The organism is Erwinia oleae (assembly GCF_000770305.1).
Lineage (GTDB): Bacteria > Pseudomonadota > Gammaproteobacteria > Enterobacterales > Enterobacteriaceae > Erwinia > Erwinia oleae.
This window is the reverse complement of record NZ_JNVB01000030.1, coordinates 1-47,054: the sequence shown is the minus strand read 5'-3', so window position 1 is coordinate 47,054 and position 47,054 is coordinate 1. Positions and strand designations below refer to the sequence as shown.

The window sequence follows — 47,054 nt, the reverse complement described above, 5'->3', positions numbered from 1 at the left end:
CGATAATGCGGTTGCAGAAAGCTTTTTCCAGTTGCTGAAGCGTGAACGGATAAAGAAAAAGATCTATGGAACGCGGGAAGAAGCCCGCAGCGATATTTTTGATTACATCGAAATGTTTTATAACAGTAAGCGTCGGCATGGTTCGAGTGATCAGATGCCACCGACGGAATATGAAAATCAATATTATCGACGGCTCAGAAGTGTCTAGATTATCCGTGGCGATTCAGGTTGTACCATTAGTGCCAATGTAATTCTGGCATCCTTGATTAGTTTTTCTGGCTCACTTTTCCTTTCTACGGAAAATGTTGCGCCATCCCACATTTTGTTGATAAAAGGTAGTTCGTTCAGCGTGTAACCGTTAAAGATGGTACCAGCCTCATCAGACATAATACCAATAGACCGCCAGCTTCCGCAGAGATACTCTTTCAAAGCCGCAGGAGTGGCATCGTTGAATATCTGTTTGTACCTGATTGGAGCTTCAGGGGATGTCGACAACAGAGCTTTTAGTCGTTCATTCGTTATAGAATGATCCTTGTTAAGACGAATGTCTGATTTTATTTTTGACATCAAAGCTTTCTTTTCAGTATTAAAAGCTATTTTCTCATTCTGCCAGTTGGTAAGTTCATGGTTGTATGTTTCAAACAACCCTTCTTCCAATCGATATAATGGTTTCATGAGCAGCTTATCAACCGTGCTTTTTCGTTCGCCTGATTCTGCAAGCGTCATTAAAAAGAGTGATGCTGGACTGCGCAAGTTATTAAGTCGGCATACATCAATACTATTTTGACTGGCAAGTGAAATAGTTCCCAACACTGATGCAGCAATCAATGAAAGTGGTGCCTGCGTATGTTGTTCAACTTCATGAATCGCGTTTCTAATGATCGCTGGAAATACATGCACAGGAAAAGGGCGCATACAAAGCATAATTACCTCTTGTTAGGTTTAACTCTTGAGGGGTCCAATGTTTAGGCTACTCTGCTATTAATAGCGAAAATAGCAATTTAAAAATGGCTGAAAAAATTTAAACGCGTTTTTATCTCCTAAATCAACCTTAAATTTCATGAGGTAAATCTATATACAAGGTTGTAAATGGTGAAATTTAATCTTGTGATTAATTTAACTTTCTATAAGAAGAAAATTCTTTAGCTACAACTATTCCGTTGTAAAAGCCATTCGTCTATTTCAGATTCTAACCAGCCCACGGATTGCTTTCCGAGCTTCCTCTTTTTTGGAAAGGTTGGGTCGTAGCGTTGTGATTTGGGATTTAACCAGTCATAGATGGTAGCTCGTGCTAAACCCGTTTTATGGATAACAGCAGGTAAGCGGAGTATCCTGACTGCGGGGAGATTAGTCATGCCTGTTTGCCTCTCATTGGTTCAGTTTGGTTGCTGAAAGATTAAGGCCAATCTGATGTGCGAAAAATGCAGCTAGCAAAAAAAAGTTTTTTACGTGCTGTTGTGGTTTGATTTAAAAGGGGAATTTATGTTGTTGAATGATTTTCATGAGAAGGTTTTGTATAAACGTGAAACGCTTTTGAAGGAAATGATTGCTACTGAATGGGGAACTCATGCCCATGAAATGAATGAAAATCATACAGAGTTAAAGTCAAAAATTGAACGTATGAAGATGGCGTTTGCTGATCCTGAGAAGAAAGGTAGTGAAGTATTATCTTATAATGAACCACCAAAAGGGCAGTCAAGATATCATGAGGTAGATGGTATACTTACAAGGAAAAAAGAATACATCGATATATACGATCCTATTAAAGAATGCTGGAGGGATTTCAGAGATAACTTTTCTATCAAAATACTTATCATGTTCGTTCTGAAACAATTGAAGATATATTCATTGAGCATTTTATTTACGCTTGTATGTCATTTGAATTCGGTTTGTCTGTTATTCGTGAAGATGAACAAGTAGCCCTTGATGCTTTTATGCACGCTTCTGAGTATTTTGACAAGTGTTTTGGAATGCTTTGGTTTAAATCAGACCTTGAAGAAAAAAATAAATTATCAAAATTAAGGGGCGATGCAGGAAAGAAAGGTGGCACTGTAAAATCGGAGGTTTACAGGGTCATTCATAATGAATTAATTAGGTTAATCTACGCTAAGGCTCCCGCAAATGGATGGAAGAATAAGATCTCCGCTGTAAACGGTGTCATTGATTCTTTGTGGGAGTTTGTTGAAGCGAAAAAAATTGATAGTTCTCATGTGAAAGACAAAGAAGCATTACATGACAGAGTTTATCTGCAGTGGTCAAAAAATGTTGAGGATGTAAAGAATGCATTCAACACTAAAATAACGAAATCTCGGAAATGAAAGCCTACGTTAAAATGCCTATCAAGCACTTACCATTGAAGTGTAAACGCCCATAGAGGGCGTTTAGCTCACCCTACAAGCCTTATTCCGTTAACTCCATCGCCACTTTTATAACCGCGTTCCGCAGTCATGACGAAATCAGCCCACCACTGCATCATTGGGCGTCTCTGCTCAAGGTAATCGCTACGGTTGTAAGCACGACGCACCTCATTTTTGTCCACATGAGCAAGTGCTGCTTCAATCACATCTGGTGGAAAGCCTTCCTCATTTAGGGCGGTACTGGCGATAGATCGCAGGCCATGCGAAACCAGCACTCCGCCAAAACCGGCGCGCTTGAGTGATGCATTAACCGTTTGACTATTCATTGGTTGCTTTGGCTTGATGCGGCTAGGAAAGATAAACTCCCTGTTGCCACTTAACTGCTTCATCATTTCCAGAACAGCGATGGCTTCATCTGACAATGGCACAGTATGGTCACGGTTCATCTTCATGCGTGATGCAGGGATCTTCCATTCTCGTGCTTCCATGTCTATTTCTTCCCAACGGGCTTCAGCTGCTTCGGCTGGGCGGGTGATGGTAAGAAGCTGCCACATAAATAGGCATCGTGTTGAAAGACTAATGCTGGCCGTTCGCATCGTCTGCATTAACTGAGGCAACTGATCGGGACGAATGCTGGGCATGTTTTTCTTCTGCGGCTTCTCGAATGCCTTGCCAATATTGACACTAGGAACCGCATCAATCAGCCCCGTATTTTGGGCATAGATCATAACCTCATTTATGCGCTGGCACAGGCGACGAACGGTCTCCAGCGCTCCTCTGGCCTGAACCGGTTGCACGGCCTGAACTAAAGTATGAGCTTTAATATCTGTAACGCTGATGTCACCAATTGCAGGAAAGACATCTCTTTCCAAAGATCGCCAAATGTCCTCTGCATAGTCCTCGGTCACACTGGCTTTCTTCACATTCCACCAACGTTCAGCCACGAGTTGGAAAGTATTAGTTTTGGCTTCAAGCGAACTGCGCAGTTGTTCTTGCTGATGTTCCTGGGGATCGATTTGTTTCGCCAGGAGTGAGCGAGACTCTGCCCGATAGCTTCGAGCATCGGCAAGCGTAACTGACGGGTAGGAGCCAATGCTCTTTTTCGCTCTCTTCTTGGTGACAGGGCGAATGTAGCGAAATTGCCAGATTTTACTCCCGCTGGATTTGATCAATAGCTCAAGGCCATCACCATCATAGAGGACATAGTCCGCTTCCTTGGATTTGGCAGATTCGATTTCCTTAACGGAGAGAGGTTTGGTTTGTCTTGCCATTGCCGGGTTTCCATAGTTTTAGGCACCTCAAAAACAATAAAGCTTTATGAGGTGCCTAACAAGGTGCCTAAAAGGTTGGGATTTAATTAGTTTAGTTCGGACTTCGCGGGACAAATCGCAGGCACAAAAAAGCCCGCAGGGCTTTCGCCATGCGGGCTCTTAGGACTTCTGCGGATGGCACTGGAACCATCTTTGAAGAATTTTGGTGGAGCTGGCGGGAGTTGAACCCGCGTCCAGAATTACTACACCGTCGGCACTACATGCTTAGTCCAGTCTTTACATTCGCCTGTTAGCTGCGAACGGACACGCTACTAACAAACTAGCCTGATTGGATTTAACGCTTCAACCCCAGGCAAGGCATCCACGCGATCTCTTTTAGGTTTGACCTCTCTTGATCCCCGTCCTAAGAGCGGAGGCTAGGGAGAGAGGGCTCTGAGCAGGTTATTAAGCTGCTAGGGCGTAGTTTTCGTCGTTTGCGACTATTTTTTTGCGGCTTTTAACGAGGCCAACCGCCCCTCGGCATGCTCCTTGGGCTTCGCAAATCCTGTCGAATCCAGAATCAGCCCCAAGTACTGTCGAGCAGTATAACAGAAAAACCTGCTATAGCGCCAGATACTTAACGATTTGCGTGCTTCATGATGCGCGCTTTATCGAGTTTCCATTCACGGTCTTTGATGTCATCGCGCTTATCGTGCTCTTTCTTACCTTTTGCTACGCCGATTTTAAGTTTGGCCCAGGCGTTTTTCCAGTACATCGAGAGCGCAACGATAGTATAACCATCACGATTTGCTCTGCCGTAGAGCGTATCAAGCTCGCGTTGCTTAAGTAAAAGCTTGCGGCTTCGTGTTGGATCGCAAACAACGTGCGATGAGGCTACGCTGAGCGCCTGAAAAGTCGAGCCGAAAAGAAAGGCTTCGCCATCACGCAGCAGAATGTAGCTGTCGCTGATATTTGCCTTGCCGGCACGGAGAGCCTTAACTTCCCATCCCTGTAGCGAAAGACCCGCTTCGAACTCTTCTTCAATAAAGTATTCGTGGCGAGCCCGCTTATTCATGGCAATGGTAGCAGAGCCGGGTTTGTGTTTTTTCTTTGTCATAGTGCTACTTAGTTTACATGAAGCAAGGATTAATGGCATCCCCTGTCACATCGAAGCGGGGGAGACGAACTATTCTAGCAGAAGCCAGGCGGCTGAGAATTTTTGTTTGCCCGCCAGCGATGGTATGATTTACAGGTTGAAAATTAACAGGAAACGCTATGTCCCAAATCAGTCGTTCTGCGCTGGTGCCCTACAGTGCAGAGAAAATGTTCCGGTTGGTCAACAATGTTGATGCCTATCCGGAATTTCTTCCAGGGTGCACTGGTAGTCGAATTATTGATTCCAGCGAGCAGCAGATGACTGCATCGGTTGACGTTTCCAAAGCGGGGATAAGTAAGACCTTTGTAACCCGTAACACACTAACGGAAAATCAACGTATTAACATGCAACTGGTTGATGGCCCGTTCCGCAAGCTTTCCGGCGGCTGGCAGTTCACACCGCTCAGTGAGGATGCCTGCAAGGTCGAGCTGAATCTTGATTTTGAATTCTCAAATATGCTGGTTGAGCTGGCTTTTGGTCGCATCTTTAAAGAGCTGGCAGGCAGTATGGTTCAGGCCTTTACGCGTCGGGCGAAAGAGGTTTACGGTGCCTGATATAGCGGTAGAAGTCGTCTATGCGCTGCCTGATAAGCAGTACCTTTATACGGTGAACGTAGAAGAGGGGAGTACCGTCGAGCAGGCGATCAAAGCCTCAGGTATTCTTGAAATACGTGGCGATATCGATCTGACTCAGAACAAGGTCGGTATTTTCAGTCGTCCGGTCAAACTACCGGATGAGGTTAAAGCCGGAGACCGCATTGAAATCTATCGCCCGCTGTTAGCCGATCCGAAAGAATTACGTCGTCAACGTGCAGAGCGCGCCGCTAAAAAATAGCGCTTAAGTTGTGCACTTTCCCCGGCAGGACGCCGGGGTATATGTCGACCATCAGGCTTCCTGCCTCAATGCTTCCTGTTACTTCCTTTTGTCTGTCAGCGCAGGTTTATTATCGATATGGGTCAGAACGCCATTGCCATCAAAGGTTAATGTCAACGTTTGCTGCGTGACAGGCTCATGGCCGGGTTCCTGACGGAATACGTAATACCAGACGTTGCTGCCAAACGGATCGCGCATCATCGGCGTGCCAAGCGTGTAGGCAACCTGTTGCTGGGTCATGCCTGTGTGAATTTTTGAAACATCGGTAGCAACGAGGTAGTTGCCCTGATTAATATCCGGACGATAAACCACGCGCCCGAGGGTGGAACATCCAGCGGTTGCCATCATCAGAACAACCACTGCCGCAGCAGTCAGCGTTTTACAGCGCATAAGTCTCTTTATTCCTTTTCGGGCCAACACCTTCGGCATCTGGCTGTTTTATTTGCCGGTTAAACCTGAGCTTAATTGTCTGACGCAGGGAAGAGTCATTTTCCCTGTGAGGCAATCTTCAGGTTCAGCGTGGCTGTAACAATAGCGCCAGATGCCCTGAGCATCAATCATCTGCTTCTGGTTATTACGCCCGTTACGGCGCCAGGAAGGTGATGATAATAAACCTTTTCGCAGTTTGAAACCTCTACGAACCACGGTTATGACCACGACTGCCTCAAAAAGTGCGGCGATCAGGCCGCCAGAAGATCTTTTGCGTTCGCCAGCGTATTGCGCGTCACTTCACTACCGCCCAGCAGACGGGCCAGTTCCTGTAAGCGAGCGCGCTTGTCGAGCGGCTGCATATGCGTTTCAGTCATTGCGCCATCGGTTTCTTTGCTGACATAGAAATGATGGTTACCGCAGCCCGCGACCTGCGGAAGATGGGTTACGCACATAACCTGCGTCGATTCACCCAACTGACGCAGCATTTTGCCCACCACTGCCGCTGTCGGCCCGCTGATGCCCACATCGACCTCATCGAAAATCAGCGCTGGCGTATCCATTTTACGTGCAGTAATGACCTGAATGGCCAACGCAATACGCGACAGTTCGCCGCCGGAAGCCACTTTAGAGAGCGGCTGCAAAGACTGACCGGGGTTGGTGCTGACGCGGAAATCAATGCGGTCTGCGCCTTCGGCAGTGAGATGATCGGCATTGAACTGCACCTCGATACTCAGCTTGCCATGTGGCATAGAGAGCGTATGCATGCTTTCAGTGATCAGCTCGCTCAGCTCCTGAGCAAAATGAGCGCGTCGCTGGTGAAGCTGTTCCGCACAGGTCATCGCCAGACGATGGTGCGTGGCCACGGCCTGCGCCAGTTCGTCCTGATCGCTCTCCTGTTTGTCCAACTGCGACTGCTCTTCCAGCAGCTGCTGATGAAAAACGGGGAGATCTTCCGGTGAAATATGATGCTTACGCGCCAGCGCAATCTGTCGGGAAAGGCGCTGTTCGAGGTCATGCAGACGGTTAGGATCGAGTTCCAGCTTTTCACAATAGTGGCGCAACTCATCGCTGGCCTCGCTGAGTTGGATCGCGGCTTCATCGAGAAGCATACTGACGCCATTGAGTCGGTCATCCATCGTCAGCAGCTCATTAATCAGTTGCTGCGCCGAATAGAGTTGATTTTGCAGCGTGGCCTCTTCGCCGTCTGCCAGCAGCATTAATGCCCGCTGGCTTGTCGAAAGAAGCTGCCCGCTGTTCGCCAGCCGTTTGTACTCTTCATCAATGTTTTCATATTCGCCTGCAACAGGCGCAAACTCATTCAGCTCTTTTAGCTGGTATTGCAGCAGTTCGCGGCGCGCCTCACGCTCCTGTGACTGCTGCTGATGTTTAGCCAGCGAGCGGCAACTTTGGTTCCACTGGCGGTAGCTGTTCGCCATTTGCTGCATCAGCGCGTTTTCACCCGCATAGGCGTCCAGCAGGGTTTTCTGATGTTCAGGCTTCAGCAACAGTTGATGAGCATGCTGACCATGAATTTGAATCAATAACTGACCTAAATCACGTAGTTGAGAAAGGGGAACGGCAGTGCCGTTGATAAAGCCACGTGAGCGACCGTCGCTGCTGATAACGCGGCGCAGCAGGCACTCATGCCCTTCATCAAGCTGATTCTCCGTCAGCCAGGCAAGGGCTGAAGGCGTATCTTTCAGTGAGAAACGGGCGCAGATATCAGCACGCGTCGCGCCCTGGCGCACCATATCTGCTTCGGCACGGCCGCCCAGGCACAGGCTCAGCGCATCAATAGCAATAGATTTACCCGCACCGGTTTCGCCGGTTATAGCGGTCATGCCACGTTGAAAATCGATTTCCAGTTCACGAACAATCGCAAAATTACTGATGGTCAGTTGTGCCAGCATAGTTATCATTCCTGTATGAAAACACAGATATGGTTTTTCATACAGTATATACTGGTTTTATAACCAGTAAAGAGGCATGATGCATTTTAGAACAATTTTTTTGACCAGCCGAGCTTGGAGCTTAGCGTATTGAAGTAATTGTAATTTTGTGGATGGATCAGGTTCAGATGATCCTCGTTCCGACGGATTAACACATCTTCGCCCTCCTGGATGGGCAGGGCAATCTGGCTGTCGCAGCTTACTTCAAGGTCGCTGCGCATGTTGGAAAAGCGCAGGCGAATGGTGCTGCTGCTGTTAATAACCAGCGGTCTGGCAGAAAGCGTATGCGGGAACATCGGCACAATAGCGATGGCGTCGAGAGACGGCGTCAGGATCGGGCCGCCAGCAGAGAGCGAATAAGCGGTTGAACCCGTGGGCGTCGAGATGATTAACCCGTCGGAGCGCTGTGAAAAAGCAAAGGTTTCATCAATATACACTTCGAATTCGATCATGTGCGCCACCTTCCCCGGATGCAGCACCACTTCATTAATGGCGGTGCCGATGCGCGGTTCGCAGCCCTGACGACATACCTGCGCCTCCAACAGAAAGCGGCTCTCGGTAATATATTTTCCCTCCAGCACGTCGTCCAGCTGCTGCTGAGCGTTGTCCGGGTCCAGATCGGTCAGGAATCCGAGGTTGCCGCGGTTGATGCCAATAACCTTAATATCGTAGCGAGCCAGTCCCCGCGCCGCGCCCAGCATGTTGCCATCGCCGCCCACCACCACGGCAAGATCGGCCCGTTTGCCAATTTCAGCGAGCGTACCCGTCGCCACACCGTCCAGCTTCAGCTCATGGGCAATTTGTTGCTCGATAATGACGTCATAGCCTTTTGCCGTCAGCCAGCGACAAAGCGTTTCGTGCGTGGTCAGCGCGGTTGGGTGGCGCGGGTGGCCTACAATTCCAATGCAGTTAAAGTGCTTGTTCATGTTGCTGACGTTCCTCATGAGGCCTGCTCCTTCAGACAATGTGACGGGTTCCCTTGAAACCGTTATTCTGATCCCCATAATAAGCGAACCAGCGAGACGAATGTGCATAAACGCGGAGAAATTCATGAGTAGTAAAGAACAGAACACACCAAACGAGCAAGTCTCAGATGATATCGGGATGGAGCAGGCACACACTCAGGACGCAGAGACGGCAGCAGGCGTGGATCCGCGTGATGAACGCATTGCCGAACTGGAGGCGCAGTTGACCGAATCACAGGGCGGCGTTCGCGAAGCCCAGCTGCGTGCGCAGGCGGAAATCGAAAATATTCGCCGTCGTGCGGAACAGGATGTTGAAAAGGCGCACAAGTTTGCGCTGGAAAAATTTGCTAATGAGCTGCTGCCCGTTATCGACAGTCTTGAGCGCGCGCTGGAGATGACCGATAAAGACAATCCGGAACTGACGGCAATGGTTGAAGGTATCGACCTGACGCTGAAGTCTCTGTTGGGCGCGGTGCGCAAGTTTGGCGTGGAAGTGGTGGGTGACGTGAATGTCCCGTTCAACCCTGAGATCCATCAGGCTATGTCGATGATGGAGTCCGAAGACGTTGCGCCAAACCATGTAATGATGGTGATGCAGCGTGGCTATACGCTGAACGGGCGTCTGCTTCGTCCGGCGATGGTCGCGGTGGCCAAAGCAAAATCCTGACTGGAAAAAAGCACCGTCACCGGTGCTTTTTTTGCTTACTCAGGGAGCCGCGGCGTCCAGTCGATGGGCTTTTTGCCGTGCTCTTCCAGCCACGCATTCGCCTTGACGAAATGCCCGCAGCCAAAAAAGCCGCGGTGTGCTGAAAGCGGTGACGGATGCGGCGCCTGAAGTACGTGATGACGTTGCCTGTCAATGATACTGCCCTTTTTCTGCGCGTGTGAACCCCACAGCAAAAAGACGACGCCTTCCCGATGTTCATTAATTAATGCGATGACCCGGTCGGTAAATGCTTCCCAGCCTAAGCGCGCGTGAGAATGCGCCTGACCCGCCTCCACCGTCAGTACAGTATTGAGCAGCAATACGCCCTGACGCGCCCAGCTTTCCAGATAACCGTGATTTGGCCGGACGAAACCGGGGATCTCTGCTTCCAGCTCTTTATACATATTCATTAACGAGGGCGGTATAGCAACGCCGGGACGTACGGAAAAAGAGAGGCCATGTGCCTGATTGGGGCCGTGATAAGGATCCTGCCCGAGGATCACAACGTTAACATCGCTGAGTTCGGTAAAGCGAAAAGCGTTAAACACATCCTTCTGCGGTGGATAAACCACTTTGCCTGCCGCGCGCTCGTTAGCGACGACAGTCAGGGTTTCGGTGAAATAAGGTTTATTTTTTTCCTCTGCCAGCACGTCGTGCCAGGTCAGCGCATTGGCCATTTTTGCCTCCTTTAAGTATTGGGAGTAGCTTAACGTGCACGGCAATAAAGGCAAAATTAAAAATTATTTGAATATTTACAAAAAAATATGAAAAAAAGAGTGGGTTAAATTTGATGTAAATCATAAAGTTGAGCGCAATGGCCGTTTTGGTCAGCGGCATTTTTTGATGTGAATCAAGGTGCGCAGGGGCGTGGGCTGATATACAACACACATTGCGGAAAAAAATTACCCGTTAACCCGTGCTGATATGCTCAGCCTGCACTGCCTGGGAGGCAATTTATGATTACCGGAATTCAGATCACTAAAGCAAGCAACAACGCGCTGTTAAATTCATTCTGGCTGCTGGACGACGAAAAAAACGAAGCGCGTTGCGTTTGCGCCAAAGCAGAGTATAGCGAAGATCAGATTGTTGCCGTCACCGATCTGGGCGACATCGAATACCGCGAAGTGCCGCTGGAGGTTAAACCTGAGGTGCGCGTTGAGGGCGGTCAACATCTCAACGTAAACGTGTTGCGTCGTGAAACGCTGGAAGATGCGGTTAAAAACCCTGAAAAATATCCGCAGCTCACCATTCGCGTTTCAGGTTATGCCGTACGTTTCAACTCGCTGACGCCTGAGCAACAGCGCGACGTAATTGCACGCACCTTCACTGAAAGCCTGTAAGCGTCACTTTAAGGCGATTGCACCGCTTTCTGCATTGAAAACCGCATTTGTTTGCGTCACTGCCATAAAAAAACCGCTCAAATCGAGCGGTTTTTTATTGCGGCGCATATTTATTCATCGCCGTCGGTTTTCAGCGCCGCGCTGGGTTTACGGCGTTTGCCGATATTTTTCGTATCGCGATGGCGTTGTTTAACGCGTGGCCTGGTTGCTTCGCTCTCTTTTTTCTCTTTACGCTTCGCCAGCACTTTTTTGGACGGCTTACCGTTCAGCTTTTCATTAGGCGGACGGGTGACCGGCTTCATTTCATCAATGGTGCGCGCCTTCAACGGCTCCTGAATGTAGCGGCTGATTTTGCCCAGCAACAGATGATCGTGCGCTTCTACCAGCGAAATCGCCGTGCCTTTTTTACCGGCCCTTGCGGTGCGGCCAATACGGTGCAGATAGATATCCGTGGTGCGGGGCAGATCGAAGTTGAAAACGTGGCTGACGTCGTCAATATCAATGCCGCGAGCCGCGATGTCCGTGGCCACCAGCACGTTGACGCGGCCGTCGACAACGCGTTTGATCGCTTCGTTCCGCTTAAACTGCTCAAGTTCGCCTTCCAGATAGCTGGTATTGATGCCTGCGTCACGCAGCCAGCCGCACAGTTCATGAACGCGTTCGCGCTTACGCACAAACACCACAGAGCGGGTCACTTCAGGCTGCCTGAGCAGATGAATCAGCATGGCGGTTTTATGCTTAATATCATCAGCGCGGTAGTACCACTGCTGAATTTTCTTGCGCTCGCTGCGCGCCGGATCGGATTCAATCTCCACCGGTTCATTAAGCAGACGCTCGGAGAAATCTTTAATCGCTTCGCCTTCCAGCGTGGCGGAAAACAGCAGGGTTTGCTTACGCCAGCGGGTTTCACCGGAAATGGTTTCAATATCCTGCGCGAAACCCATATCCAGCATGCGGTCGGCTTCATCAAGGATCAGCGTCTCAACCGCGCGGCAGTCGAAGTTCTCTTCTTTGATGTATTGCAGCAGACGACCGGTGGTAGCCACCACGATGTCCTGGTTTTCACTGAACACTTCAGCATGGTTCATATACGCCACGCCGCCGGTGATGGTCGCAATGTCCAGATGCGTGTGCTTTGCCAGTTCACGCGCGTGATCCGCCACCTGCATCGCCAGCTCGCGCGTGGGCGTCAGAATGAGAATACGCGGCGGGCCTGATTTCTTTCTGGGAAAATCAAGAAGATGCTGAAGAGCGGGCAGCAGATAGGCCGCCGTTTTGCCTGTACCGGTTGGTGCCGAACCCAGAACGTCACGACCCTCCAGCGCAGGCGGAATCGCAGCAGACTGGATAGCGGTCGGGCGCTTGAACCCCTTCTCGCTCAGGGCTTCCAGCAGGCTTTCATCAAGTTCGAGTTCGGAAAAAGTGGTTACAGTCATGGTCTACCTCAGTTTGGGGCGCTGATTATAGACAGATTGAACACGATCTTCATCTGTTTGTGTGGCCTTTATGACTTTTCCTTGCGCTGACTTTGTCCTATGCTGGCGGCGTTTCTTTTTCGGATCGATCAAATGTCTCAACAGAAAGCGGTTTTACGTGCCAACGGCTTTACCTTCAAGCAGTTTTTTGTCGCGCACGATCGCTGTGCGATGAAAGTGGGGACGGATGGCGTGCTGCTCGGTGCCTGGGCGCCGGTCGTCGGCGCCCGGCGCGCGCTGGATATTGGTAGCGGCAGCGGTTTGATCGCGCTGATGCTGGCGCAGCGAACCGCTCAGGACGTCACGATTGACGCCGTTGAGCTTGACGCTGAAGCTGCTGCGCAGGCACAGGAAAATGTTCAGGCCTCGCCGTGGGCGAACCGAATCCATATCTGGCAGGACGATATCCTGCGATGGTCGCAGCGCTGCGAGCAGCGTTACAGTCTTATCGTCAGCAATCCGCCTTATTTCCCGCCCGGCTCAGAATGCGCCAGTGCTGCCCGCGCCTCGGCGCGCTACACCACGGATTTGACGCACGATATGCTGCTGACCTGCGCGGAAACGCTGATCACGGAAGACGGCTTTTTCTGCGTTATTCTGCCGGCAGAGGCGGGCAATGCGCTGGCGGCGCTGGCGCAGTCGCGCGGCTGGCATTTGCGTTCGCGTACTGATATTTCAGACAACGAGACGCGCCCGCCGAACCGCGTGCTGCTGGCGCTCTCTCCGGCGCCGGGCGAGCAGTTTCTCGACAGGATGACCATTCGCGGCCCCGACCAGCGCTATTCTGATGCACATTGCAGCCTGACGCGGGATTTTTATCTGTTCCGCTGATCAGGGCGACAGAATGGTCGGCGCGGCGACGTCGAGCGGCTCGGGGTAGTCCAGCGTGAAGTGCAGCCCACGACTCTCTTTACGTGCCATTGCGCAGCGAACAATCAGTTCGGCCACCTGTACCAGATTGCGCAGCTCGAGCAGGTTATTGGAGATACGAAACTGCGCGTAGTACTCATCGATTTCCTGTTGCAGCATCCGGATACGGCGCAGCGCGCGCTCAAGGCGTCGCGTGGTACGCACGATGCCGACGTAATCCCACATAAACAGGCGCAGTTCGTGCCAGTTATGCTGAATAACCACCCGTTCGTCCGAGTCATCCACCCGGCTCTCATCCCATTGCGGCAAGGTTGCAACCAGATCGGCGGCGTGCAAATGCTCCCTGATATCTTCCGCCGCCGACCAGCCATACACCAGACACTCCAGCAGCGAGTTAGATGCCAGACGATTCGCGCCGTGCAGGCCCGTATAGCTGACTTCGCCAATGGCATAAAGGCCGTTAAGGTCGGTTCGCCCGTGGTGATCGACCATCACGCCACCGCAGGTATAGTGCGCGGCGGGCACAATGGGAATGGGCTCTTTCGTCAGGTCGAAGCCCAGCGTTTGCAGCTTTTCGTCGATCATGGGGAAGTGAGCACGAATAAACTCAGCGGGCTGATGGCTGATATCCAGATACATGCACGCCGCGCCAAGGCGCTTCATTTCATGATCGATCGCGCGCGCCACAATATCGCGTGGCGCCAGTTCTGCGCGCGGGTCGAAATCAGGCATAAAGCGCGTGCCGTCAGGCCGCCTGAGCACCGCGCCTTCGCCGCGCAGCGCTTCGGTCAGCAGGAAGTTTTTCGCTTCAGGGTGAAACAGACAGGTGGGATGGAACTGATTGAACTCCATGTTGGCAACGCGGCAGCCAGCGCGCCACGCCATCGCGATGCCGTCGCCGGACGCCACGTCAGGATTGGTGCTGTACTGATACACTCTGGCCGCGCCGCCGGTCGCCAGTACCACGGCGCGCGCGCGGCAGGTTTCAACGCGCTCTGAGTTGCGATTCCAGATATATGCACCGACCACGCGACGTTCGCCGGGCAGATTTATCCTGTCAGAAACGATCAGATCGACAGCGTTGCTGCGCTCAATGAGCCGAATATTCGGATGGGCCAGCGCCTGGCTTACCAGCGTGTTTTCCACCGCCCGCCCGGTAGCGTCAGCGCTGTGCAGGATACGGCGGTGACTGTGGCCACCTTCGCGCGTTAAATGGTAGCGTTCATCCGGCTTGTCTTTGTCAAACATCATGCCTTTATCGATCAGCCACTGAACGCAGTGCCGCGCGTTGCTGGCGATAAAAGCGACCGCTTCGCGATCGCAAAGACCGCCGCCGGCAATCAGCGTATCGTCAACGTGCGACTCAATACTGTCGGTTTCATCAAAAACGGCGGCGATGCCGCCCTGCGCATAAAAGGTTGAGCCTTCACTGAGCGGGCCTTTGCTCAATACGGTGACCTGGCTTGCATCGGCCAGCCTCAGCGCAAGGGAAAGGCCCGCCGCGCCGCTGCCAATGATAAGGACATCGCATGAATAATCAGGAGTAGAGGTCATGATGTTTAATGTACTAAACAAAGGGTCTGCCGAGCTTAGCACTCCTGTAGCTAATGCAACATGCTTTTTTTCATTCTGTTGCTGCTGACTCGCGGATCTGCACGCGGTTCGTCGTCATAAGGCGAGCGGCAAAAAAACACAGTAAAACAGAAAGCGTTTACTATGGCGAACTGTCACGAAATGCCATGATTTAAAGATGAAAAAGCATGCTTCATGGGGTACTCTGCGGCGTGGCGGGGCATGTTACAGAAAAAGTAACGAAGAAATTGCAGTGGCTGTTCGACCAGACAGAAAGTAAAAAAACAATCGCTGGTCGCACATTACCCGCCACCCATCATAAATATAACGGCGTAACGGAACTTTACTCATGGCGATTAATCAAAGCGAAAGCTTGTTCGAAAAGTATGAATTTTTGCGAGTCGTTCAGGAACGCATGGCACAGAGTTTGGGGAGACATTACCTCGGATGAGCGAGCAGATAACGGATCAGGTTCTCGTTGAACGAGTGCAGAAGGGAGATCAGAAAGCATTCAATTTACTGGTAATTCGCTACCAGCATAAAGTGGCGAGTCTGGTTTCCCGCTATGTGCCTTCAGGAGACGTGCCTGACGTGGCGCAGGAAACCTTTATTAAAGCGTATCGCGCGCTGGAATCGTTTCGCGGCGACAGCGCCTTTTATACCTGGCTTTACCGGATAGCCGTGAACACGGCGAAAAATTATCTGGTGGCTCAGGGGCGCCGTCCGCCTTCCAGCGACGTTGATGCCATTGACGCGGAAAACTTTGAAAGCGCAGGCGCGCTGAAAGAAATTTCGAACCCTGAGAACTTAATGTTGTCAGAAGAGTTGCGACAAACCGTTTTTCGTACCATCGAAACGCTTCCCGACGATTTAAGAATGGCTATCACGTTGCGGGAGCTGGATGGTCTAAGCTATGAAGAAATAGCCGCCATTATGGAGTGTCCCGTCGGTACAGTCCGCTCCCGAATATTTCGGGCGCGTGAGGCTATCGACAGTAAAATCCAACCGCTGATCCAACGCTAGTTACGGCGGATACACGAAGGGTACTGAGGCATGCAGAAAGAACAACTTTCCGCTTTAATGGATGGAGAAACTTCGAACGCTGAAGTTTTAACCGCACTGTCTGAAGATGCATCGCTCCAGAGGGAGTGGGAGAGCTATCATCTCATTCGCGATACGCTGCGTGGAGATGTGGAGCAGCACGTTCATTTTGATATCGCTGCGCGCGTCGCCTCTGCAATCGCAAATGAGCCGGTAAGAAATATCGCTCCGCTGATACTGGAAGCGCAGCCTGAACCTGAGCAGTATCGGCATATGCCTTTCTGGCATAAAGCGCGTCCCTGGGCGGCGCAGATCGTCCAGGTCGGCGTGGCAGCCTGCGTATCTCTGGCTGTTATTGTCGGCGTGCAGCACTATAACCAGCCGGAAGGCGGTCAGGTCGAATCGGATTCGCCGGTGTTCAACACGCTGCCGATGATGGGCCAGGCCTCGCCGGTAAGTCTCGGCGTGCCGTCTGAAAGCGCGACTAATAATAACGCGACGCAGCAGGTGCAGGATCAGCGTCGCCGCGTCAATGCCATGTTGCAGGACTATGAGTTGCAACGTCGTCTGCACGCGGACAGGCTCCAGTTAGAGCAAAATCCTGCGCAGCAGGCGGCCGTTCAGGTTCCGGGTAATCAGTCGTTAGGAATTCAGCAGCAGTAATGAAGCAAATCTGGTACGCCGTCAGCCTTATGGCTGGCAGCCTGATATACTCCAGCGTCGCCCCGGCGGAAACCACCTCCGGGGCGCTCTTGCAACAGATGGAGCAGGCCAGCCAGTCCCTCAACTATGAACTCGCCTATATCAACGTTTCCAGGCTTGGCATTGAGTCTCTGCGTTACCGCCATGCGGTGCTGAACGAGAAAGTCTATGCGCAGCTGCTGCAAATGGACGGGCCGCGCCGTGAAATTATTCAGCGTGGCAAAGAGGTGAGCTATTTCGAACCGGGCCTTGAGCCGTTCACCCTCGCGGGCGACCACATCGTCGATGCGCTGCCTTCGCTGGTGTACGCTGACTTTCAGCAGATTTCCGCGGACTATGATTTTGTGCCGGTTGGGCGCGCGCGCATTGCCGATCAAATGTGTGAAGTTATACGCATTGTGGCGCGAGACGGTACCCGCTACAGCTACATTGTCTGGCTGGACAGCGATACCCGCCTGCCGCTGCGCATTGACCTGCTCGACCGCGACGGCGACACGCTGGAACAGTTTCGCGTGGTGAGTTTTGCCGTCGATGAAGGCGTCCGCAACATGATGCAGGGGCTGGAAAAAGCGGAGCTGCCGCCGTCGCTCTCCGTGCCGGTGAGTGAAAACGCGACCTTTGACTGGCGGCCAGGCTGGCTCCCGGCAGGTATGAAAGAGATCACGCAAAGCCGCAGACAGATACCGTCGCTGAACAAACCGGTAGAGTCACGCCTCTATTCAGATGGTCTGTTCAGCTTCTCCGTTAACGTCAGCGCAGCGGATAAAAACAGCGCCGCGCAGCTCCTGCGCACAGGACGCCGTACCGTACAGACGGAAGTGCGCAATAACAGAGAGATTACGGTGGTGGGTGAGCTGCCGCCGTCAACCGCCAAACGTATCGCTGAAAGCGTTAATACAGGAGCCGCGCGATGATGAGAGAATGGGCCACGGTCGTTGCGTGGCAGGACGGCGTCGCCACGCTGCATTCAGAAATGAAAACGTCATGCAGCAGCTGTTCGGCCCGCAAGGGATGCGGCAGCCACATGCTGAATAAGCTGGGCCCGAAGAACGCGCACGTGATGAAGGTGGCGAGCGCTGAACCGCTCAAGGTCGGTCAGCGTATCGAGCTGGGTATCGCAGAAAAAAGCCTGCTCAGTTCCGCGCTGTTAGTCTATATGACGCCGCTGCTGGGATTGTTTCTTCTTGCCGGCCTGTTTCAGATGCTGTTTCACAGCGATCTGGCGGCGGCGGCGGGCGCACTGCTCGGCGGCGTCGGCGGCTTCATCGTCGCGAAGGGGCTTTCCAGCTATCTGGGTAAAAGCGCCGCGTATCAGCCGGTAATTTTAAGCGTTGCACTTCCACCTGACGCGTTGCGCGTCGAGAGCGATGCCTGAAACGCGCCGCGACGGCGCACGTTTCCCTGCAAAATGCGCTATTTTTACCGCAAAACCAGCCCGATCCCCTCGTACAGTTTTTTTCCGCGGGTTATTGCCCGCCTGCGATGATTCCACCACCCTGATATGTAGTGTAGAATGCACTTTTTCGGGCAAAGCGCTGCCTGTAATATCACGCTCCGTCGGCGCCAGCCGGTATGGTTCCAGCATTTGTAAGGCAGAAAAACCTCTATAATGAAGCACATAAGAAACTTTTCTATCATCGCTCACATCGACCACGGCAAATCAACGCTTTCCGACCGCCTGATTCAGATTTGCGGCGGGCTGACTGAGCGTGAGATGGCTGCGCAGGTTCTGGACTCCATGGATCTTGAACGTGAGCGCGGCATTACCATTAAAGCGCAAAGCGTTACGCTCGATTACCACGCGCAAGACGGTGAAACTTACCAGCTCAATTTTATCGACACGCCCGGCCACGTCGACTTCTCCTATGAGGTCTCCCGTTCACTTGCGGCCTGTGAAGGCGCGCTGCTGGTGGTTGACGCCGGGCAGGGCGTTGAGGCGCAAACGCTGGCCAACTGCTACACCGCCATGGAAATGGATCTGGAAGTTGTACCGGTTCTGAACAAAATCGATTTGCCTGCCGCCGATCCCGATCGCGTTTCGCAGGAAATTGAAGACATTGTGGGTATTGACGCCACCGACGCCGTGCGCTGTTCCGCGAAAACCGGCGTGGGCGTGCCGGAGGTGCTGGAGCGCCTGGTGCGCGATATCCCTGCGCCGGAAGGCGATCCTGACGGCCCCTTACAGGCGCTGATCATTGACTCATGGTTTGATAACTACCTTGGCGTGGTTTCGCTGATCCGTATTAAAAACGGCAGCCTGCGCAAAGGCGAAAAAGTGAAGGTGATGAGCACCGGCCAGGTGTATAACGCTGACCGTTTGGGTATTTTCACCCCGAAACGCGTCGATCGCGACGTGCTGAAGTGCGGCGAAGTAGGCTGGCTGGTTTGTGCGATCAAAGACATTCTTGGCGCGCCGGTTGGCGATACGCTAACGCTTTCGCGCAATCCTGCCGAAAAATCGCTGCCAGGCTTTAAAAAAGTGAAGCCGCAGGTTTACGCCGGCCTCTTCCCGATCAGCTCTGATGACTATGAAGGCTTTCGCGACGCGCTGGGCAAACTGAGCCTCAACGACGCCTCGCTGTTTTACGAGCCGGAAAGCTCGACGGCGCTGGGCTTCGGTTTCCGCTGCGGCTTCCTTGGCCTGCTGCATATGGAGATCATTCAGGAGCGTCTGGAGCGTGAGTACGATCTCGATCTGATCACCACGGCGCCCACCGTTGTTTACGAAGTGCTGACTACCGCAGGTGAAACGGTCTATGTCGACAGCCCGTCCAAGCTGCCAGCACTGAACAATATTGAAGAACTGCGCGAACCTGTCGCTGAGTGTCATATGCTGCTGCCGCAGGAGTACCTCGGCAACGTCATCACGCTCTGCATCGAAAAGCGCGGCGTGCAGACCAACATGGTTTATCACGGCAACCAGGTTGCGCTGACTTATGAAATCCCGATGGCAGAAGTGGTGCTGGACTTCTTTGACCGCCTGAAATCAACGTCGCGCGGATATGCCTCGCTGGATTACAACTTCAAGCGTTTCCAGGCGTCCGATATGGTGCGCGTGGACGTGCTGATTAACGGCGAACGCGTTGATGCACTTGCGCTGATCACCCATCGCGATAACGCGCCTTACCGCGGTCGCGATCTGGTTGAAAAGATGAAGGAACTTATTCCTCGTCAGCAGTTTGATATCGCGATTCAGGCCGCTATCGGCAACCACATCATTGCCCGTTCAACCGTGAAACAGCTGCGTAAAAACGTGCTGGCGAAGTGCTACGGCGGCGACGTCAGCCGTAAGAAAAAGCTGTTACAGAAACAGAAAGAGGGTAAGAAACGCATGAAACAGGTCGGTAACGTCGAGCTGCCTCAGGAGGCGTTCCTTGCCATTCTCCACGTCGGTAAAGACAGTAAATAAGGGCCGCGGGCTTCGAGGGAACTGGAATGGCTAATATGTTCGCCCTGATTTTGGCGATTGCAACGTTGGTAACCGGAATCATCTGGTGTATTGACCGCTACAAATGGGCGCCGGCCCGCCGTGCCGCCGCTGCGGCAGCCGAGGCGGATGCGGGAGCAAACGGGCAGAAGGTTGTGGCGAAACAGCCGGGCTGGATCGAAACCGCCGCGTCGGTGTTTCCGGTGCTGCTGCTGGTATTCGTGGTGCGTTCTTTTATTTACGAACCGTTTCAAATCCCGTCCGGTTCGATGATGCCAACCCTGCTGATTGGCGATTTCATTCTGGTTGAGAAGTTTGCCTACGGCATCAAAGATCCGATTACCCAAACGACGCTGATCCCGACCGGGCATCCAAAGCGCGGCGACATCGCGGTATTTAAATACCCGAAAGATCCAAGCATGGATTACATTAAGCGCGTAATCGGTCTGCCGGGCGACCGCGTCAGCTACGATCCCAACAGCAAAACGGTGACGATCAACCCTGCCTGCGCGGAGAGCCAGCACTGTGAAAAAGCGCTGCCGATCGCCTATTCTGACGTGCAGCCGAGCGACTTCATTCAAACCTTCAGCGGCTTTGACGGCAATGAAGTGGGCAACGGTTTTTATCAGGTCCCGAAAGAGCAATCGATGCGTGGCGGGCTGCGGCTGGCGGCGCGTAGCGAAACGCTGGACAAGGTGACGCATAATATTCTGCTGGTGACCCAGGCGCAGAGCCAGGCCAGTTCTTACTATCAGCAGCCGGGTCAGCCGCAGTCGTCATGGGTAGTGCCGGAAGGCATGTACTTCATGATGGGCGACAACCGCGATAACAGCGCGGACAGCCGTTACTGGGGTTTTGTACCTGAACGGAATCTGGTCGGTAAAGCCACTGCTATCTGGATGAGCTTTGAGAAGCAGGAAGGCGAGTGGCCTACCGGCGTCCGTCTGAGCCGTATTGGCGGTATTCATTAACGTCGTCCTGCGGGCGGCGTGATAAAGGGGGTGGCTTCTGACCGGAAGCCACTGCACACGAAACAGTTTCGTGTTGGTTCGTCCAGCCCTGTTCCGTGTGCAGATTTTTGACGCATTCAGACACTGGTAACACATGAATCCCATCGTAATTAACAGGCTTCAGCGCAAGCTGGGCTACACTTTTACTCATCAGGAACTGTTACAGCAAGCGCTTACTCACCGCAGCGCGAGCAGCAAGCACAATGAGCGGCTTGAGTTCCTTGGTGATTCGATTCTCAGCTATGTGATTGCCAACGCGCTCTATCACCGCTTTCCGCGCGTTGATGAAGGCGATATGAGCCGCATGCGCGCCACGCTGGTACGCGGCAATACGCTGGCGGAGATGGCGCGTGAGTTTGACCTCGGCGAATGTCTTCGCCTGGGGCCGGGCGAGCTGAAAAGCGGCGGCTATCGTCGTGAGTCGATCCTGGCCGATACCGTTGAGGCGTTGATTGGCGGCGTATTTCTCGACAGTGACATTCAGACGGTCGAAAAGCTGATCCTCTACTGGTATACCAGTCGTCTGGATCAGATCAGTCCGGGCGATAAGCAGAAAGATCCAAAAACGCGCTTGCAGGAGTATTTGCAGGGTCGCCATCTGCCGCTGCCATCTTATCTGGTAGTGCAGGTGCGGGGCGAAGCGCACGATCAGGAATTTACCATTCACTGCCAGGTGAGCGGCATGACTGAACCGGTTGTAGGAACCGGCTCCAGTCGTCGCAAAGCTGAGCAGGCAGCGGCCGAACAGGCGCTGATCAAGTTAGGACTCGAATGAGCGAACAAACTACCCGATGCGGCTTTATTGCGATTGTAGGCCGTCCGAACGTCGGAAAATCCACCTTACTGAACCAGCTTCTGGGGCAGAAAGTTTCTATTACCTCGCGCAAGCCGCAAACCACGCGCCACCGCATCATGGGTATTCATACCGAAGGTGCGTATCAGGCTATCTACGTGGACACGCCAGGCCTGCACATCGAAGAGAAAAGGGCGATCAATCGCCTGATGAACCGTGCGGCGAGCAGCTCAATCGGCGATGTTGAGCTGGTTGTTTTCGTTGTGGAAGGCACCCGCTGGACGGCCGACGACGAAATGGTGCTGAATAAGCTGAAAGACGGCAAAGTGCCGGTGCTGCTGGCAATCAATAAAGTCGATAACATCACTGACAAGAGTATTCTGCTGCCGCATCTGCAATTCCTCAGTCAGCAGATGAATTTTATGGACATAGTGCCGATCTCCGCCGAAAGCGGGAAAAACGTCGATACCATTGCCAGCATTGCGCGTAAATGCCTGCCGGAAGCCGAACACCATTTTCCGGAAGACTACATTACCGATCGCTCCCAGCGCTTTATGGCGTCAGAGATCATTCGTGAAAAGCTGATGCGTTTCCTTGGCGCGGAGCTGCCTTACTCGGTGACCGTTGAAATTGAGCAGTTCGTTACCAACGAACGCGGCGGTTACGATATTCATGGCCTGATCCTCGTGGAACGCGAAGGTCAGAAAAAGATGGTCATTGGCAATAAAGGCGCCAAAATCAAAACCATCGGTATCGAAGCGCGTAAGGACATGGAAGAGATGTTTGAGGCGAAGGTTCACCTGGAGCTTTGGGTGAAAGTGAAGTCTGGCTGGGCGGACGACGAACGGGCGTTGCGCAGTCTGGGCTACATAGACGACCTCTGATCCGATGGAAGGCTGGCAGCGCGCATTTGTCCTGCATGGACGTCCGTGGAGCGAAACCAGCCTTATGCTCGATCTTTTTTCGGAGAACTACGGTCGTATTCGCGTGGTTGCCAAAGGCGCGCGGGCCAAACGCTCCAGCCTGAAAGGCGCGCTTCAACCCTTTACGCCGCTGCTGGTGCGCTGGGGCGGCCGTGGTGAAGTCAAAACGCTGCGCGGCGCGGAGCCTATCTCGCTGGCGCTGCCTCTCTCTGGTATGACTCTCTACTGCGGTCTGTACGTGAATGAACTGCTGTCACGGGTGCTGGAGCAGGAAACCGCCTTTACCGAACTCTTCTACGATTACCTTCACTGTCTTCAGGCGCTGGCCTCTGCCAGCGGCTCGCCGGAGCCTGCCCTGCGCCGCTTTGAGCTGGCGATGCTCGGCCATCTTGGTTACGGCATTGACTTCCTGCACTGCGCGGGCAGCGGAGAAGAAGTGACGGACGCGATGACCTATACGTACCGCGAAGAGAGAGGATTTACCGCCAGCCTGGTGATGGGCAACAAAACCTTTACCGGCCGCGAACTGCGGGCGCTCAGTGAACGTAGCTTTCCCGATCGGGACACGCTGCGCGCCGCCAAACGTTTCACGCGGATGGCGCTGCGGCCCTATCTGGGCGGCAAGCCGCTTAAAAGTCAGGAGCTGTTTCGTCAGTTCACACCAAAAAAACGCGACATCGCGCCGCCCGATACGCAATAGCAAAACGGGTGCCTTGGCAGATGTCCGGCACAGGATATAATACGCAATCACGCATTTTCCGGGGAACGTCATGGCTGAACTTCTTTTAGGTGTCAACATCGATCACATCGCCACCGTACGCAATGCGCGCGGCACGCATTATCCCGATCCGGTTCAGGCGGCTTTTGTTGCCGAGCAGGCTGGCGCGGACGGCATTACCGTTCATTTACGCGAAGATCGCCGCCATATTACCGATCGTGACGTGCGCATTCTGCGGCAGACCATTCAGACGCGTATGAACCTGGAAATGGCGGTAACGGATGAAATGGTGGATATCGCCTGCGAGCTCAAACCGCATTTCTGCTGTCTGGTGCCGGAAAAACGCGAAGAGGTGACCACGGAAGGCGGGCTGGACGTGGCCGGTCAGGTCGAAAAAATCAGCCTGGCGGTTTCACGCCTGAAAGAAGCCGGTATTACTGTTTCACTGTTTATCGATGCCGATCATCAGCAGATCGACGCGGCGCTGGCGACCGGCGCGCCTTACATAGAAATACATACCGGCGCCTACGCCGACGCGGAAGAGGGCCGGGCGCGTGACGCTGAGTTCAGGCGGATCAAAGATGCGGCCGCCTGGGCGCACAGCAAAGGGCTGAAGGTTAACGCCGGGCACGGCCTGACCTACCACAACGTGCAGCCCATCGCTGCGCTGCCGCAAATGCACGAACTCAATATCGGCCACGCCATTATCGGGCGCGCGGTGATGAGCGGGCTGGCAGAGGCGGTAAAAGAAATGAAAGATCTGATGCGGGAAGCGCGCCGCTGATGGCGATTCTGGGACTGGGAACGGATATTGTGGAGATCGCCCGTATCGAAGGGGTGATCGCCCGCTCAGGCCAGCGTCTGGCACAGCGCGTACTGAGTGAAAACGAATGGCGACAGTACCAGGCGCATCGGCAGCCGGGGCGCTTCCTTGCCAAACGATTTGCGGTAAAGGAGGCGGCGGCCAAGGCATTTGGCACCGGCATTCGTGGTGGTTTAGCGTTTAATCAGTTTGAAGTGTACAACGATGAGCTGGGAAAGCCGGGCCTGCGCTTCTTCGACCATGCAGCGGAGGTGGCAAAAAAACTGGGTGTGGCGCACGTGCACGTTACGCTGGCCGACGAACGCAACTATGCCTGCGCGACGGTGATCATCGAAAGCTGAGGCTACGACGCGGCAAGCACCACAAACTTTTCCCACAGCTCATCACGGCTCTCCGGACGTGAAGGATCGGTGATGATGGTGTGATCGATCGGGCAGACCTGCTGGCAGGTCGGCGAATCGTAATGACCGACGCACTCCGTGCAACGATCGGCATCGATTTGATAAATATCGTCGCCCATAAAGATCGCCTCGTTCGGGCACTCCGGCTCGCACATATCGCAGTTAATACAGCGTTTTGTAATTAATAAAGCCATTTTAATCAATTATCATCAGAACAATTAAGATCGGCACGTTGCGCGGATTTTAGCACAGACCCTCGCTGCTCCCAATGTCTTGCTGACCTCCTTATAAGAGATATTCCCTGAGGTGCGTAAATAAACTGGCAAACTTCTTTGTGCGTCTTCTCTTTTATTAAAACAACGTATTCCAGGCGATCAATACGGCAGCCTGATACATTACCTGTCGCAATATGCCTTGCGGAAAAGTGTTGATTCAGCGGAACGCTGTTTAACGAGGTGTCGTAAGTTTATGAAAACGAATTAATGCCCGGGATCTGTTTCGGCGCGCACATTCTGATGATTTTCAACCGCAGCAAGCCGTGTGGATCAATATTATCAACGTCAATAGTCAAATCATAATGCAGTGACGTAGTAAAAGCCGCCGACGGCCCGGGAGTTTAAAGGCAGCAAGCTGCCATCGGCGCTTAATGTTATCCAGAACCCTTAAACCAACTTTTTTACCAACGCTTCGCTGTGACGAATATGGCTTGAGGCGCGTTCAGGATCGCGCTGCACCAGCGCCATAAACAGCAGATCGGTAAGCGCCAGCTGGGCGCTGGTCGAAGAGATCGCCGCGCTGCGCGTGGTCTGCTCTTCTGCGACCGTATACAGACAGTGGGTGGCGCACTGTTGCAGCGTATTCGGCGTAAAACCAGTAAAGGCCAGCACGTTGGCACCTGCGCGCTGCGCTTCCTGCGCGGCAAGATTGATTTCGCGGCGCTCGCCAGTATAGGAGATGGCCAGCAGCAGATCGCCCACGTCCAGCGCCTGAACGCTGGCCAGCAGCGCATGCATATCCTGTTCGGCAACGGCGCTCATGCCGATTTTCATCAGCTTCCACGAAAAATCCTTCGCCACCAGACCGGACGCGCCAATGCCGACCAGCACAATGCGACGGGCCTGCCGCAGCAGCCGCAGCGTCTCCATCAGCATCTCTTCGCTGTTAATATCCAGCGTGGCGCGAATAGCCGACAGCTTTTCCGTCAGCAGCTTCTCACCCACAATTTTTAGCGGATCGTCACTCAGAATGAGATTGTGAACGGTAATGGCATCTCTGTCCGCCAGCGATTCACTCAGGGCGAGCTTGAGCGCCGGAAAACCCTTATAGCCCAGTTTTTGCGCAAATTTCACCACGCTTGACTGGCTGACGCCCGTTTCTTCCGCCAGCTTTTGTGAACTGAGGTGCCGCGCGCGATCCGGCTGCGACAGCAGAAAGTCAGCCAGGCGACGCTCATTTAACGCCAGGGTAGGGTAGAGCTGACGAATACGCAGCAGTGAACTCATTGATTCATATCTCCTGATAGCGATGCCAACGGACACGTGTGATCATAGCCTGCCCACGACATCGCGCTAAGTTTATCGATAGCTGAGTCACATTTCACGGGCAAAGTAAGATAAAATGCCGCCGGGAAGGAATATAATATTCCTTATTTATTTATTTATATTGAATTTTATATTCACTGGAGACGTTACATGAATCTTGGTTCGCTTATTTCTGAAACGCGCAACGCCGATACGATGAACCTGGACGGTCTGACTACGCTTGCGATGGTCACAAAATTTAATCAACAGGATGCCACGGTCGCTGAAGCGGTTTGCCAGACGCTGCCTGAGGTGGCGAAAGCGGTCGATGCCGCTGCGGCTTCACTGACGGCTGGCGGCAGAGTGATTTACATGGGCGCGGGCACCAGTGGTCGTCTGGGCGTGCTGGACGCGGCGGAATGCCCGCCGACCTTCGGCGTGCCGCACGGCCTGATTGTAGGACTGATTGCGGGCGGCCCCGGCGCGTTGCTGAAAGCGGTGGAGGGGGCCGAAGACAATGCGCAACTGGGCGAGCAGGATCTCCGCCAGCTTGACCTGACCAAAAACGATATGGTGATCGGCCTTGCTGCTTCCGGCCGTACGCCGTATGTGATTGGCGCGCTGCGCTATGCCCGCGCCTTCGGCTGCCGTACCGCCGCCATCTCCTGCAACCCGGCCTCGCCGATTGCGCAGGAGGCTGACATTGCCGTCTCGCCCGTGGTCGGCCCGGAAGCGTTAACCGGCTCAACCCGGCTGAAGTCCGGCACCGCACAAAAACTGGTGCTGAATATGATCTCAACCGGGGCGATGGTCAAAATCGGTAAGGTTTATCAAAACCTGATGGTGGATATGCAGGCGACTAACGTCAAACTGGTGGATCGCGCCTGCCGTATGGTGTGCGAAGCGACAGGCTGCGCCGTTAAAGACGCGGAAACGGCGTTGCGTCAGAGCCACTACCACGTGAAGAATGCCATACTGATGCTGCTGAGCGGCGTTACTGCTGAGCAGGCCGGCGAGCTGCTGGCAAAACATAACGGATTTTTGCGCGCGGCGCTGGAAGAAAAGGAATCAGGTCATGGAAAAGGCTAAACGTCTTGCAGGCGAACTATTACAGGGAATGGGCGGCGCAGGAAATATTAATAAACTGGAAAACTGCATGACGCGCGTGCGCGTTGAGGTTAACGATGACGCGCAGGTTGACCTGCCGACGTTACGCAATCTGGACGGCGTTAAAGGCTATGTCCGCCAGGGGCAACAGCATCAGTTTATCGTCGGGCCGGGCGCGTCGGCCAAAGTGGTGGAGGCGATGCGCGGCCTGATGACCGGGCAGATGCCGGACGCGACATCAAACCCTGTCAGCGCCAGGGCGGAGGCGAAGAAAAAATACAAAGCGCCGATGAGCGACGCCTTACGCCAGTTAGCGAACGTGTTTATTCCGCTAATTCCGGCTTTTATTGCCTCCGGGCTGATTGTGGGCATCATTAACATTTTGAAACGTCCGGATGTTGTCGGCGATTTCGCCAGTCAGTATCCCAACCTGCTTGGCCTGGCGGGCATTTTCGGCACCGCCATTTTTGCGATCATGAACATCCTTGTGGGGGTCAACGCCGCGCGCGTTTTCGGCGGCTCTACCGCGATGGGCGGCGTGATGGCAGGGATTTTGTCCAGCCCGCAGCTTGCGCAAATTACGCTGTTTGGCGAAGCGCTACAGCCGGGAAGAGGCGGTGTGATCGCCGTTTTACTGGTGGTGGTGATGATGTGCTGGATTGAAAAACGGCTGCGTGAATGGCTGCCGGAATCCGTTGAGCTGATCCTTAATCCGCTTCTGACTACACTTATTACTGCAACGATAGCTATAGTTGTGCTTCAGCCGCTGGGCGGAGTGATCTCTGATGCGATAGCGCACGGCGCCACGCTGGCGATCGATCGCGGCGGCATGCTGGTTGGCGCGGTCCTGGCAGGCGCCTTTCTGCCGCTGGTGCTGACCGGTCTGCATCAGGGCCTGGTGCCCATTCATGTGGAGTTGGTGCAGGCGCACGGTTTTAACGCGCTGCTGCCGATTCTGGCCATGGCGGGCATGGGGCAGGTCGGTGCTTCCATTGCGGTGCTGATGAAAACGCGCAGCGACAGGCTGAAAAAATTGATTAAAGGCGCGCTACCGGTCGGTATTTTAGGTATCGGCGAGCCGCTGATCTTTGGCGTGACGCTGCCGCTGGGCAAACCGTTCATCGCGGCCTGCCTGGGGGGCGCCGTTGGCGGCGCGTTGATAAGCTCGGGCAAGGTCGCTGCCGTGATCACCTTCGGACTTTCCGGCCTGCCGCTGGCGCTGACCATTGTTTCCGGGAAAGTGATGCTCTATCTGGCAGGCTGTCTGGCCGCCGTGATCGGCGGCTTCATATTTACGTGGTTTATGGGATTTAATGACCCTGAGGAGTAATATTTGACAACCGGTCAGGCGCGACGCGTGGTGTTTTTCGATCTGGACGGCACGCTGCACCAGCAGGACATGTTTGGCACCTTTATGCGCTATCTGTTATGGCGTCAGCCGTTGAACCTGCTACTGGTGGCGCCGTTGCTGCCGGTTATCGGCGCGGGCCTGCTGATTAAGGGGCGAGCCGCTCGCTGGCCGATGAGCCTGCTGCTGTGGGCGATAACCTTCGGGCACAGCGAAACGGCGCTCAGAAAGCGCGAGGCGGCATTTGCCGTGTGGTTTCGCCAGCGCGTAACCGCTTTTCCCGTGGTTCAGCAACGTATGATTGACTATCTCAACAGCGCCGATGCCGATGTCTGGCTGATTACCGGATCGCCGCAGCCGCTGGTGGAACAGGTCTATTTCGACTCCGCCTTTTTGCCGCGTGTGAAGCTGATCGCCAGCCAGATGCGGCGCGGCTATGGCGGACGCCTGCTGGCGATGCGCTGTCTGGGGCACGAAAAGGTTGCGCAGCTTGAGGAGAAGATTGGCACGCCGCTCCAGCTTTACAGCGGCTACAGCGACAGCAAACAGGACAACCCGCTGCTGTTTTTCTGCCAGCATCGCTGGCGGGTGACGCCGCGCGGTCAGCTACAGCAGTTGGAGTAGCATCAGTTGTTTCGTCTTTACCTGCGCCGTGGCTATAATGCCCGGCGTTTTTTTTGCTGGAGACTCAGGTGAACACCACAGCGACCGATGAAGTCTGGATGCGCCACGCGCTGATGCTGGCCCGCCGTGCCTGGGAAGAGGGCGAAGTGCCCGTCGGCGCCGTGCTGGTGCAGGGCGAACGCGCGATTGGCGAAGGCTGGAACCGGCCGATAGGTCATCACGATCCTACCGCCCATGCGGAAATCATGGCGCTGCGCCAGGGGGGCACGGTGCTGGAAAACTATCGTCTGCTGGATACCACGCTTTACGTCACGCTTGAGCCCTGCGTGATGTGCGCCGGTGCGATGGTACACAGTCGTATCGGACGGCTGGTGTTTGGCGCGCGGGATGAAAAAACGGGGGCGGTGGGATCGCTGCTGGATGTTTTAGGGCATCCGGGCATGAATCACCAGGTGGCGTTTACGGAAGGCGTGCTGGCGGAAGAGTGTGCCGCGATGCTGAGCGATTTTTTTCGCCACCGCCGCGCCGAGAAAAAGGCGCTGCGGCAGCAACAGCGCGGGATGTAGCGCATCAGTTCAGCGCTACCTGCGGTTCCACCGTGGGATAACCCGCGCCCAGAGCGGCTTCCGCCGCCGCTTTTTGCGCCAGCTTGCGCTCCTGATCCTGCAAATAACCCACCAGGCTCAGATGATAAATACGGATGTTTTCCACATAGTTATAGGCTTCCTGCCCGCGCGCGTAGCCGTAGGCGGTCTGGCTGTAATAACGTCTCTGGCTCAGCATCGGCAGCCGCTGTTTGACGTCGGCCCAGCTGTCCGGGTTTCCCTTCTGTTTTTCCGTTAATTTGCGCGCGTCCAGCATGTGCGCAAACCCCATGTTATAGGCGGCCAGCGCAAACCAGATGCGCTCGTCTTCAGGTATGGTCTGCGGCACCTTATCCATCAGACGGCGAAGATATTCGCTGCCGCCGCGAATGCTCTGTTCAGGATCGGTACGATCGCGCACGCTGAGGCTCTCGGCGGTATTACGCGTCAGCATCATTATGCCGCGCACGCCGGTAGGCGATGTGGCCTGCGGGTTCCAGTGGGATTCCTGATAAGCGATGGCGGCCAGCAGTCGCCAGTCGATGGCGGTGGCGTAGCGCTCGAACAGCGGTTGAACGCCAGGCAAAATGCTGTCAATTGAGCGCAGAAAGGTGCGCGTGTCCACGTAGTCGAAGGTGCCCACATGCCCGAGATACTTTTCATCCAGCCGCGCCATAGCGCCCTGTTCGCCCATCTGGTTGAAATAATCCAGCAGCGCGGCGTAAAGGCTGTCATCTTCATCGCGCTGCATGTACCAGGTGACCGGCTCTTCATCGGTAATATCGAACGCCACCGCCAGCTGCGGATGAATACGCTGGAGCAGCGCGATGGAGATGGAATCGCCTACCGTGTAGTCGAGCTTGCCATCGGCAACGGCTTCAAGCAGCGCGTTAGGGCTTTGGTCGGTGGCGATAGCCCAGTCCAGATCGGGATACTGATTCTGTTTCACCGTACGCAGCGTGGAGAGATAAGCGGAGCCGGAGGCAACCGTTAAGCGACCGCGTAAATCGCCCAGGTTTTTCGGCCTCGCCTTACCCATTCTGTAGACCAGTTGCTGCGAAACGGAGTAGTAAGTAGGCCCGGCACGAAAGCGCCTCAGCCGATCGGTGTTGTAAATCAATCCGGCGGCCAGCACGTCGGCTTTATCGTCTTCCAGATCGTCAAACAGCTCGTTAAGATTATGACGCAGGGTGATTTCCAGCTTTACGCCTAAATAATCGGCGAAACGCTTCGCCAGCTCGTAATCCATACCAGCCGGTGCTTTGTTGACGGTGTAGTAAGTCAGCGGGGAGGTCAGCGTACTCACGCGCAGAACTCCCCGCGATTTTATCTGTTCTATCTGGTCCTGCGATCCGCCATACCAGGGGATCGACGGCCACAGCGCCAGCGCGAGCAGCACGGTGACAAGCCCGATAAAAAGATAATTAAATTTAAGGCGTTTCAAATAGTTATCTCTCGATTTCGCGCAGGTCTCTGTCTGTAACGGCAGTATTTATTGTCTTTAATTGATCCTGAGCGTGGGGCATTTTGCGCAACTCAACACGCCTCTGCAACTTAAATCATCCGGAATTGCGTGTTTTTCAGCCAGTTTCCAGGCCCGATAAATTCTGCGCAAACGGTTTCGTAACCGGTGTGGATTCTCTATAATAGCGCCCGTTTTCCCCGTTGCGCCCAGAAGCGTCGTCCGGCGCTTCGCAAAAGAGAGATCTCTGATAATGGAAATTCTGCGTGGTTCGCCCGCTCTGTCAGCATTTCGTGTAACCAAACTGCTGGCCCGCTTTCAGGACGCTCACCTTTCCGTGAGCGATATATACGCCGAGTATGTCCATTTCGCCGATGTCAGCACGCCGCTCAGCGCCGATGAAAAAGCGCGCCTTGAGCGGCTGCTCCAATATGGCCCCTCTCTTGCCGGACACGCGCCTGAAGGGCGTCTGCTGCTGGTAACGCCGCGCCCTGGCACCATTTCGCCCTGGTCATCTAAAGCGACCGATATTGCGCATAACTGCGATCTGCCGCAGGTGAAGCGCCTTGAGCGCGGCCTGGCCTTTTACGTGACGGCGCCACAGTTGACGGACGCGCAGTGGACGCAGCTCGCGGCGCTGCTGCACGATCGGATGATGGAAACCGTGCTGACCGATCTTCAGCAGGCCTCGCAGCTTTTTGCTCATCACCCACCCGCGCCGCTGCAAAGCGTCGATATGCTGGGCGAAGGCCGCAGCGCGCTGGAGCAGGCCAACCGGCGGCTCGGGCTGGCGCTGGCCGACGATGAAATCGACTATCTGCTGGCCGCGTTTCAAAAGCTCGGACGCAATCCGAATGACATTGAACTCTACATGTTTGCCCAGGCGAACTCGGAGCACTGTCGTCACAAAATTTTTAACGCCGACTGGATTATCGACGGTGAACAGCAGCCGAAGTCGCTGTTCAAAATGATCAAAAACACCTTTGAAAAAACGCCGGATCACGTGTTGTCAGCGTACAAAGACAACGCGGCGGTGATGGAGGGCTCGCAGGTTGGGCGCTTTTATGCCGACGACAAGGCGCAGTACGATTTCCATCAGGAGCAGGCGCATATTCTGATGAAGGTGGAAACGCACAACCACCCGACGGCGATTTCACCGTGGCCGGGCGCCGCAACCGGCTCCGGCGGCGAGATCCGCGATGAAGGCGCAACCGGTCGCGGTGCCAAACCAAAAGCCGGGCTGGTGGGTTTTTCCGTCTCCAACCTGCGCATTCCCGGCTTTGAACAGCCGTGGGAAGAGGATTTTGGCAAACCGGCACGCATCGTCAGCGCGCTGGACATCATGACCGACGGGCCGCTTGGCGGCGCCGCCTTTAACAACGAATTTGGCCGTCCGGCGCTCACCGGCTACTTCCGCACCTATGAAGAACAGGTCAACAGCCATAACGGCGTTGAACTGCGCGGCTATCACAAACCGGTGATGCTGGCAGGCGGTATCGGCAACATTCGCGCCGATCTCGTGCAGAAAGGTGAAATCAGCATCGGCGCGAAACTGATCGTGCTCGGCGGCCCGGCGATGAATATCGGCCTGGGCGGCGGCGCGGCCTCATCGATGGCATCGGGACAGTCGGATGCCGATCTGGACTTCGCGTCGGTACAGCGCGACAACCCTGAAATGGAGCGCCGCTGCCAGGAAGTGATCGATCGCTGCTGGCAACTGGGCGAAGAGAATCCGATCCTGTTTATTCACGACGTGGGCGCGGGCGGTTTATCCAACGCGATGCCGGAGCTGGTCAGCGATGGCGAGCGCGGCGGCCGCTTCAACCTGCGCGATATTCTCAGCGATGAGCCAGGCATGAGCCCGCTGGAAGTCTGGTGTAATGAATCGCAGGAACGCTACGTACTGGCCGTTGCGCCGTCAAAACTGGCGCAGTTTGATGCCCTTTGCCAGCGCGAACGCGCGCCCTATGCGGTGATTGGCGAAGCGACAGAAGAGCTGCACCTTTCGCTCGCCGACAGTCATTTCGACAATAAACCGATCGATATGCCGCTGGATGTGCTGCTGGGTAAAACGCCAAAAATGACCCGCGACGTCAGCACGCTACAGGCGCAGGGCGAACCGCTGGTGCGCGATGAGATTACCCTGGCGGACGCGGTGAAGCGCGTGCTCCATTTGCCGACGGTGGCGGAAAAAACGTTTCTTATCACCATCGGCGATCGCTCAGTAACCGGCATGGTGGCGCGCGATCAGATGGTCGGGCCGTGGCAGGTGCCGGTAGCCGACTGCGCGGTGACCACCGCCAGCCTCGACAGCTACTACGGCGAGGCGATGGCGCTGGGCGAACGTGCGCCGGTGGCGCTGCTTGATTTCGCTGCCTCCGCGCGTCTGGCGGTAGGCGAGGCGATCACCAATATCGCCGCCACGCAGATTGGCTCGCTGAAACGCATTAAACTCTCTGCAAACTGGATGGCGGCAGCCGGGCATCCGGGTGAAGACGCCGGTTTGTATGAAGCGGTGAAAGCCGTGGGCGAAGAACTGTGTCCGGCGCTGGGCATTACCATCCCGGTGGGCAAGGATTCCATGTCGATGAAAACCCGCTGGCAGCAGGGCATTGAACAGCGCGAAATGACCTCGCCGCTGTCGCTGGTGATCACTGCCTTTGCCCGTGTGGAGGACGTGCGCCGCACCGTCACGCCGGAACTGAAAACCGGCGGCGATAATGCGCTGTTGCTGGTTGATCTGGGCGGCGGGGCGAACGCGCTGGGCGCCACGGCGCTGGCGCAGGTTTATCGTCAACTGGGCGATAAAACCGCTGACGTGCACGATGCGCAGCAGCTTGCGGGCTTCTTCACGGCAATCCAGACGCTGGTGGCAGAAGAGAAGCTGTTGGCTTACCACGACCGTTCAGACGGCGGCCTGCTGGTGACGCTGGCGGAAATGGCCTTCGCAGGCCACTGCGGCATTGAGGTGGATATCGCCGCGCTGGGCAGCGATGCGCTGGCGGCGCTGTTCAATGAAGAGTTGGGCGCGGTTATCCAGATTGCCGAAGCCGATCGCGATCGCGTAAAACAGATCTTTGCCGATAACGGCCTTGCCGACTGCCTGCACGTATTGGGCCATGCGCAGTCAGGCGATCGCTTTGTCATCACCGCCGGCGACTCGCCGGTTTACAGCGAAAGCCGTACCACGCTGCGCACCTGGTGGGCGGAAACCACCTGGCAGATGCAGCGCCTGCGCGACAACCCGGCTTGCGCCGATCAGGAGCACGAGGCGAAGAAAAACGATGCCGATCCGGGTCTGAACGTATCGCTGACCTTCCGTCCGGAGGAGGATGTGGCGGCACCGTTCATCGCTACCGGCGCACGGCCAAAAGTTGCCGTACTGCGCGAGCAGGGCGTGAACTCGCATGTTGAAATGGCGGCGGCCTTCCACCGCGCCGGGTTTGACGCTATCGACGTACACATGAGCGATCTGCTTGCGGGCCGTCGCGATCTGACGGATTTCCACACGCTGGTTGCCTGCGGCGGCTTCTCCTACGGTGACGTACTGGGCGCCGGTGAAGGCTGGGCGAAATCGATACTGTTCAACAGTCGCGTACGCGACGAGTTTGAAACCTTCTTCCATCGCCCGCAGACGCTGGCGCTTGGCGTGTGTAACGGCTGCCAGATGATGTCGAATCTGCGCGAGCTGATCCCCGGTAGCGAGGCCTGGCCGCGTTTTGTGCGCAATCAGTCCGAGCGGTTTGAAGCACGCTTCAGTCTGGTGGAGGTGTCGGCCAGTCCGTCGCTGCTGATGGCTGGCATGACCGGCTCCCGCATGCCGATTGCCGTTTCACACGGCGAAGGCTTTGTTGAGGTGCGCGATGAGACGCATCTGGCAACGCTTGAGCACAAAGGACTGGTGGCGCTGCGCTATGTGGATAACCTCGGTAAGGTGACGCAGCACTATCCCGCGAACCCGAACGGTTCGCCAAACGGCATCACCGCCGTTACTAACGAGAGCGGCCGGGTCACCATTATGATGCCGCATCCTGAGCGCGTGTTCCGGACCGTCAGCAATTCCTGGCATCCGGCGGAGTGGGGCGAAGACAGCCCGTGGATGCGCATTTTCCGCAATGCGCGTCGGCAGCTGGGCTGAATGAGCCGTTAAACGAAAGAGCAACCCGGCGCGGTTGCTCTTTTTTTAAGGCAGTGTTGCATACTGGCAACAGCAGCGTTTTCCGCTGTCTCTGTTCGGAGACATATAACACATTGATTTATCAGCAAAAAAATTAATCCGCGCCTGACTGTTGCCATCAGGCGACAGCTTTAACGCTGCGGCGGCATATTCCGTTAATATGGAATGCGTCATATAAATATAAAATCAACAATATCAATAAATTAAAATTATTTCGTGCATGTGGCATAGTTATTGCTATCTTATATTCAGTGGCTCATTCGCCTCGCTATGACAGCCCTGCGCAAGCGGACAAGCGCTTCATAACACTTTGAATGACGCACAATACGGTGCCTGCCGTCCACCCCACCGATAACAGTCCACGCTGTGGCTTTATCAAGCATCGGACGCAACGTTGAGTAAGGCACCACCTAATTTTCCGTGATGCACGGGCGAATGGCAGATTCTCTGAATCTGCCATTTTTCGTTTCAGCACAGGGCTTCCTTCTCTCTCCTCACTCGGCTAGCATCTGCTGCAACAGAAAAGATGAGAGCGAACCGTGAAAAAATGGCGTCTGTTTCCCCGTTCCCTGCGCCAGCTGGTGCTGATGGCCTTTTTGCTGGTGCTGCTGCCGCTGTTGGTGCTGGCCTGGCAGGCCTGGGAGAGCCTTTCCGCGTTGAGCGACCGGGCGGCGGAGACCAATCGCACCACGCTGACCGACGTTCGCCGCAGCGAAGCGATGGCGCGCACGGCGCTGGAACTGGAGCGTAGCTACCGGCAGTATTGCGTGCTGGACGATCCGATGCTCGCCAGGCTCTACCAAACGCAGCGCGTGAAATATGCGCAGATGCTGGATGCGCATGACGGCGTACTGCCCGATGCCGCCGTCGAGGCCTCGCTGCGCCAGTCGCTGTCGCAGTTGACAAAAATCGCCTGCGAAAACAGCAGTCCCGTTGCCGCCGCCGGCAGTGAGCTGGACGTCTTTTCTTCCGCCAACGGCCGCCTGGTTCAGTTGACGCGTGAAGTGGCGTTTGCGCGCGGTTTACAGCTACAGCGTGAAATCGCCGCCCGCGGCCAGTATTTCGGCTGGCAGGCGCTGATCCTCTTTCTGCTCAGCCTTGGGCTGGTGCTGCTGTTCACCCGCATGATCATCGGGCCGGTGAACGCCATTGAACGGATGATCAATCGCCTGGGCGAAGGCAGGCCGTCCGGCCACAACCTTGCCGCCAGAGGCCCGCGCGAGCTGCGTTCGCTCGGACAGCGCATCCTGTGGCTGAGCGAGCGGCTGGCCTGGCTGGAGTCGCAGCGCCATGAATTTCTGCGACACATTTCGCACGAACTGAAAACGCCGCTGGCCAGTATGCGTGAAGGCACCGCGCTGCTGGCGGACGAAGTGGTCGGGCCGCTTACCGCCGATCAGCTTGAGGTGGTTAACATCCTTGATGACAGCAGCCGCCATCTGCAACGGCTGATTGAGCAACTTCTGGACTACAACCGCAAGCTCTCCGACAGCGCGGTCGCGCGGGAGCCGGTAAGGTTGCCGCCACTGGTGGAGTCGATTGTTGCCACGCACAGCCTGACGGCGCGCGCCAAATCAATGCAAACAGAGATTTCGCTGGCAGAAACCGTCTGTCACGCCGAACCTGAGCTACTGGCGCGGGCTATCGATAACCTTTACTCTAATGCAATACATTACGGCGGTGAGTCCGGCACCGTCTGGATCCGCAGCCGTCGCATGGACAGTAAGATTATTATCGACGTGGCGAACAGCGGCACGCCCGTACCTGCGGCCGAGCAGGCGATGATCTTCGAACCTTTCTTTCAGGGAAGCCAGCAGCGCAAAGGCGCGGTAAAGGGAAGCGGCCTTGGGTTGAGTATCGCCAAAGACTGTATCCACCGTTTGCAGGGCGAACTCCGGCTGGTGACCGACGACGAGGCCGCCGTCTGCTTTCGTATTGAACTTAATGACATCGCTGGGGCTGAATAATAATGAGCACAGAAATGATTTTTTCCGCGATGCGCACGGCGGCGATAGGTATCCTGTCGACGATGCTGGTGGCCTGTACGACAACAAAACCCGGCCCTGGCGCGCACGGCAGCCACAAAGCGGTTGAACCTGAAATCAATATGGTGAACTACACGCAAACCGAATGCCCGCAGATCTGGCAAATCAACGATGAAAAAGAGATGCAGAGCGGTCTGTACTGGCAGCGGGCAATAGACTGCGCCGTGCGGCTGTCGCCCGCCGAGGCGAGAGCTGAAGCGCGCCGCTGGCCCGCGACCCATTGGTATGGCGCGCTCAAACAGGGCGTGCTGCTGGCAAACGGCAACGTCACGCCGGCAGAGCGCCGACAATATCTGCTCAGGCTGGATACGTTTATCAGCGACTATCCGGCATCGATCAGGCCGCTGATCCAGCTCTGGCGCGATAATCAGGTTAATCTGCTGCAACTCTCCGAGGAGCGCACGCGTTATCATCATCTCCAGCAAAGCAGCGATGCGCAACTGGATGCGCTGCGACAGCAGCAGCGCGCCCAGACCCGCGAACTGGATCTCACGCGGCGCAAGCTTGAAACGCTGACCGATATTGAGCGACAGCTGTCATCGCGCCGCTCGCCGGATGCCAGCGACAGCGGTCACGGCGACAATAACGCCGCTCCAGCGGAAGGGAACGGCAACACACCGGAAAATGCGACACAGGACGCCACGCAGCCATGATGAAAAAATCCGCCAATTTACTGCTGGTTGATGACGATCCCAGCCTGCTGAAGCTGCTCGGCATGCGCCTGGCCAGTGAAGGTTTTAACGTGCAGACGGCGCATAGCGGCCCGGAAGCGTTGAAAACGCTGACGCGCGACAAGATCGATCTGGTGATCAGCGATCTGCGTATGGATGAGATGGATGGGCTGGCGCTGTTTGGAGAAATCCAGCGGCAGCAGCCGGGTATGCCGGTTATCATCCTCACCGCGCACGGTTCAATCCCGGAGGCGGTTTCCGCCACGCAGCAGGGCGTTTTCAGCTTTCTGACCAAGCCGGTTGACCGCGATGCGCTTTACAGCGCCATCGACCAGGCGCTGGCGCATCGCGCGCCGGCCAGCGATGAGAGCTGGCGGGAAAATATTGTTACCCGCAGCCCGCTGATGCTCCGTCTGCTTGAACAGGCGCGAATGGTTGCCCAGTCCGACGTCAGCGTGCTGATTAACGGGCAGAGCGGCACCGGTAAAGAGGTGTTGGCGAAGGCGATTCATGCCGCCAGCCCGCGTGCGGGTCAGCCGTTTGTGGCGATCAACTGCGGCGCGCTACCGGAGCAGCTGTTGGAGTCGGAACTGTTCGGCCATGCGAAAGGCGCTTTTACCGGCGCGGTCAGCAGCCGGGAAGGCCTGCTGCAAACCGCCGAAGGCGGCACGCTGTTTCTGGATGAGATCGGTGATATGCCGCAGGCGCTACAGGTTAAGCTGTTGCGCGTTTTGCAGGAGCGAAAAGTGCGTCCGCTGGGCAGCAATCACGATCTGGAGATTGACGTGCGGATCATTTCCGCCACGCACCGCGACCTGCCGAAAGCGATGGAGAAAAACGAGTTCCGTGAAGATCTCTACTACCGCCTGAACGTGGTGAACCTGAAGCTTCCCGCCCTGCACGAGCGTTCAGAAGATATTCCGCTGCTGGCAAACTATCTGCTCAGGCTCTCGGCCGAACGGCACAAACCTTTCGTACGCAGCTTCTCTACCGACGCCATGAAACGGCTGATGACCGCCAGCTGGCCGGGCAACGTGCGTCAACTGGTCAACGTGATTGAACAGTGCGTGGCGCTGACCTCTTCGCCGGTGATTGGCGAAGCGCTGATCGAGCAGGCGCTGGCGGGAGAGAATACCGTTTTGCCCACCTTTGCCGAGGCGAGGAATCAGTTTGAGTTAAACTATTTACGCAAGCTGCTCCAGATGACCAAAGGCAACGTGACGCACGCGGCGCGTCTGGCCGGACGCAACCGCACCGAGTTTTATAAGCTGCTGTCGCGGCACGAACTGGATGCATCAGATTTTAAAGCATAATTTTCCGTGCGGTTTATCTGACGGGATATGCTAATTTATCCACCTGAGCGCAGCGGATCGGGATGACCGCTGCTCAATTGACGATCGGATTTAGCCTCCGACGGAGGAAGGGCCTGCCATGAAAAAAATTGACGCAATAATCAAACCATTCAAGCTCGATGACGTGCGCGAAGCGCTTGCCGAGGTGGGTATCACCGGTATGACCGTCACTGAAGTGAAGGGATTCGGTCGCCAGAAAGGCCACACCGAACTGTATCGCGGCGCGGAGTATATGGTTGATTTTTTGCCGAAGGTAAAAATTGAGATCGTCATTGCCGATGATATCGTCGACACCTGCGTGGATACCATTATGCGCACGGCGCAAACCGGCAAAATCGGTGACGGTAAAATTTTTGTCTACGACGTTGCCCGCGTGGTGCGTATCCGTACCGGTGAAGAAGACGAAGAAGCGATCTGATCTCCTCTGGTTGAATTTGAAAAAGCCGTCCTGTCAGGACGGCTTTTTTGTCGATGTCACCTTTTAATGCGCGAAAAATTCATCCGGGGAATGAAGAAATTTCCGGATGCTTTTACCTGCCAGAAATGAACAAAAACGCCTTACAGCGGCGCGTGCAATCGTTTGCGTTAAAAGCGCGTTTTAGGCTATCCCTCAACAGGCAAAAAAGTTTACACTGGTGCCCCTGCCCGGACGGGCGGTTTATCGCCGATTAAAGTTAGCTGATTCAGGAGATGCGGATGTTAAAGCGTGAGATGAATATTGCCGATTATGATGCCGAATTATGGCAGGCAATGGAGCAGGAAAAAGTGCGTCAGGAAGAGCACATTGAACTGATTGCTTCAGAAAACTATACCAGTCCGCGCGTGATGCAGGCTCAGGGTTCTCAGTTGACCAACAAGTACGCGGAAGGCTATCCGGGCAAACGCTATTACGGCGGGTGCGAATATGTCGATATTGTGGAACAGCTTGCTATCGATCGCGCCAAAGCACTGTTCGGTGCGGATTACGCCAACGTACAGCCACATTCTGGATCACAGGCCAACTTCGCCGTCTATACCGCGCTGCTCAAGCCCGGCGACACCATTTTAGGTATGAACCTGGCGCACGGCGGCCACCTGACGCACGGCTCGCCGGTCAACCTTTCCGGTAAGCTCTACAACGTGGTGCCTTATGGCATCGACGAAACCGGCAAAATCGACTACGACGATCTGGCCGCGCAGGCGCAGAAGCACCAGCCAAAAATGATCATCGGTGGTTTCTCTGCCTACTCCGGCATCTGCGACTGGGCAAAAATGCGTGAAATCGCCGACAGCATTGGTGCATGGCTGTTTGTTGATATGGCGCACGTTGCCGGCCTGATTGCCGCAGACGTTTATCCAAACCCGGTGCCGCACGCGCACATCGTCACCACCACCACGCACAAGACGCTGGCTGGTCCGCGCGGCGGTCTGATCCTGGCAAAAGGCGGCGACGAGGAGCTGTACAAGAAACTCAACTCTGCGGTGTTCCCGGGCGGACAGGGCGGCCCGCTGATGCACGTCATCGCCGGTAAAGCCGTTGCGCTGAAAGAAGCAATGGAGCCTGAATTTAAAGTCTACCAGCAGCAGGTTGCGAAAAATGCCAAGGCGATGGTCGACGTATTCCTGGAGCGCGGTTATAACGTGGTTTCCGGCGGTACGCACAATCACCTGTTCCTGCTGGATCTGGTTGAGAAAAACCTGACGGGCAAAGAAGCCGATGCGGCGCTGGGACGTGCCAATATCACCGTTAATAAAAACAGCGTGCCGAACGATCCAAAAAGTCCGTTCGTCACCTCCGGAGTGCGTATTGGTTCGCCTGCGGTTACCCGTCGTGGCTTTAAAGAAGCGGAAGTTCGTGAACTTGCCGGCTGGATCAGCGATATTCTCGACAATATCAACGACGAAGGCACCATTGAGCGCGTGAAGAAGCAGGTGCTGGAAGTTTGCGCTCGCTTCCCGGTTTACGCCTGATTTTTTGCTTCAACGACTCTCGCCGGGGCCACAGCGCCCCGGCTTTTTTTTGCACATCAGGACTCCAGCAGCAGCCGGATGCGCTGTTGCTGATGCGCCTGGAGAGGAAGCTCGGCATGGATGAGCGGCGGCGAATAGAGCGGCAGCGGCGTGGCGTAAGGCGTGATGACCAGCGCGGTGCCTTTTGGCGCGCTGTCACGCTGAAAATCGCCAACGCTGAGGTATTTAATGGTCAGGGGTAGCAGCGTCAGCTCTCTGAGCTGCTGCTCAACCTGCTGCTCCAGCGCCTTGTCATGCGCGGTCAGCAGCAGCACCTGCTTCTCCTGGAGCACGTTGTCCTGCATCAGCCAGGCACCAAAAATAATGGCAATCAGCGCCAGCTCCTCCTGCGAAAAACGCAGGCCGTAACGCTGTTCGCACGCTTCCACCGCCGTTTGCGTGGTTCGCAACAGGCGCGGGTAGAGGCGGGCGACCTCTTCCGTCAGGCTGTTATCAATGCCGATACCGAACAGCGAGCGCTCCATCGCCTGCGCCAGATGGGTATAAAGCTGGCTGCACAGCCCCTCGCGGTCGCTGAACTGCATCTCTGAAAGCGATTCGAAACGCGCGATGGTTTCCCTGACCTGCTCCAGCACCTGCTGCTCGTGTTCATGTTTCGCCGCCGCCATTGACGGGACATGGAGCTGGCTGAACAGCAGCGCAAAAAGCCAGGCCTGGCTGAGGTCGGGCGCCGGATCGCAGCGTTTTTGCCAGTGGCGAATAACTCTCTCCGCGACAGGGTACTCCTGCCGTCCGACCAGCCAGCTACGCTGCGGCGAGCTGAACGTCGCGCAGACATCCCGGCAAAGAGAATGCTGCATAAAAAGCTGGAGAAACAGGCGATTACGCGGGGTGAATTCCCGGGAAAGCCCCTGCGCGCAGTGCTGGATCAATGCGCTGAGGTTGCGTTCATCATAAAGCGCGGTATTAACACGCCGTGCTTTAAGCTGTCGCCTGAGCGCAGGGGTGAAGCGCTCCTGTACGAAATCAGGCGCAAGCCGCAACGCCCGTCTCAGCCAGTGAAACAGGCACAGTCGTTGATCCAACTCCGCACCGGCCATCCGGTAGCTGCCATCGGCATCCTCAACAAGACCGAGCCGGTGATAGCGCTGGATTTCCGCGTCAACCTTCGCTATATCTTGCCGGGTAACAGACCGATCGACACCGTTGAGCTGGCTGAGTGAATCCAGGGTGACAACCGTTTCCGGGAGATAAAACATCAACATCAGGTGGCAGTGACGCTGCGGGCTGGAAAATGCAGAAGAAGTGGGTGAGGGTGAGCTCATCGTCTGCCATTCCGTAAAAAGAGTTACCGCTAAGCGTAGCCTGCAAAATTCTGCGACAGCGCAAACGTGCCACTTTTTTTTACAGGTTTTTAGGTGGATCACAGAATAATTATTCACAAAGGGAAAAGAATTGAATTTGTTACGTTATAACGTTTTTGCTAAGATCACTTTTTTCGCCGTCGCCCTTGCGGCCTGCCCGGTGGCCTGGTCACATCCTCACAGCTTTATTGCGATGCAGGTGACGCCGGTGGAGAAAGACAGCCAGCTTACCGGACTGAAAATGGTCTGGGTGATGGATGAAATCACCTCTGCCGATCTGCTTTATGATGCGGGCAAGGCCAAACCCGACAGCGAAATCTGGAAAAAGCTGGCGGCGGAAGTGATGGCGAACGTGCTCGGTCAACACTATTTCAGCGAGTTCAGACACGAGGGAAAACCGGTGAAATTTGGCAATCTGCCGCCGGAGTATCATCTTTCCCGACAGGGCGCAAAGGCGGCGCTGACGTTCGTGCTGCCGCTGGATAAACCGCAGCCGCTGGCGAGCCAGCGCTACGTATTTTCAACCTTCGATCCAACTTATTTTGTGGATATGACCTACGATTCTGAAAAATCACTGCATCTGCCGCCGTCATTAGCGGGTAAGTGTCAACTCTCACTGAACACGCCCGCGCCGGACGCCTCAATGAAGGCGTATGCGCTGTCGCTCGATAAAGCCGACGCGCCGCCCGAGGAGATGGATCTTGGTCGGCAGTTTGCACAAACGGTCACGCTGACGTGTCGGTAAATTCAACCGTTGCCATCACGCGACGCGTCTGGCCGCTGTTGGCGCTGGCCGTGATCATTTCCGGCGGCGGGCTGCTGCTCTGGCTGAGCTGGCCGGGCCTGCTGCTGCAAAGCACGCTCTGGCAAAAAACGCTGCACCAGCAGATGACCCTGTTGCTGCAACAGGTTGCCGCCGCACCGCATCAGGCAGGTCTGGCGCTGATGGCGTTCAGCCTGATCTACGGCGTGCTGCATGCGGCGGGGCCGGGGCACGGCAAGGTAGTGATCGCCACGTTTCTGGCTACGCATCCCACACGCGTCAAAACCAGCCTGCGGCTGACGCTTGCCGCCGCCGTTGTTCAGGGCCTGGTGGCGATTGGCCTGGTGACGGTGTTACTGGGCGCGCTGGGCCTGTCGTCACGTCAGCTCCATCTCAGCAGCTTCTGGCTGGAAAAAGGCAGCTATCTGCTGGTGGTAGCGCTTGGGCTGTCGGTGTGCTGGCGCGCGGTAAAAAACCTCCGGCAGACGCTGCGACCACCGGTGTATAAACGTATGTTGCCTGTGGAACATCAGCATCATACGGGATGTGGCTGCGGTCATCAGCACGTGCCGGACGACGCAGCGCTCGCGCAGGCAGTCAGCCTGAAAACGCAGGTTATGGTGGTTCTGTCGATGGGGCTGCGGCCCTGTTCAGGCGCCATAATGATGCTGCTTTTTTCCAAAGTGATTGGCGTTTACGGATGGGGCGTGCTTTCCGCGCTGGTGATGGCGTTGGGAACGGCGCTGACCGTTTCGCTGATGGCGCTGTTGGTGCAGATGTCGCGTGCGCTGGCGCTGAAGCTGAGCCGGACAGATTCTGCGCCGGGCAGGCAGAAGAGGGGCGTGTTGTATCTGTCGCTTTGCGGCGGCCTGCTGCTGATTGTTGCGGGCGTTATGCTGTGGCTGAGCGCCACGCCGATGATGTCCGGCGGCATCCGCCCACTGTTTTGACCCTGAATCAGCCGCACCGGCGACGGTGCGGCCAGAACGTCAGCGTTTCAGCGCTTCACTCAGCTCATCGCGCATGCTGCCCAGCATCGCTTTCACCACGCGCGGATTGCCGGCCACGATATTGCCGGAGGTCAGATAGCCGTGACCGCCGGTAAAATCGGTGACCAGACCGCCCGCTTCGCGCACCAGCAGCTCACCGGCAGCGAAATCCCACGGCTTCAGGCCAATCTCAAAATAGCCATCCACGCGACCGGCAGCCGCATAAGCCAGATCCAGCGCGGCAGAGCCGGTACGGCGGAAATCAGCGCACTGGGTAAACAGCTTGCCAACAATATTGATGTAAGGCGTGGCGTGCTGTTTCATTTTGAACGGGAAACCGGTCGCCAGAATGGTGCCGTCCAGATCGCGGGCGGTGCTGCCGCGCAGGCGATAGCCATTAAGCTGTGCGCCCTGGCCGCGCACTGCGCTGAACAGTTCGTTACGCATAGGATCGTAAACCACGGCGACTTCGGTGCGGCCCTTCAGACGCACGGCGATGGATACAGCGAAGTGAGGAAGACGTTTGATGAAGTTGGTGGTGCCATCCAGCGGATCGATAACCCATTGCACATCCTGATCTTCGCCGGGCAGTTCACCACTCTCTTCAGTGATAATGGTGTGCTTCGGATAAGATTTACGGATCACCTCAATAATCTGGCGCTCCGCCTCGCGATCAACATTGGTAACGAAATCGTTGCTGCCTTTCTGGCTGGCTTCAACGGCGTCAGGGGTTTCATAGTTTTTGGCAATTACATTACCGGCCTTGCGCGCAGCGCGCACGGCGATGTTGAGCATCGGATGCATCGGTCTCTCTCACTGGATGTTAAAGAACGGGAAAACGGCGCGGATTATAGCAGGGGGTTCGTAAAATGTCCTGAAAATATGATAGCATTCGCAAATTATCTCCTGAGTCAGACTTTCTATGCTGCAAAATATCCGAATCGTACTGGTGGAAACCTCCCACACCGGCAACATGGGTTCCGTCGCGCGCGCGATGAAAACCATGGGGCTGACTAACCTTTATCTGGTCAATCCGCTGGTTAAACCCGACTCGCAGGCAATTGCGTTGGCCGCCGGCGCCAGCGACGTCATTGGCGACGCCCATATTGTTGACACGCTCGACGAGGCGCTTGCCGGATGTAGTCTGGTAGTTGGCACCAGCGCGCGTTCACGTTCGCTGCCCTGGCCGATGCTTGACCCGCGCGAGTGCGGCATTAAAAGCGTTGAAGAGGGCCAGCAGGCACCGGTTGCGCTGGTCTTTGGCCGCGAGCGCGTCGGCCTGACTAACGACGAACTGCAAAAGTGCCACTATCATGTGGCGATCGCTGCCAATCCTGACTACAGCTCGCTGAATTTGGCGATGGCGGTGCAGATCATTGCTTACGAAGTACGCATGGCGTTTTTGCAGTCTCAGGCAATGCCTGAACCGCAGTACGAGGCCTCGCCTTATCCGCTGGTGGACGATCTGGAACGCTTCTATCAGCACATGGAGCAGATGATGCTGTCCAGCGGTTTTATTCGCGAAGGCAGCCCCGGCCAGGTGATGAGCAAGCTGCGTCGTTTGTACACGCGCGCGCGTCCTGAACGCGACGAATTAAACATTTTACGCGGGATGCTCTCCTCGCTGGAGAAGCCAAAAACGGATAAACAGCAGGCAAAGTCCGCCGGTAAAACGGAAGGTTCTGAGAATAAACAGTAAGTTAAATACTTGAGTGTTTTACCTGGTTAAATAGTTGACCAAAACACTCAGGAATGTCAGACTGGCGCCATCTTTTTGTTAAAACCCTTATCGGGTACAACCGAGGTCGTTACGCCATGAGACTGACATCCAAAGGCCGTTATGCCGTTACCGCTATGCTGGACGTTGCACTGCACTCCCACGAAGGCCCGGTGCCGCTGGCTGATATTTCTGAACGCCAGGGCATCTCCCTCTCTTATCTGGAGCAGCTGTTCTCCCGTCTGCGTAAAAATGGTTTGGTGTCGAGCGTACGCGGTCCTGGCGGCGGTTACCTGCTGGGCAAAGATGCGAGCGCTATTGCCGTTGGCGCAGTGATTACGGCGGTTGACGAATCGGTGGACGCGACCAAATGTCTGGGCAAAGAGGGCTGTCAGGGCGGCGAGCGTTGCCTCACTCACGTCCTCTGGCGCGATCTGAGCGAACGCATCAGCGACTTTTTAAACAACATTTCTCTGGCCGAACTGGTTAACAACCAGGAGATCCTCGACGTGGCGGATCGTCAGAACAGCGTTGAGAAGAATCGCGTGCCGGTTGGCCGCGTGCATGAAACGATTAACATCAATCTGCGTGCCTGATT

Annotated in this window: 47 protein-coding genes, 1 other RNA gene and 1 pseudogene; 33 read left to right on the top strand and 16 right to left on the bottom strand. The window is 55.2% G+C overall.

The window, feature by feature from the left end; genetic code table 11:
- The coding region (locus GS12_RS11640; RefSeq protein WP_034947075.1) for an IS3 family transposase at positions 1–208 on the top strand (208 nt) is incomplete at its 5' end.
- A 17-nt stretch (positions 209–225) separates the two neighbouring features.
- Here GS12_RS11640 and GS12_RS11635 read toward each other — a convergent pair.
- Together GS12_RS11635 and GS12_RS23330 are read right to left on the bottom strand one after the other, a co-directional pair.
- A pseudogene (locus GS12_RS11635) lies at positions 226–924 on the bottom strand (DUF3987 domain-containing protein); the annotation flags it as partial.
- A gap of 218 nt (positions 925–1,142) precedes the next feature.
- The gene (locus GS12_RS23330; RefSeq protein ID WP_072016880.1) at positions 1,143–1,355 is read right to left on the bottom strand and encodes an AlpA family transcriptional regulator; all 213 of its coding nucleotides are present in this window, start codon (positions 1,353–1,355) and stop codon (positions 1,143–1,145) included.
- A gap of 127 nt (positions 1,356–1,482) precedes the next feature.
- Here GS12_RS23330 and GS12_RS11630 point away from each other — a divergent pair, with 127 nt between their 5' ends.
- Both GS12_RS11630 and GS12_RS11625 read left to right on the top strand, forming a co-directional pair.
- Positions 1,483–1,920: a hypothetical protein gene (locus tag GS12_RS11630; protein WP_034947072.1), complete on the top strand. Its 438-nt coding sequence runs from the start codon at positions 1,483–1,485 to the stop codon at positions 1,918–1,920.
- On the top strand, positions 1,890–2,318 hold the full coding sequence (locus GS12_RS11625) for a hypothetical protein (RefSeq protein ID WP_152601397.1): 429 nt from the start codon (positions 1,890–1,892) through the stop codon (positions 2,316–2,318). Before GS12_RS11630 ends, GS12_RS11625 begins: the two co-directional genes overlap by 31 nt.
- A 68-nt stretch (positions 2,319–2,386) precedes the next feature.
- Here the strand turns inward: GS12_RS11625 and GS12_RS11620 are convergent, their stop codons facing one another.
- From GS12_RS11620 to smpB, 3 genes are all read right to left on the bottom strand, one after another.
- Positions 2,387–3,628, bottom strand: a complete 1,242-nt coding sequence (locus tag GS12_RS11620; protein ID WP_034947066.1) for an integrase domain-containing protein — start codon at positions 3,626–3,628, stop codon at positions 2,387–2,389.
- 203 nt (positions 3,629–3,831) lie between these two features.
- Positions 3,832–4,195, bottom strand: a transfer-messenger RNA (tmRNA) gene (gene ssrA / locus GS12_RS23325).
- Between the two features lie 49 nt (positions 4,196–4,244).
- Complete coding sequence (gene smpB, locus GS12_RS11615; protein ID WP_034916442.1) at positions 4,245–4,724, bottom strand: SsrA-binding protein SmpB; 480 nt, start codon at positions 4,722–4,724, stop codon at positions 4,245–4,247.
- Between the two features lie 158 nt (positions 4,725–4,882).
- Between smpB and GS12_RS11610 the strand changes: the two genes are divergently transcribed.
- Both GS12_RS11610 and GS12_RS11605 read left to right on the top strand, forming a co-directional pair.
- Positions 4,883–5,317, top strand: a complete 435-nt coding sequence (locus GS12_RS11610; RefSeq protein ID WP_034947063.1) for a type II toxin-antitoxin system RatA family toxin — start codon at positions 4,883–4,885, stop codon at positions 5,315–5,317.
- A complete protein-coding gene (locus GS12_RS11605; RefSeq protein WP_034947060.1) occupies positions 5,310–5,597 on the top strand; it encodes an RnfH family protein in 288 nt (95 codons plus the stop codon). The genes GS12_RS11610 and GS12_RS11605 overlap by 8 nt, the downstream gene beginning before the upstream one ends.
- 78 nt (positions 5,598–5,675) lie before the next feature.
- Here the strand turns inward: GS12_RS11605 and bamE are convergent, their stop codons facing one another.
- The 3 genes from bamE to nadK form a co-directional block, all read right to left on the bottom strand.
- Complete coding sequence (bamE, locus tag GS12_RS11600; RefSeq protein WP_034916438.1) at positions 5,676–6,026, bottom strand: outer membrane protein assembly factor BamE; 351 nt, start codon at positions 6,024–6,026, stop codon at positions 5,676–5,678.
- Between the two features lie 290 nt (positions 6,027–6,316).
- Entirely contained in the window at positions 6,317–7,978 is a 1,662-nt protein-coding gene (gene recN / locus GS12_RS11595; RefSeq protein ID WP_034947057.1) for a DNA repair protein RecN, read from the bottom strand.
- Between the two features lie 86 nt (positions 7,979–8,064).
- Entirely contained in the window at positions 8,065–8,943 is an 879-nt protein-coding gene (nadK, locus tag GS12_RS11590; protein WP_034919315.1) for an NAD(+) kinase, read from the bottom strand.
- Positions 8,944–9,067: 124 nt separating this feature from the next.
- On the opposite strand from nadK, the gene grpE reads away from it, so the two are divergent.
- On the top strand, positions 9,068–9,649 hold the full coding sequence (grpE, locus tag GS12_RS11585; protein WP_034916434.1) for a nucleotide exchange factor GrpE: 582 nt from the start codon (positions 9,068–9,070) through the stop codon (positions 9,647–9,649).
- A 35-nt stretch (positions 9,650–9,684) separates the two neighbouring features.
- On the opposite strand, the gene ung is transcribed toward grpE, so the two are convergent.
- A complete protein-coding gene (gene ung, locus GS12_RS11580; protein WP_034916432.1) occupies positions 9,685–10,365 on the bottom strand; it encodes a uracil-DNA glycosylase in 681 nt (226 codons plus the stop codon).
- 279 nt (positions 10,366–10,644) lie between these two features.
- Here ung and grcA point away from each other — a divergent pair, with 279 nt between their 5' ends.
- On the top strand, positions 10,645–11,028 hold the full coding sequence (gene grcA, locus GS12_RS11575; protein WP_034916431.1) for an autonomous glycyl radical cofactor GrcA: 384 nt from the start codon (positions 10,645–10,647) through the stop codon (positions 11,026–11,028).
- Between the two features lie 110 nt (positions 11,029–11,138).
- On the opposite strand, the gene srmB is transcribed toward grcA, so the two are convergent.
- Positions 11,139–12,464 (bottom strand): ATP-dependent RNA helicase SrmB, encoded by a 1,326-nt coding sequence (srmB, locus tag GS12_RS11570; protein WP_034916429.1) that lies wholly within the window; start codon positions 12,462–12,464, stop codon positions 11,139–11,141.
- A gap of 132 nt (positions 12,465–12,596) precedes the next feature.
- Here srmB and trmN point away from each other — a divergent pair, with 132 nt between their 5' ends.
- Positions 12,597–13,334 (top strand): tRNA(1)(Val) (adenine(37)-N(6))-methyltransferase TrmN, encoded by a 738-nt coding sequence (gene trmN / locus GS12_RS11565; RefSeq protein WP_034947083.1) that lies wholly within the window; start codon positions 12,597–12,599, stop codon positions 13,332–13,334.
- Here trmN and nadB read toward each other — a convergent pair whose 3' ends face one another.
- Complete coding sequence (gene nadB, locus GS12_RS11560; RefSeq protein ID WP_034947053.1) at positions 13,335–14,927, bottom strand: L-aspartate oxidase; 1,593 nt, start codon at positions 14,925–14,927, stop codon at positions 13,335–13,337. It lies immediately after the preceding gene.
- 465 nt (positions 14,928–15,392) lie between these two features.
- On the opposite strand from nadB, the gene rpoE reads away from it, so the two are divergent.
- The 11 genes from rpoE to acpS all read left to right on the top strand — a co-directional run bounded on the left by rpoE (position 15,393) and on the right by acpS (position 24,723).
- On the top strand, positions 15,393–15,968 hold the full coding sequence (gene rpoE, locus GS12_RS11555; protein WP_034916427.1) for an RNA polymerase sigma factor RpoE: 576 nt from the start codon (positions 15,393–15,395) through the stop codon (positions 15,966–15,968).
- A 30-nt stretch (positions 15,969–15,998) separates the two neighbouring features.
- Positions 15,999–16,649 carry an anti-sigma-E factor RseA gene (gene rseA, locus GS12_RS11550; RefSeq protein WP_034947050.1) on the top strand — a complete coding sequence of 217 codons (651 nt, stop codon included), beginning with the start codon at positions 15,999–16,001 and terminating at the stop codon, positions 16,647–16,649.
- Positions 16,649–17,602, top strand: coding sequence for a sigma-E factor regulatory protein RseB (gene rseB / locus GS12_RS11545; RefSeq protein ID WP_034947047.1), 954 nt, complete (start codon positions 16,649–16,651; stop codon positions 17,600–17,602). The genes rseA and rseB overlap by 1 nt, the downstream gene beginning before the upstream one ends.
- The gene (gene rseC, locus GS12_RS11540) at positions 17,599–18,063 is read left to right on the top strand and encodes a SoxR-reducing system protein RseC (protein WP_034947044.1); all 465 of its coding nucleotides are present in this window, start codon (positions 17,599–17,601) and stop codon (positions 18,061–18,063) included. Before rseB ends, rseC begins: the two co-directional genes overlap by 4 nt.
- A gap of 234 nt (positions 18,064–18,297) precedes the next feature.
- Positions 18,298–20,097 (top strand): translation elongation factor 4, encoded by a 1,800-nt coding sequence (lepA, locus tag GS12_RS11535; protein ID WP_034916421.1) that lies wholly within the window; start codon positions 18,298–18,300, stop codon positions 20,095–20,097.
- A gap of 26 nt (positions 20,098–20,123) precedes the next feature.
- Complete coding sequence (gene lepB, locus GS12_RS11530) at positions 20,124–21,086, top strand: signal peptidase I (RefSeq protein WP_034947042.1); 963 nt, start codon at positions 20,124–20,126, stop codon at positions 21,084–21,086.
- Positions 21,087–21,219: 133 nt separating this feature from the next.
- The gene (rnc, locus tag GS12_RS11525; protein WP_034916418.1) at positions 21,220–21,900 is read left to right on the top strand and encodes a ribonuclease III; all 681 of its coding nucleotides are present in this window, start codon (positions 21,220–21,222) and stop codon (positions 21,898–21,900) included.
- On the top strand, positions 21,897–22,802 hold the full coding sequence (gene era / locus GS12_RS11520; protein WP_034916416.1) for a GTPase Era: 906 nt from the start codon (positions 21,897–21,899) through the stop codon (positions 22,800–22,802). Before rnc ends, era begins: the two co-directional genes overlap by 4 nt.
- Before the next feature lie 4 nt (positions 22,803–22,806).
- Positions 22,807–23,541, top strand: a complete 735-nt coding sequence (recO, locus tag GS12_RS11515; RefSeq protein ID WP_034947039.1) for a DNA repair protein RecO — start codon at positions 22,807–22,809, stop codon at positions 23,539–23,541.
- 70 nt (positions 23,542–23,611) lie between these two features.
- The gene (pdxJ, locus tag GS12_RS11510) at positions 23,612–24,343 is read left to right on the top strand and encodes a pyridoxine 5'-phosphate synthase (RefSeq protein WP_034916412.1); all 732 of its coding nucleotides are present in this window, start codon (positions 23,612–23,614) and stop codon (positions 24,341–24,343) included.
- Positions 24,343–24,723, top strand: a complete 381-nt coding sequence (acpS, locus tag GS12_RS11505; RefSeq protein WP_034947036.1) for a holo-ACP synthase — start codon at positions 24,343–24,345, stop codon at positions 24,721–24,723. Before pdxJ ends, acpS begins: the two co-directional genes overlap by 1 nt.
- 2 nt (positions 24,724–24,725) lie before the next feature.
- Here the strand turns inward: acpS and GS12_RS11500 are convergent, their stop codons facing one another.
- Together GS12_RS11500 and GS12_RS11495 are read right to left on the bottom strand one after the other, a co-directional pair.
- On the bottom strand, positions 24,726–24,977 hold the full coding sequence (locus GS12_RS11500) for a YfhL family 4Fe-4S dicluster ferredoxin (RefSeq protein WP_034919308.1): 252 nt from the start codon (positions 24,975–24,977) through the stop codon (positions 24,726–24,728).
- A gap of 468 nt (positions 24,978–25,445) precedes the next feature.
- Positions 25,446–26,285, bottom strand: coding sequence for a MurR/RpiR family transcriptional regulator (locus GS12_RS11495; RefSeq protein ID WP_034916408.1), 840 nt, complete (start codon positions 26,283–26,285; stop codon positions 25,446–25,448).
- A 189-nt stretch (positions 26,286–26,474) separates the two neighbouring features.
- Between GS12_RS11495 and murQ the strand changes: the two genes are divergently transcribed.
- From murQ to tadA, 4 genes are all read left to right on the top strand, one after another.
- Positions 26,475–27,392, top strand: a complete 918-nt coding sequence (gene murQ, locus GS12_RS11490) for an N-acetylmuramic acid 6-phosphate etherase (RefSeq protein ID WP_034947033.1) — start codon at positions 26,475–26,477, stop codon at positions 27,390–27,392.
- Complete coding sequence (locus GS12_RS11485) at positions 27,379–28,740, top strand: PTS transporter subunit EIIC (protein ID WP_034947030.1); 1,362 nt, start codon at positions 27,379–27,381, stop codon at positions 28,738–28,740. Before murQ ends, GS12_RS11485 begins: the two co-directional genes overlap by 14 nt.
- A 3-nt stretch (positions 28,741–28,743) precedes the next feature.
- Positions 28,744–29,382, top strand: coding sequence for a phosphatidylglycerophosphatase C (gene yfhb, locus GS12_RS11480; RefSeq protein ID WP_034916402.1), 639 nt, complete (start codon positions 28,744–28,746; stop codon positions 29,380–29,382).
- A gap of 68 nt (positions 29,383–29,450) precedes the next feature.
- Entirely contained in the window at positions 29,451–29,948 is a 498-nt protein-coding gene (gene tadA / locus GS12_RS11475; protein WP_072016879.1) for a tRNA adenosine(34) deaminase TadA, read from the top strand.
- Between the two features lie 4 nt (positions 29,949–29,952).
- Here tadA and mltF read toward each other — a convergent pair whose 3' ends face one another.
- Positions 29,953–31,410, bottom strand: a complete 1,458-nt coding sequence (mltF, locus tag GS12_RS11470) for a membrane-bound lytic murein transglycosylase MltF (RefSeq protein WP_034947027.1) — start codon at positions 31,408–31,410, stop codon at positions 29,953–29,955.
- A 268-nt stretch (positions 31,411–31,678) separates the two neighbouring features.
- Between mltF and purL the strand changes: the two genes are divergently transcribed.
- From purL to glyA, 6 genes are all read left to right on the top strand, one after another.
- A complete protein-coding gene (gene purL, locus GS12_RS11465; protein WP_034947024.1) occupies positions 31,679–35,566 on the top strand; it encodes a phosphoribosylformylglycinamidine synthase in 3,888 nt (1,295 codons plus the stop codon).
- Between the two features lie 578 nt (positions 35,567–36,144).
- On the top strand, positions 36,145–37,572 hold the full coding sequence (locus GS12_RS11460) for a sensor histidine kinase (RefSeq protein WP_034947021.1): 1,428 nt from the start codon (positions 36,145–36,147) through the stop codon (positions 37,570–37,572).
- Between the two features lie 2 nt (positions 37,573–37,574).
- Positions 37,575–38,303: a two-component system QseEF-associated lipoprotein QseG gene (gene qseG, locus GS12_RS11455; protein WP_235421141.1), complete on the top strand. Its 729-nt coding sequence runs from the start codon at positions 37,575–37,577 to the stop codon at positions 38,301–38,303.
- Positions 38,300–39,634, top strand: a complete 1,335-nt coding sequence (glrR, locus tag GS12_RS11450; RefSeq protein ID WP_034916396.1) for a two-component system response regulator GlrR — start codon at positions 38,300–38,302, stop codon at positions 39,632–39,634. The genes qseG and glrR overlap by 4 nt, the downstream gene beginning before the upstream one ends.
- Positions 39,635–39,752: 118 nt before the next feature.
- Positions 39,753–40,091 carry a nitrogen regulatory protein P-II gene (gene glnB / locus GS12_RS11445; protein ID WP_004159160.1) on the top strand — a complete coding sequence of 113 codons (339 nt, stop codon included), beginning with the start codon at positions 39,753–39,755 and terminating at the stop codon, positions 40,089–40,091.
- A 278-nt stretch (positions 40,092–40,369) separates the two neighbouring features.
- Positions 40,370–41,623: a serine hydroxymethyltransferase gene (gene glyA, locus GS12_RS11440; RefSeq protein ID WP_034916395.1), complete on the top strand. Its 1,254-nt coding sequence runs from the start codon at positions 40,370–40,372 to the stop codon at positions 41,621–41,623.
- Positions 41,624–41,679: 56 nt separating this feature from the next.
- Here the strand turns inward: glyA and csiE are convergent, their stop codons facing one another.
- Positions 41,680–42,948, bottom strand: a complete 1,269-nt coding sequence (gene csiE / locus GS12_RS11435) for a stationary phase inducible protein CsiE (RefSeq protein ID WP_034947018.1) — start codon at positions 42,946–42,948, stop codon at positions 41,680–41,682.
- A gap of 163 nt (positions 42,949–43,111) precedes the next feature.
- Between csiE and GS12_RS11430 the strand changes: the two genes are divergently transcribed.
- On the top strand, positions 43,112–43,732 hold the full coding sequence (locus tag GS12_RS11430) for a DUF1007 family protein (protein WP_034919301.1): 621 nt from the start codon (positions 43,112–43,114) through the stop codon (positions 43,730–43,732).
- Positions 43,723–44,700, top strand: coding sequence for a nickel/cobalt transporter (locus tag GS12_RS11425; protein ID WP_034947015.1), 978 nt, complete (start codon positions 43,723–43,725; stop codon positions 44,698–44,700). Before GS12_RS11430 ends, GS12_RS11425 begins: the two co-directional genes overlap by 10 nt.
- Before the next feature lie 39 nt (positions 44,701–44,739).
- Here the strand turns inward: GS12_RS11425 and suhB are convergent, their stop codons facing one another.
- The gene (gene suhB, locus GS12_RS11420) at positions 44,740–45,543 is read right to left on the bottom strand and encodes an inositol-1-monophosphatase (protein WP_034916390.1); all 804 of its coding nucleotides are present in this window, start codon (positions 45,541–45,543) and stop codon (positions 44,740–44,742) included.
- 118 nt (positions 45,544–45,661) lie between these two features.
- Between suhB and trmJ the strand changes: the two genes are divergently transcribed.
- Both trmJ and iscR read left to right on the top strand, forming a co-directional pair.
- Positions 45,662–46,438: a tRNA (cytosine(32)/uridine(32)-2'-O)-methyltransferase TrmJ gene (gene trmJ / locus GS12_RS11415; protein ID WP_034947012.1), complete on the top strand. Its 777-nt coding sequence runs from the start codon at positions 45,662–45,664 to the stop codon at positions 46,436–46,438.
- Positions 46,439–46,554: 116 nt separating this feature from the next.
- Positions 46,555–47,052, top strand: a complete 498-nt coding sequence (gene iscR, locus GS12_RS11410) for a Fe-S cluster assembly transcriptional regulator IscR (protein ID WP_034916386.1) — start codon at positions 46,555–46,557, stop codon at positions 47,050–47,052.
- Positions 47,053–47,054 lie beyond the last annotated feature (2 nt).

Coding starts and splice junctions, on each gene's coding strand:
- recN (WP_034947057.1), bottom strand. CDS start 7,978: ATGCTGGCACAACTGACCATCAGTAATTTTGCGATTGTTCGTGAACTG.
- GS12_RS11610 (WP_034947063.1), top strand. CDS start 4,883: ATGTCCCAAATCAGTCGTTCTGCGCTGGTGCCCTACAGTGCAGAGAAA.
- GS12_RS11495 (WP_034916408.1), bottom strand. CDS start 26,285: ATGAGTTCACTGCTGCGTATTCGTCAGCTCTACCCTACCCTGGCGTTA.
- glrR (WP_034916396.1), top strand. CDS start 38,300: ATGATGAAAAAATCCGCCAATTTACTGCTGGTTGATGACGATCCCAGC.
- lepB (WP_034947042.1), top strand. CDS start 20,124: ATGGCTAATATGTTCGCCCTGATTTTGGCGATTGCAACGTTGGTAACC.
- glnB (WP_004159160.1), top strand. CDS start 39,753: ATGAAAAAAATTGACGCAATAATCAAACCATTCAAGCTCGATGACGTG.
- lepA (WP_034916421.1), top strand. CDS start 18,298: ATGAAGCACATAAGAAACTTTTCTATCATCGCTCACATCGACCACGGC.
- rseC (WP_034947044.1), top strand. CDS start 17,599: ATGATGAGAGAATGGGCCACGGTCGTTGCGTGGCAGGACGGCGTCGCC.
- grpE (WP_034916434.1), top strand. CDS start 9,068: ATGAGTAGTAAAGAACAGAACACACCAAACGAGCAAGTCTCAGATGAT.
- suhB (WP_034916390.1), bottom strand. CDS start 45,543: ATGCATCCGATGCTCAACATCGCCGTGCGCGCTGCGCGCAAGGCCGGT.
- trmN (WP_034947083.1), top strand. CDS start 12,597: ATGTCTCAACAGAAAGCGGTTTTACGTGCCAACGGCTTTACCTTCAAG.
- glyA (WP_034916395.1), top strand. CDS start 40,370: ATGTTAAAGCGTGAGATGAATATTGCCGATTATGATGCCGAATTATGG.
- era (WP_034916416.1), top strand. CDS start 21,897: ATGAGCGAACAAACTACCCGATGCGGCTTTATTGCGATTGTAGGCCGT.
- rseB (WP_034947047.1), top strand. CDS start 16,649: ATGAAGCAAATCTGGTACGCCGTCAGCCTTATGGCTGGCAGCCTGATA.
- csiE (WP_034947018.1), bottom strand. CDS start 42,948: ATGAGCTCACCCTCACCCACTTCTTCTGCATTTTCCAGCCCGCAGCGT.
- srmB (WP_034916429.1), bottom strand. CDS start 12,464: ATGACTGTAACCACTTTTTCCGAACTCGAACTTGATGAAAGCCTGCTG.
- acpS (WP_034947036.1), top strand. CDS start 24,343: ATGGCGATTCTGGGACTGGGAACGGATATTGTGGAGATCGCCCGTATC.
- GS12_RS11620 (WP_034947066.1), bottom strand. CDS start 3,628: ATGGCAAGACAAACCAAACCTCTCTCCGTTAAGGAAATCGAATCTGCC.
- rseA (WP_034947050.1), top strand. CDS start 15,999: ATGCAGAAAGAACAACTTTCCGCTTTAATGGATGGAGAAACTTCGAAC.
- pdxJ (WP_034916412.1), top strand. CDS start 23,612: ATGGCTGAACTTCTTTTAGGTGTCAACATCGATCACATCGCCACCGTA.
- nadK (WP_034919315.1), bottom strand. CDS start 8,943: ATGAACAAGCACTTTAACTGCATTGGAATTGTAGGCCACCCGCGCCAC.
- GS12_RS11485 (WP_034947030.1), top strand. CDS start 27,379: ATGGAAAAGGCTAAACGTCTTGCAGGCGAACTATTACAGGGAATGGGC.
- rpoE (WP_034916427.1), top strand. CDS start 15,393: ATGAGCGAGCAGATAACGGATCAGGTTCTCGTTGAACGAGTGCAGAAG.
- iscR (WP_034916386.1), top strand. CDS start 46,555: ATGAGACTGACATCCAAAGGCCGTTATGCCGTTACCGCTATGCTGGAC.
- qseG (WP_235421141.1), top strand. CDS start 37,575: ATGAGCACAGAAATGATTTTTTCCGCGATGCGCACGGCGGCGATAGGT.
- bamE (WP_034916438.1), bottom strand. CDS start 6,026: ATGCGCTGTAAAACGCTGACTGCTGCGGCAGTGGTTGTTCTGATGATG.
- trmJ (WP_034947012.1), top strand. CDS start 45,662: ATGCTGCAAAATATCCGAATCGTACTGGTGGAAACCTCCCACACCGGC.
- murQ (WP_034947033.1), top strand. CDS start 26,475: ATGAATCTTGGTTCGCTTATTTCTGAAACGCGCAACGCCGATACGATG.
- GS12_RS11500 (WP_034919308.1), bottom strand. CDS start 24,977: ATGGCTTTATTAATTACAAAACGCTGTATTAACTGCGATATGTGCGAG.
- nadB (WP_034947053.1), bottom strand. CDS start 14,927: ATGACCTCTACTCCTGATTATTCATGCGATGTCCTTATCATTGGCAGC.
- ung (WP_034916432.1), bottom strand. CDS start 10,365: ATGGCCAATGCGCTGACCTGGCACGACGTGCTGGCAGAGGAAAAAAAT.
- GS12_RS11630 (WP_034947072.1), top strand. CDS start 1,483: ATGTTGTTGAATGATTTTCATGAGAAGGTTTTGTATAAACGTGAAACG.
- grcA (WP_034916431.1), top strand. CDS start 10,645: ATGATTACCGGAATTCAGATCACTAAAGCAAGCAACAACGCGCTGTTA.
- smpB (WP_034916442.1), bottom strand. CDS start 4,724: ATGACAAAGAAAAAACACAAACCCGGCTCTGCTACCATTGCCATGAAT.
- GS12_RS23330 (WP_072016880.1), bottom strand. CDS start 1,355: ATGACTAATCTCCCCGCAGTCAGGATACTCCGCTTACCTGCTGTTATC.
- recO (WP_034947039.1), top strand. CDS start 22,807: ATGGAAGGCTGGCAGCGCGCATTTGTCCTGCATGGACGTCCGTGGAGC.
- rnc (WP_034916418.1), top strand. CDS start 21,220: ATGAATCCCATCGTAATTAACAGGCTTCAGCGCAAGCTGGGCTACACT.